Annotated in this window: 32 protein-coding genes and 1 tRNA gene; 13 read left to right on the top strand and 20 right to left on the bottom strand. The window is 40.4% G+C overall.

All coding sequences use genetic code 11. The features are described from left to right. The 3 genes from AACZ87_RS22460 to AACZ87_RS22450 all read left to right on the top strand — a co-directional run. Nucleotides 1–6,434: isopeptide-forming domain-containing fimbrial protein (locus tag AACZ87_RS22460; RefSeq protein WP_339870323.1), on the top strand; the 6,434-nt coding region annotated here is incomplete at its 5' end. A 5-nt stretch (nucleotides 6,435–6,439) separates the two neighbouring features. Further along, on the top strand, nucleotides 6,440–7,411 hold the full coding sequence (locus tag AACZ87_RS22455; protein WP_339870322.1) for a type IX secretion system membrane protein PorP/SprF: 972 nt from the start codon (nucleotides 6,440–6,442) through the stop codon (nucleotides 7,409–7,411). Nucleotides 7,412–7,425: 14 nt separating this feature from the next. Continuing rightward, nucleotides 7,426–9,381 (top strand): OmpA family protein, encoded by a 1,956-nt coding sequence (locus AACZ87_RS22450; RefSeq protein WP_339870321.1) that lies wholly within the window; start codon nucleotides 7,426–7,428, stop codon nucleotides 9,379–9,381. 164 nt (nucleotides 9,382–9,545) lie between these two features. Here the strand turns inward: AACZ87_RS22450 and AACZ87_RS22445 are convergent, their stop codons facing one another. From AACZ87_RS22445 to AACZ87_RS22425, 5 genes are all read right to left on the bottom strand, one after another. After that, the gene (locus tag AACZ87_RS22445; RefSeq protein ID WP_339870320.1) at nucleotides 9,546–10,016 is read right to left on the bottom strand and encodes a hypothetical protein; all 471 of its coding nucleotides are present in this window, start codon (nucleotides 10,014–10,016) and stop codon (nucleotides 9,546–9,548) included. An 876-nt stretch (nucleotides 10,017–10,892) separates the two neighbouring features. Continuing rightward, on the bottom strand, nucleotides 10,893–12,416 hold the full coding sequence (locus tag AACZ87_RS22440; protein WP_339870319.1) for a RagB/SusD family nutrient uptake outer membrane protein: 1,524 nt from the start codon (nucleotides 12,414–12,416) through the stop codon (nucleotides 10,893–10,895). Between the two features lie 18 nt (nucleotides 12,417–12,434). After that, complete coding sequence (locus tag AACZ87_RS22435; protein ID WP_339870318.1) at nucleotides 12,435–15,548, bottom strand: TonB-dependent receptor; 3,114 nt, start codon at nucleotides 15,546–15,548, stop codon at nucleotides 12,435–12,437. 265 nt (nucleotides 15,549–15,813) lie between these two features. Further along, nucleotides 15,814–18,687, bottom strand: coding sequence for a triple tyrosine motif-containing protein (locus AACZ87_RS22430; RefSeq protein ID WP_339870317.1), 2,874 nt, complete (start codon nucleotides 18,685–18,687; stop codon nucleotides 15,814–15,816). 457 nt (nucleotides 18,688–19,144) lie between these two features. Continuing rightward, nucleotides 19,145–19,218: transfer RNA gene (locus AACZ87_RS22425), tRNA-Ile, on the bottom strand. Between the two features lie 103 nt (nucleotides 19,219–19,321). On the opposite strand from AACZ87_RS22425, the gene AACZ87_RS22420 reads away from it, so the two are divergent. Then, complete coding sequence (locus AACZ87_RS22420; protein ID WP_339870316.1) at nucleotides 19,322–19,951, top strand: HAD family phosphatase; 630 nt, start codon at nucleotides 19,322–19,324, stop codon at nucleotides 19,949–19,951. Then, nucleotides 19,944–21,053, top strand: coding sequence for a site-2 protease family protein (locus AACZ87_RS22415; RefSeq protein ID WP_339870315.1), 1,110 nt, complete (start codon nucleotides 19,944–19,946; stop codon nucleotides 21,051–21,053). Before AACZ87_RS22420 ends, AACZ87_RS22415 begins: the two co-directional genes overlap by 8 nt. 36 nt (nucleotides 21,054–21,089) lie before the next feature. Here AACZ87_RS22415 and AACZ87_RS22410 read toward each other — a convergent pair whose 3' ends face one another. The 6 genes from AACZ87_RS22410 to AACZ87_RS22385 all read right to left on the bottom strand — a co-directional run bounded on the left by AACZ87_RS22410 (nucleotide 21,090) and on the right by AACZ87_RS22385 (nucleotide 28,554). After that, nucleotides 21,090–21,386, bottom strand: a complete 297-nt coding sequence (locus AACZ87_RS22410) for a rhodanese-like domain-containing protein (RefSeq protein ID WP_339870314.1) — start codon at nucleotides 21,384–21,386, stop codon at nucleotides 21,090–21,092. A 4-nt stretch (nucleotides 21,387–21,390) separates the two neighbouring features. Continuing rightward, nucleotides 21,391–23,226, bottom strand: coding sequence for a T9SS type A sorting domain-containing protein (locus tag AACZ87_RS22405; RefSeq protein WP_339870313.1), 1,836 nt, complete (start codon nucleotides 23,224–23,226; stop codon nucleotides 21,391–21,393). Nucleotides 23,227–23,231: 5 nt separating this feature from the next. After that, a complete protein-coding gene (locus AACZ87_RS22400) occupies nucleotides 23,232–23,888 on the bottom strand; it encodes a PASTA domain-containing protein (RefSeq protein ID WP_339870311.1) in 657 nt (218 codons plus the stop codon). Nucleotides 23,889–24,117: 229 nt separating this feature from the next. Further along, nucleotides 24,118–27,195, bottom strand: a complete 3,078-nt coding sequence (locus tag AACZ87_RS22395; RefSeq protein WP_339870310.1) for a M43 family zinc metalloprotease — start codon at nucleotides 27,193–27,195, stop codon at nucleotides 24,118–24,120. An 11-nt stretch (nucleotides 27,196–27,206) separates the two neighbouring features. Continuing rightward, complete coding sequence (locus tag AACZ87_RS22390) at nucleotides 27,207–27,455, bottom strand: NifU family protein (protein WP_339870309.1); 249 nt, start codon at nucleotides 27,453–27,455, stop codon at nucleotides 27,207–27,209. A 4-nt stretch (nucleotides 27,456–27,459) separates the two neighbouring features. After that, complete coding sequence (locus AACZ87_RS22385) at nucleotides 27,460–28,554, bottom strand: Mrp/NBP35 family ATP-binding protein (protein WP_339870308.1); 1,095 nt, start codon at nucleotides 28,552–28,554, stop codon at nucleotides 27,460–27,462. 153 nt (nucleotides 28,555–28,707) lie between these two features. Here AACZ87_RS22385 and dnaG point away from each other — a divergent pair, with 153 nt between their 5' ends. The 5 genes from dnaG (at nucleotide 28,708) to AACZ87_RS22360 (ending at nucleotide 35,497) form a co-directional block, all read left to right on the top strand. Continuing rightward, a complete protein-coding gene (gene dnaG / locus AACZ87_RS22380; protein ID WP_339870307.1) occupies nucleotides 28,708–30,645 on the top strand; it encodes a DNA primase in 1,938 nt (645 codons plus the stop codon). An 86-nt stretch (nucleotides 30,646–30,731) separates the two neighbouring features. After that, the gene (locus tag AACZ87_RS22375; RefSeq protein WP_339870306.1) at nucleotides 30,732–31,943 is read left to right on the top strand and encodes a bifunctional 3,4-dihydroxy-2-butanone-4-phosphate synthase/GTP cyclohydrolase II; all 1,212 of its coding nucleotides are present in this window, start codon (nucleotides 30,732–30,734) and stop codon (nucleotides 31,941–31,943) included. A 92-nt stretch (nucleotides 31,944–32,035) separates the two neighbouring features. Further along, a complete protein-coding gene (locus tag AACZ87_RS22370) occupies nucleotides 32,036–32,677 on the top strand; it encodes a hypothetical protein (RefSeq protein WP_339870305.1) in 642 nt (213 codons plus the stop codon). A gap of 7 nt (nucleotides 32,678–32,684) precedes the next feature. Continuing rightward, nucleotides 32,685–33,470 carry a 5'/3'-nucleotidase SurE gene (surE, locus tag AACZ87_RS22365; protein ID WP_339870304.1) on the top strand — a complete coding sequence of 262 codons (786 nt, stop codon included), beginning with the start codon at nucleotides 32,685–32,687 and terminating at the stop codon, nucleotides 33,468–33,470. A 77-nt stretch (nucleotides 33,471–33,547) separates the two neighbouring features. Continuing rightward, entirely contained in the window at nucleotides 33,548–35,497 is a 1,950-nt protein-coding gene (locus tag AACZ87_RS22360) for a tetratricopeptide repeat-containing sensor histidine kinase (RefSeq protein ID WP_339870303.1), read from the top strand. On the opposite strand, the gene AACZ87_RS22355 is transcribed toward AACZ87_RS22360, so the two are convergent. The 4 genes from AACZ87_RS22355 to AACZ87_RS22340 form a co-directional block, all read right to left on the bottom strand. After that, nucleotides 35,483–36,355: an ABC transporter substrate-binding protein gene (locus tag AACZ87_RS22355; protein ID WP_339870302.1), complete on the bottom strand. Its 873-nt coding sequence runs from the start codon at nucleotides 36,353–36,355 to the stop codon at nucleotides 35,483–35,485. The two genes, AACZ87_RS22360 and AACZ87_RS22355, sit on opposite strands and share 15 nt — an antisense overlap. A 78-nt stretch (nucleotides 36,356–36,433) precedes the next feature. Then, nucleotides 36,434–37,759, bottom strand: a complete 1,326-nt coding sequence (locus tag AACZ87_RS22350) for an MFS transporter (protein ID WP_339870301.1) — start codon at nucleotides 37,757–37,759, stop codon at nucleotides 36,434–36,436. Nucleotides 37,760–37,793: 34 nt separating this feature from the next. Continuing rightward, on the bottom strand, nucleotides 37,794–40,232 hold the full coding sequence (locus AACZ87_RS22345) for a glycoside hydrolase family 31 protein (protein WP_339870300.1): 2,439 nt from the start codon (nucleotides 40,230–40,232) through the stop codon (nucleotides 37,794–37,796). Between the two features lie 183 nt (nucleotides 40,233–40,415). Continuing rightward, nucleotides 40,416–41,447, bottom strand: coding sequence for a LacI family DNA-binding transcriptional regulator (locus AACZ87_RS22340; RefSeq protein WP_339870299.1), 1,032 nt, complete (start codon nucleotides 41,445–41,447; stop codon nucleotides 40,416–40,418). A gap of 289 nt (nucleotides 41,448–41,736) precedes the next feature. Here AACZ87_RS22340 and AACZ87_RS22335 point away from each other — a divergent pair, with 289 nt between their 5' ends. Then, nucleotides 41,737–41,895 carry a hypothetical protein gene (locus AACZ87_RS22335; RefSeq protein WP_339870298.1) on the top strand — a complete coding sequence of 53 codons (159 nt, stop codon included), beginning with the start codon at nucleotides 41,737–41,739 and terminating at the stop codon, nucleotides 41,893–41,895. Nucleotides 41,896–41,929: 34 nt separating this feature from the next. After that, the gene (gene fbaA, locus AACZ87_RS22330) at nucleotides 41,930–42,991 is read left to right on the top strand and encodes a class II fructose-bisphosphate aldolase (protein ID WP_339870296.1); all 1,062 of its coding nucleotides are present in this window, start codon (nucleotides 41,930–41,932) and stop codon (nucleotides 42,989–42,991) included. Between the two features lie 68 nt (nucleotides 42,992–43,059). Here the strand turns inward: fbaA and AACZ87_RS22325 are convergent, their stop codons facing one another. The 5 genes from AACZ87_RS22325 to AACZ87_RS22305 all read right to left on the bottom strand — a co-directional run bounded on the left by AACZ87_RS22325 (nucleotide 43,060) and on the right by AACZ87_RS22305 (nucleotide 47,557). After that, nucleotides 43,060–43,410, bottom strand: a complete 351-nt coding sequence (locus AACZ87_RS22325; RefSeq protein ID WP_339870295.1) for a hypothetical protein — start codon at nucleotides 43,408–43,410, stop codon at nucleotides 43,060–43,062. 279 nt (nucleotides 43,411–43,689) lie between these two features. Next, nucleotides 43,690–43,959: a hypothetical protein gene (locus tag AACZ87_RS22320; RefSeq protein ID WP_339870294.1), complete on the bottom strand. Its 270-nt coding sequence runs from the start codon at nucleotides 43,957–43,959 to the stop codon at nucleotides 43,690–43,692. A 100-nt stretch (nucleotides 43,960–44,059) separates the two neighbouring features. After that, on the bottom strand, nucleotides 44,060–45,046 hold the full coding sequence (pfkA, locus tag AACZ87_RS22315) for a 6-phosphofructokinase (protein ID WP_339870293.1): 987 nt from the start codon (nucleotides 45,044–45,046) through the stop codon (nucleotides 44,060–44,062). A gap of 3 nt (nucleotides 45,047–45,049) precedes the next feature. Then, nucleotides 45,050–45,421 (bottom strand): methylglyoxal synthase, encoded by a 372-nt coding sequence (locus tag AACZ87_RS22310; RefSeq protein ID WP_339870292.1) that lies wholly within the window; start codon nucleotides 45,419–45,421, stop codon nucleotides 45,050–45,052. Between the two features lie 93 nt (nucleotides 45,422–45,514). Continuing rightward, nucleotides 45,515–47,557 (bottom strand): S9 family peptidase, encoded by a 2,043-nt coding sequence (locus AACZ87_RS22305; RefSeq protein WP_339870291.1) that lies wholly within the window; start codon nucleotides 47,555–47,557, stop codon nucleotides 45,515–45,517. Nucleotides 47,558–47,744: 187 nt separating this feature from the next. Here AACZ87_RS22305 and mscL point away from each other — a divergent pair, with 187 nt between their 5' ends. Beyond that, nucleotides 47,745–48,164, top strand: coding sequence for a large-conductance mechanosensitive channel protein MscL (mscL, locus tag AACZ87_RS22300; RefSeq protein ID WP_339870290.1), 420 nt, complete (start codon nucleotides 47,745–47,747; stop codon nucleotides 48,162–48,164). The last annotated feature ends 94 nt before the right edge of the window (nucleotides 48,165–48,258 follow it).

Here is a 48,258-nt window from a genome sequence, read left to right as displayed (position 1 = left end):
TATTCAGATTCTACACCAGTCAGGATCTGACCACTGAGATCACGGATCTGACTGTCAGCCCTGCGACAACAACGACCTATTATGTAACCGTTTCAGGTGATGGAGTCTGTGAAAACGCTCCAGGTGATGCAGCGGAAGTTACGGTGACTGTCAATCCAAGTGCAACAGCCACGGATATTCAGGCAATGGGCGACACGATCTGTGAGGGCGATAGCTTCACGCTATCTGCTACCAGCAGCACGGTGACCAATCCAATATTCAGATTCTACACCAGTCAGGATCTGACCACTGAGATCACGGATCTGACTGTCAGCCCTGCGACAACAACGACTTATTATGTAACCGTTTTAGGTGATGGCGTTTGCGAGAATGCTCCAGGTGATGCAGCGGAAGTTACGGTGACTGTGAATATCACAGAGGCACCTATTACCAACAATCCAAATCAAAGCTTCTGTACTACTGATAATGCTACATTGAGCTCGATTGAAATTGAAGGTGAAGGAATACTATGGTACGCCACGGAAAACAGTATTTCTCCATTGGATCCAACCATTCCTTTGGCAGATGGGGCAACTTATTTTGCTTCGCAAACTGATCCAACTACCAATTGTGAAAGTGTATTGAGAACACCTGTAATGGTCTTCTTAACAGATTGTAATACTGGTGATGGATTAACTATACAGAAATTTGCAGAGAATGAGATAGTTTATGCAGGAGATACATTCACCTACACTATCTCAATTACTAACACTAATAATACAGAAATAACTGATGTAACTATAACAGATGAATTGGATGCGAGATTAATGTATGTTGCTTCCAGTAATTCTGGTCAATTTGAAGCAGGGGTAGTTACTTGGACCATTCCTACGATTGCTGCAAATTCGATAGTTGATATTACTTTGTGGGTATCCACTGCATCAAATCTTGCTTCCGGAACGCAAATTTCCAACGTGGCAATAGTTTCAAGTCCAGACGATCCTGATTCTCCAAAAGAATCTGATCCTGAAGTGGTAACAGTGGCAAAAGATGTGGACTTGGCTATCACCAAAACTGCAAGTGCTTCAACCGTTCTCGCTGGAGGAGAATTCAGCTACACAATTTCAGTGGCAAATACCGGTCAAAGTGATGCTACTGATCTGACAATCACCGATGCATTGCCTGTTGGTCTGAGCTTTATCTCTGCGGACAACGGCGGAGTAAATAACGCTGGCACTATCAGCTGGACAATTCCAACTTTGGCAGCTGGAGCGAGCATCGATCTGATGCTAACTGTAATGGTAAATGCAGATGTGGCCGCTGGAACTCAAATCTCCAACGTAGCGATAGTATCGAGCCCTGATGATCCGGATTCTCCAAAAGAATCTGATCCTGAAGTGGTGACAGTAGAGAAAGATGTTGATCTGGAAATCACCAAAACTGCAAGCGCTTCCACAGTTCTTGCGGGAGGTGAATTCAGCTACACGATTTCTGTAATGAATGCCGGTCAAAGTGATGCGACTGATCTGACAATCACCGATGCATTGCCTGTTGGTCTGAGCTTTATCTCAGCTGACAATGGCGGAGTAAATAACGCTGGCACTATCAGCTGGACTGTTCCAACCTTGGCTGCAGGAGCGAGCATCGATCTGACCCTTACTGTAATGGTAGATGCAGATGTGGCTACCGGAACCCAAATCTCCAACGTGGCAATTGTCTCAAGTCCTGATGATCCTGATTCTCCAAAAGAATCTGATCCTGAAGTGGTGATAGTAGAGAAAGATGTAGACTTGGAAATCACCAAAACTGCAAGCGCTTCCACAGTTCTTGCTGGAGGTGAATTCAGCTACACTATTTCTGTGACAAATACCGGCCTAAGTGATGCGACTGATCTGACAATCACTGATGCATTACCTGCAGGTTTGAGCTTTATCTCTGCGGATAATGGCGGAGTAAATAACGCTGGCACTATAAGCTGGACAATTCCAACCTTGGCTGCTGGAGCGAGCATCGATCTGATGCTAACTGTAATGGTAAATGCAGATGTGGCCGCTGGAACTCAAATCTCCAACGTGGCGATAGTATCGAGCCCTGATGATCCGGATTCTCCCAAAGAATCTGATCCTGAAGTGGTGACTATAGAGAAAGATGTAGATCTGGAAATCACCAAAACTGCAAGTGCTTCGACTGTTCTTGCTGGAGGTGAATTCAGTTACACAATATCAGTGACAAATACCGGTCAAAGTGATGCGACTGATCTGACGATCACAGATGCATTGCCTGTTGGTCTGAGCTTTATCTCAGCTGACAATGGCGGAGTTAATAATGCAGGAACGATCAGCTGGACAATTCCAACCTTGGCTGCAGGAGCGAGCATAGATCTGACCATTACTGTAATGGTAAATGCAGATGTTGCCGCTGGAACCCAAATCTCCAACGTGGCAATTGTTTCCAGTCCTGATGATCCTGATTCTCCGAAAGAATCTGATCCTGAAGTGGTGACAGTAGAGAATAATGGAAGTTTAGTGATTATTAAAAATGCTGACGTCGAATCAGTTCTTCCAGGTGGAAATATAGTTTATACAATCACCTTATCTAATACTGGAGATACCCAAGTAAGCTCTTCGGTGGTGACAGATGCATTACCTGTTGGTCTGAGCTTTATCTCTGCGGATAATGGTGGAGTTAATAATGCAGGAACAATCAGCTGGACTGTTCCAACCTTGGCTGCTGGAGCAAGCATCGACCTGACTCTGACTGTAATGGTAAATGCAGATGTGGCTACTGGAACCCAAATTTCCAACGTGGCAATTGTCTCCAGCCCTGGTGATCCTGATTCTCCTAAAGAATCTGATCCTGAAGTGGTGACTGTAGAGAAAGATGTTGATCTGGAAATCACCAAAACTGCAAGTGCTTCAACCGTTCTCGCTGGAGGTGAATTCAGCTACACAATTTCAGTGGCAAATACCGGTCAAAGTGATGCGACTGATCTGACGATCACAGATGCATTGCCTGCAGGTCTGAGCTTTATCTCTGCGGACAATGGCGGAGTAAATAACGCTGGAACGATTAGCTGGACTGTTCCAACCTTAGCAGCTGGAGCAAGCATCGACCTGAACCTTACTGTAATGGTAAATGCTGATGTGGCCGCCGGAACCCAAATCTCCAACGTGGCAATTGTCTCCAGCCCAGACGATCCTGATTCTCCGAAAGAATCTGATCCTGAAGTGGTGACTGTAGAGAAAGATGTAGACTTGGAAATCACCAAAACTGCCAGTGCTTCCACAGTTCTTGCTGGAGGTGAATTCAGCTACACGATCTCTGTAACGAATACTGGCCAAAGTGATGCGACTGATCTGACAATCACTGATGCATTACCTGCAGGTTTGAGCTTTATCTCAGCTGACAATGGCGGAGTAAACAATGCAGGAACGATCAGCTGGACTGTTCCAACTTTAACAGCTGGAGCGAGCATCGATCTGATGCTTACTGTAATGGTAAATGCAGATGTGGCTTCTGGAACCCAAATTTCCAACGTGGCAATTGTTTCAAGTCCTGATGATCCTGATTCTCCTAAAGAATCTGATCCTGAAGTGGTGACGGTAGAGAAAGATGTCGATCTGGAAATCACCAAAACTGCAAGTACGTCGACTGTTCTTGCTGGAGGTGAATTCAGCTATACTATTTCTATAATGAATTCCGGTCAAAGTGATGCGGCTGATCTGACAATCACAGATGCATTGCCTTCTGGTCTGAGCTTTATCTCAGCTGACAACAGCGGAGTGAATAACGCTGGCACTATAAGCTGGACTGTTCCAACCTTGGCTGCAGGAGCAAGCATCGATCTGATGGTTACTGTAATGGTAAATGCAGATGTGGCTACCGGTACCCAAATCTCCAACGTGGCAATTGTTTCAAGTCCTGATGATCCTGATTCTCCTAAAGAATCTGATCCTGAAGTGGTGACAGTAGAGAATAATGGAAGTTTAGTGATTATTAAAAATGCTGACGTCGAATCAGTTCTTCCAGGAGAAGAAATAGTATATACAATTGCAGTCTCCAATACTGGTGATAGTCAAGTAAGTGAAGTAGAGGTGAAAGATACTTTAGCTGATGGCCTAATCTTTATTTCTGCATCTAACAGTGGAATAAATGAGAATGGAGTAATCACTTGGAACATACCGACTCTTGATAAAGGGGAAACTGTTGAATTAGAATTAGTAGTAAGTGTTGACGCAAATGTGAATGCCGAAACATTGATATCTAATGTTGCTGTAGTTAGTAGCCCAGATGTTCCTGAATCTCCGATTGAATCAGATCCTGAAGTAGTTAGAGTAAGAAGTAATTTCAATTTAGTAATAGAAAAAGTGGCAAATCAGAATACAGCGCTAGCGGGAACTGATATCACTTATACTATCACTATCACGAATACTGGAGAAAGTATTTCGCCTATGTACATGGTTACAGACATGTTGCATGAAGGACTTAATTTCAATAGTGCTAGTAATGATGGCTATGTTGAAAATGGTGAGGTGATGTGGATGATGCCACCTTTGGCCGCTGGCGCAATGATGGAGCTAACCCTCAATGTGGAAATCGATGAGAGTCTGCCTGCTGGTACTGAAATCGAAAATGTAGCAATATTCTGGCTTAGAAATTTGAGAGAAAGTCCACAGCCTTCTCAGCCAGCAGTAGTGCGAGTAATTAGAGATGAAAATGTATCTATCTCGAAAGTAGCTTCCAAGGACAAAGTAGTTCCTGGTGAGGAGTTTACTTACACGATCACAGTTTCGAATTCAGGTCAAAACAGCCTTTCTGATTTGGTTATCAGGGATACTTTGGACAATGTTCTAAGTTTTGTTAGTGCAACTCAAGGTGGTACTGCAAATGGGCAGATTGTGACATGGGCCATCCCTGAATTGGCTGGAGGAGCATCGATTTCTTTGGAACTCAATGTCGCACTCAGTGCAGACGCTACGATTGATAGCGAAGTAGCAAATACAGCTTATGCCGTTCCAGAAGATGATCCTGATAATCCAATCCCTTCTGATCCTGAAGTTATAGAAGTAAGCGATCCACAAACCTTTACCATTGTGAAAACTCCAAATGTGTTTGAGGCTTATGTCGGTGATGAGGTAATCTATACTATAACAGTAACCAATACCTCAGATATTTCTCAAGAGCAGCTTACTGTAGTTGATGATTTACCACAAGGATTGACTTTCAATAGTGCGAACATGGAAGGTGAATTAATAGATGACACCGTAACATGGATGATTCCATCCTTGGGTTCTGGAGAAAGTCTAGAACTGCTACTAACTACCACAGTAAATGACGAAGCAATCACGAACGAGGTAATATATAACATCGCTGTGGTAGATTCTGAAACTTCCTTGGAAGATCCTGTTGAATCTGATCTAGGTGACGGTGTCTTAGTTATTGAGGAAGAAGATGAAGAACCTGAGGAAGAAGAGACATCGATATCAGTCATAAAGTGGACTGACGTGAAAACTGTTATAGTGGGGCAAATGATCGATTATACGATTCTAATTGAGAATACTGGAGATGTAATGGCTTATGATCTATTGGTTGTGGATTCTCTACCAGCAGGTACCATGGCAATGGAGGTTAGTCCAGCAGGTGAGATTTCTGATAATGCTGTGGTTTGGATGATGGATTCACTTGATGCTGGAGCTTCAATTGAAGTCAAAATAAAGTTGATGACGATGGAAGATAAAGGGCCAATTAGTAATTGGGTGTTTATATCAGGCAGAAACTTCCCTGATGTATCATTTGGAACTGAAGCTTTGGAACTTACTAACCAGGTAGATCTGGTTCTGGACAAAGAGGTTTCAGGAAGTCTGATCCAGCTCAACTCAATATTTGAATACAAGATCACGCTGACTAATAACTCTGCCAATATAGGGAAGGAGGTAGTTGTAACTGACGTATTATCACCTTCTGTAGAATACATAGGAGCTGATGTTTCATCTGGTACAGTTTCCTTCAACCTGGAAAATAGAACACTGACATGGAGTATGTTATCCATCAATCCTCAGGCGGTGGAAACAATTACAATCCGTGTAAAAGCGATTGCTGAAGGAACGGTTTCAAATACAGCAACAGCTGTTTCTGCAGATGAAGAATTGGAGCCAACAGATAACACAGATACTGTATCCCATGAGCAGATAGAATTTGAGATTCCAAATGTCTTTACGCCTAACGGTGATGGAATCAATGACGCTTGGGTGATCAAAGGTCTGCAGGAGTTCTTCCAGCAAAATGAACTTCTGATAGTCAACCGTTGGGGTGTAGAAGTTTACAGAATGGACAACTATCAAAATGATTGGGACGGAGATAACCTGAATGGTGGTACCTACTTCTACCAATTCCAATTAACAGATAGTCAGGGTGTAAGTCATACAATGACAGGTTACGTAACTATAATTAAGTAAGCAAGATGAAACTATTTAAGATAATTACTCTGATCGCTGGATGCATTCTTCTGTCCCTTAGCCATAGCTTTGGGCAGCAGGTGCCTCAGTACAGCCAATACATTTTTAATCCTGTTTTTATTAATCCTGCTTATGCAGGTTACAAACAGCAATTGTATCTGCAATCTTATTATAGAAAGCAATGGACAGGTGTCACGGGAAGTCCGGAAACCTTTGCCGTCGCTGGGGATACTTACCTCGCAGAATCTCAATTAGGAGTTGGCGGGCAATTCCTCACTGATAAGTTGGGCGCTCAAAGGACAGTATCAGCATATGGTAATTTGGCTTACCATCTGAGGCTGAGTGATACTAAGTTTCTGAGTTTTGGAGTAGGAGCTGGTGTAGTCAATTCCCAGCTAGATGGATCTATGTTGAATCCTGATATGGATAATGATCCTTCCATTCCATTGAGCAAGGATAGAATTACGTATCCAGACTTAAAACTTGGCTTATTCCTCTATGACGAGTCATATTATATTGGGGTTGCTGCCGACCAGATGCTTTCTTCAGTTGTGGATTTTGACAAAGGTGATGTGATGGTTGAGCCAAAGCCACACCTTTACCTGACTGGAGGTTATCATTTTGATATAAATTACAACTTATCATTAGTGCCTTCCATCATGTATATGGATGATTTTAAGGCACCTGCTCGGCTAGATGCCAATGCTGCGTTGATTATAAATGATACGGTATGGCTGGGTGCTGGCTATAGGTTCGGGATTGATATGCCCGGCAGGGAAATTCAGGATGGATTGCAAAAGTCCACTGCAGTGATAGGCATGGTGCAAGTGCAAATCAGAGAAAGCCTAAGATTAGGATATGCATATGACCATACGATTACTGGATTTTCGGTAGGTAGCTTTTCTACTCATGACATCTCTATAGCCTTCTTATTTCCTCCAAAGCGCGTTCGCTTGGTTTCTCCAAGATTCTTTTAACTAACCTTATTCCGATGAGCAAAGTCATTTACATATTCGGTTTCCTGATTTTATGTTTTGTGAGTTGTAAACCAGCTGCCTATAAAAGTTACCTGGAGGGTAAAAAGCAGGCAGAAAATCTAAACTATTCCGTGGGGATTGATAAATATTTGGAAAGTTGGAATAGATCACCCTTGCCTGAGACAGCCCGGGGGTTGGCTCAGGCTTATTTTAAAACTAGAGATTTCGAACAAGCTGAAGAGTGGTACACTAGACTTGATAGGGATGATGAACTTGAAACAGAGGATTTAAAGCCTTATGCAGAGTCATTAATTGCAAATTCCAAGTATACTGAAGCTGCAGATGTACTGGCGAAACTTGACCCATCTAAAAGTAGGTCAGACTTGGAGTTGATTTGGAAAACTGCAGAAGGAGGAAAATCCTTCCTGAATAGGTCCTCAGAGGCTGCAATTGTGCCAATTTCTAATGCCAATTCACCCTTTTCAGAGTTTGGCCCTATGATTACTGAAAACTCAGTACTTCATTTTACTTCTGATAGATTAATTTCAAAGAAAACCAGAGTTGATCCAAATAATGCGTTGAAAAGCGATGTGTATGGTTGGACTGGAAATGGCTTTTTGAAAATGTATGAATTGGACTGGGATGATGAGGAAAATTCAGCTCTAGGAGATCCAAAGCAGACCGAGAACCTTGAAAGTGATTTGCATGTGGGGCCTATGTATGAGGTAGGAGAAAATTTATTTCTGACCTTAACCCAAGCACAAAAATTCAAAAAATCTGATTCTGGAACTGCTAGGAACTACACCTTATTTCCTGAGTTATATTTCGCCCTGGATACGGGAGATGTGACTTTGGATTCCTTTACTCCGTTTTCATTTAATGATCCTTTCTCGTATTCTGTCTCTGATCCTTTTTATGATCCGTCTCAGTCCAGATTGTATTTTTCCTCTGATATGCCTGGAGGCAGAGGAAAAGCTGATTTGTATTACACTGAGTGGGATAATGGAGTATGGCTCAGGCCAGTGAACCTTGGTTCTGTAATCAATACCAATGGAGATGAGAGAACCCCTTTTGTTGATCAGAATGGAGTGTTATACTTTTCTAGCTCTGGACATGCAGGCCTCGGTGGATTAGATGTTTTTAAAGCTTCCTTTGTAAATGGTGATTACGCTGAGCCCGAGAATCTAGGAAGTCCGATCAATTCAAACCGGGATGATTTTGGATTATCGCTGGTGCTAGGGAATGATAATAAGGCTGTTTTTTCATCGGATAGGTCAGGAGGAAGAGGCTTGGATGATCTTTATTTCGCTGATTTGATTGTGAAAAAGGATTTAGTAATCAAAGGGCATGTGATAGATAAAGAAAGCGGGATGAATCTCCCCGATGCTGTGGTCTCACTTTATAATGAGCAAGATCATCTAGAGAATACTTATGTGTCTGAAGAAGATGGATCCTTTAGGTTTAAAGTCAAGTTCGATCAGACAGTTCATTTGGAAGGGAAAAAGACAGGCTATCTTAGTGGAAGCACAGGAGATGTGATGATTCCGGAGGCTGCTGAAATCCAAGATTCCGCCCTCGTAAGAAATATCTATCTAGAGCAAATTCAAGTTGGGAAGACATATACACTTGAAAATATTTATTACGATTTTGACAAATGGGATATCCGTGAGGATGCGAAGCCAGAGCTGAACAAGCTGATAAAAATTCTAAAAGACAACCCAACGATAAAGATTGAATTGTATTCGCACACAGATTCTCGAGGAACAAACGCTTATAATCTTAAGCTATCAGACAATAGAGCTAAGGCTGCTATAGCTTACTTGATAGAATCAGGAATTGATTCGAGCAGGCTTACAGCTATTGGATTTGGCGAGGAAAAACTCCTTAATTCTTGTAGTGACAATGTAACATGTACAGATGAGCAGCATCAAGAAAACAGAAGGACTGAGTTTAAAATAATTGAATATTGATAAGGAAGATTTATAGGCTGGTTAAGTAAAAGAACTTATTGGGTAGTTGTAAATAAAAGTGTTTTAATACCAAAAAGTTCAGCTAGTATTAGCAGACCTTTTTTTGTTTTCGAAAATGCTAAGAATCAATTCGTTGGAAAAGCATTCAAATAAGAACTTGAGTCCTAGTTTAAAAGATTCTTTATAGAACCATTTTCAATCAATCCACCTTTTTGAATTTTAAGTGATACAATTTTAATGCTTTCATTGTCCATAAGTGGTTCTATACAAATGGCATAATGAAATTTAGTGATTGTATCAACGAGATTAGATTCATCATTTCCATTGTCACCAAAGAATTGGTTCTCTACTAGATAGGAGATGAATGAGGTGTCACAATCTTTCCTAAAAACTACGAAAACCGTACCTCGTTTACTCTTGAATTGTGAGATTGTTTCCGAAATGAATTTTTTTAAAATTTTCAGAACATTGTTCAAATCTCCTTCAATCAAAGGCAATGAATTGTCCAGCGAAAATTCTAATTCGAACTTTTCTAAATCAGATAAAATGGAAATCAATTGTTCGTAACTGTCAATAGAGTCCACTCCAGCGCCCAATTTGGGATAGGATAGTTGAAAATCTTGAGGGTATTTCATTTTTTAAAATTTGCGAGCAATTGCAAAATTGGGTGATTAAGCTTTTACTCTTCATAATGGAATATTGAAAAAATCAACATCCTTTTTTACGTTAGATTTGAATAGGGTTTGCTAAATAATTTATTTTAAAGGTTTTTGATTTTTTAAAATATTAATAATTCTGTGAGCTAAAGACTTATTTTTTAGATCTGCAACGAGTTAGTATTCAAACTTTAGGCCTGCTTTTTATTCTAATTAAATTTAAGTTAAGTGATTGTAAATCAGTACTTAATTTATTTGAGCGGGTTGAATAATTGCTATTTGGCTATACAGGAAGTCTCAATTCGGGGAATTTATTTACGGTTTGTCCAAAGGCTTCCTAGGTTACAATCTCTTAAGGATTAAATAATTTTTTTTGAGTGACACAACTACATACGATTTGAAACAGGTATTCAGATTATTGGCATAGAATAATTATTTGAAAAACGGATATCAAAAGACCGTGCTTGTAGGTTAATGATCACTCGCTGATTAAAATATAATCTCTTGGTTAACCTTCAGGAAATTCAGTGCTGATTGAGAATTTATGAGTTAGGTAGCTTAATTACCTTATCCTGTATCATTTGGGTTCTTAGATAACTACAGCAATCTCATTGATGGTCTATTACTTTTTGCATTAACCTAGGGATTGAAAAAAGTATTACTGATCTATTGTTACCTGATCAGTAATACGCCACCAAAGATTCTGTGCTGAGAGACAACTAATTCATTTTTAATAAGAAATTGAAGATGTGTTGTGAGGATTATTCTCTTAAAAGTGCCGGTATATTAAGTTGGTCAGAAAAAAACCTATTCTCCTCACGAGAATAGGTTTTTTAAGGTATGAATGTTGGCTACTTACTTAGTGCCGCCGTATTCCTGGTTTTGCTCCATTAGTGTATTGTCCAATTCCAAAAGTGGTATAGGCAATATCTCATTTTTGCCAGCTACGAAACCTTTGCTAGCCAAAGCTTCAGCAGCTCTTCCATTTCTGATCAAGTCAAACCATCGATGACCTTCACCTGCCAATTCCAATCTTCTTTCTTCCAAGATAGAATCGATAGAAACAGGGATAGATGCCAAGCCAACACGTGCTCTTACAGCGTCCAATAGGGCTTGAGCACGGCTGGTATTCCCACCACCTCTTACCAATGCTTCAGCTTCCAGGAGATAGGAGTCAGCGAGTCTTAATTCATAGACATTCTGACGGAAGTTAAGTTCCATCACACCGCCTCCGGTCGATCTGTCTTTCTGGCGACCGGCAAATTTCTCCAAGAAATATCCAGTGTTATTGTATCCTTTTTCGTAAGTCACAGCACCTGCTTTTTCCAAGCTATCCAAATTTGCAATAGTAGAAGATTTACGTGGGTCATTTTCCATAGCATTATATAGATCGTTTGTCACCGTCAAAAAACTCCAGCCAGAAACATAATCGGGAGCATTTTCAGCAATAGGATTGTATCCACGAGGACCCACCATGATATTGAGAAGATTACCTTCAGTGCAACCTACGCAACCCCAGTCACCATTGGAGGTGTTGGTAAATGCTACCTCAAATATGGATTCTGAATTGAATTTGTTATCCACTACAAATAGATCTGCATAGTTATCCAACAGCTTGTAACCATATTGGCTTGTTCCACCTGGAGTTCCGTTTACCATTTCAAATTGCTCTGCAGCCAATGCGAATTTTTCCTGTTGCAAATACACTTTGCCTAAGATCGCTCTAGCAGCACCTTCAGTGATTCTGCCTGCTTCTGTTTCCAGATTCAATGAAGCTGGAAGATTCGGAAGTGCTTCCAGGATATCTGCTTCGATTTGAGCATATACGTCTGCAGGGTCTGCCTGGAGTACGTTGTACATCTCAGAAGTAGCAACTGGCTCAGTGAAAAGCGGTACATTTTCAAACAAACGAACTAAATCAAAATAGAAATAGGCCCTGAGAAAAGTAGCTTCAGCTGCGTAGCGTGCTTTTAGCGTCTCATCCATAGGTACTTCAGGGAGTTTTTGCAAAAGGACATTTGCGCGGAAAACTCCCGAGAAACCTTTGCTCCAAAGGTCACCCTGTGGGCCAGTGGCAGGATCCAAGGTGTAATTTGACCATACCTGGATGGAAGTCACGTCATTTGGTCCACCACCACCTGCGAAGTGGTCATCCGAAGCAGAATTCAGGGCTGTCAATTTGGTGACATAACCGCCGCTTTGCATTCCCACCACATCATAGATGGCAACCAGTCCGTTAAATGCCTCTTCTTGATTTTGATAATAATTAGCTTCCAGATCTGTACCTCTTGGTTTGATTTCCAAAAAGTCATCGGAGCAGGAGCTCAAAGTAAGTGTTGCCAAAGCGATGGCAGCAAGATATTTTTTATGATTTAACATGATTCGATTCATTATTGATTAGAAACCTACGTTTACACCGACCATAAATGAGCGAGCCTGAGGATAGATTCCCCGGTCAATACTCATTACTCCACCACCGATTTCAGGATCGTAACCTGTGTATTTGGTGAACGTCAGCAAGTTTTCGCTCATCACGTAAACTCGTGCTTTTTTCATTCCTACTTTGCTTGCGATAGCATTAGGAAGTGTGTAGCCAAACTGAAGGGTTTTGATACGAAAGTAAGAACCATCTTCTAAGTAAAAATCAGAAGGGTTACTGAAGTTTTTGTTTGGATCTCCATCCACTAGTCTAGGGTATGAATTGTTGTCACCAGCTTCGGTCCATCTGCCCAAGGCTTCGGTTTGCCAGTTGGCAGTTCCAATATCCAATCTTCTCAGGCCTTGAAATACTTCATTTCCTGCCACACCTTGGCCAAACAATACCATGTCAAATGCCTTGTAAGCTAGATTCAGGGTAAATCCGTAAGACCAAGTAGGAGTAGGGTTTCCGATAAAAGTTCTGTCATTTTCAGTGATCTGTCCATCTTCATCCAGATCCGCCCAGATGAAATCACCTGGCTTGGCATTTGGCAATATCTGATTTCCGTTTGCATCCACGTAGTTTGCAACTTCTTCAGTAGTTTGGAATATGCCCAACTGTTGGAAGCCGAAGAATGAATTTGCAGCTTGACCTATGCCTGTTCTGGTGATAGGGTAGGTGCTTGCCTGGAAACTCTGTCCTCCTGAGATATAATCAATGTTTTTCCCAAGATCTGTTACTTCATTGTGTAGGTAAGAAACGTTTCCGCTTACACCCAGATTAAGGTTTCCTAGTTGCTTTCTGTAACCCAGTTCCAATTCAACACCCTTGTTCATCAAGTCAGCAACGTTCGCTGCAGGGTTTGAAATCGCTCCCACATAAGAAGGAATTCGCGGGTTTTGAAGGATGCCAGTCGTAACTTTTTTGTACATGTCAAAAGTCACGTTAAAATCCTGAAACAAGGTAGCTTCGAAACCAAGGTTAGCCTGGCTTGTCTGTTCCCATTTTAGATCGGGGTTTGAAGGAGCATTCGGGCTATAACCGATCAGGTAGCTTCCGCTGGTTCCGATCGCATAGTTTCTGCCTCCACCGATCGTAGACAAGAATGCAAAATCACCGATGTTATCATTACCCACTACACCGTATCCACCGCGGACTTTCAAGAAATCTATCACGTTATTACTTGGCCAGAAATCCTCTTGAGATACTACCCAACCTGCTGAAAATGATGGGAAAACACCATATCTATTGTTTTCTCCAAATCTGGAAGAACCATCACGTCGAACTAATGCTTCGAAAAGGTACTTTTCGTTATAGTTGTAATTTACCCTTGCAAACAAAGATGTGACAGAGTGTCCAGAACCTTCAGATCCTGATGCAACACGCTGGTCGCTAGGTACATTGTAGTTTAGTGAAGCGTCATCGAAGTTATCTGCTGGAACGTTGAAATAGGTGACGCCAAGTGATCTGCTATTGTTGTCAAGATATGCACCTTGGCCTAATAGTACAGTGAACGTGTGCGCATCAATGCTCTTGGTGTATGAAACCGTATTCTCCAAGTTCCAGTCAAATCCTCTACTTTGATTTCTGGAGAAAGAAGTCTGGTTGGAAACATTTGAACCGTTTAGATAAAATAGTGGAGTGAAGGATTCGCTACCCCAGTAGGATAATTTCGCTCCCAAAGTAGAACGGAACTTAAGTCCTTCAATTGGTTCTGCTATTGCATACACATTACCTACAATATTGTCTGACCAACCGTAATTACCCAATCTAGTTTGCGTATAAGCTAACGGATTGACCATTTCCTGTCCTACAATTGTAGAGATACCATACGGGTTTCCATTAGGATCTCTTACGATATTAGAAGAGGTATAGGGAGGCTGAGACGCTAATACTGGATCAGTAATAACGGCTTGTGTGATTGGATCTAAGTTGATTGCGGAGCTCAATGGTCCTCCAAATTCTGAGTTGGTATTTCCTAATCCTGTAGACTTATCATGAGCATATCCCAGATTCTGTCCGATGGTTAACCACTTAGCCAGCTTATGCTCGGAGTTTAGGCGGATGTTGGTACGCTTGTAGTTGGAGATATCTGTAGCCACGATTCCGTCTTGCTGCAAGTAGCCAAATGAAGCATAGAAAGTGGAAACTTCATTTCCTCCGCTTACGCTAACTTCATGATTTTGACGTCGGGCGTCATTATTGAAAATTAAGTCCTGCCAGTCAGTTCCTTCTCCATAACTTGATGGATCGGAAAATACCGGGCTGTTTCCAGCATTTACGGCAGACTCATTTCTTAAAGTAGCATACTGAGTAGCATTGAGAAGATCCAGTTTCTTGGCAGGAGCAGAAGTACCATAATAACCGTGGTAATTCACGCGCATTTCACCGGCTTTACCTTTTTTGGTAGTAACCAAGATCACACCTGCTGCAGCTCTTGCTCCATAGATAGCCTGGGATGACGCATCTTTCAACACTTCGATGGACTCGATATCAGATTGATTCAGATATCCAATACCGCCATTGTCTACAACTACGCCATCTACTACCCATAGTGGATTATTATTTCCCAGTGTGGTGAGTCCTCTAATCCGGATAGTAGATGCAGATCCTGGTTGGCCAGAACTAGCAGCTACGGTTAATCCTGAGGTTCTACCCTGTAAAGCTTGCTCTACACGGTTGATAGGCATGTTTTCTAGGTCCGCGGCTTTTACACTGGAAATAGCTCCAGTGACTACGCTTTTCTTTTGAATACCGTAACCTACTACGACTACTTCTTCAAGATCACTGCTGGATTCTGCCAGCGAAACGTTTATTTCGGATTGGTTTCCCACAAGAATTTCTTGTGAATCAAATCCAAGAAAGCTGAATACTAATGTGCTTCCAACGGGAGTGTTGATACTGTAGTCGCCATTGATATCGGTGACAGCTCCATTAGTAGTTCCTTTCTCGATTACTGTGACTCCAGGAAGCATTTCGCCGTCTGACTGAAGTGTTACTTTTCCTGTTATTGTTACCCTCTGAGCATGGACAGCGCCTGCCAAAAGAAACAAACAGGAAAAGAAGAAAAGTGTAAAGATTCTTCTTTCCATTTTGAATGGGTTTAAGGTAATTGATTAACTAGAAATGCTGTGATCATAAATAGTTTGAGATTCACAGGCATCAAAACTGATAATCTAAAGGCAAATTTGTACTACAAAACGGTACTACATTACCCCTACAAATGATGAAAAAATGGACTTTCTGGCTCCTAATGGCTACTACTTGAACACTACAACTAAATTTGGATTTGATGGGTGGATCAATGAAGTTATCAGTGGGGAATTGACTTTGTACTTACTCTCAAAAGTGGAACTTTTAGGAATCAGTAATTCGGATTAAAAAATCATGAAGGTTTACTTCTGTATTTATTTGCAGTTTTTTTCGAAGCCTATATCTTCCCACTTCCACTGCTTTCAGTGATATACTCATCAGATCAGCAATCTCTTTGGAAGAGAGATTCATTTTTACAAAAGCACAAAGTTTGAGCTCGTTGGAGGTGAGCGTGGGGAATTGTTCCTTTAGAACCGTCAAAAAATTAGAATGTACATGATCAAAATGGATCGCGAATCGGTCCCAATCCTCGTCTTTCCGTTCTACCTCAGTGATGAGCCGGATTACTTTCTTGGCATCAAGTGTTGCTTGACCATCTGCCATTAGTTCCTCTTTTATTTTTGAAAGTACTTTGCCTCGCTGAAGCAAGTGCATGGTAGTAGATCCAAGTTCTTGATTTTTATAGTTGATCTCAGCTTGGAGTTTATCATTTTTTAGCTGCACGATTTCCTTTTCTGTGCGCTCCAAAGCAAGATTATGCTTATTGCTGAGATGTTTTTTGTCCATAGCGTGCTTTCTTTTCTGTCTGATGAAAAACCAGAAAAGTATCGCTGCCATAACTATTAAATAGAATAAATATGCCCAAATCGTCTCGTACCAGGCAGGGAGGATCTTGAATGAGTAGCTGGCAATTTCTGATTCGTTGCCTAAGTTGTTTCTTGATTTTACTTCGAAGGTGTAGATACCGGCGCCGAGGTTTGTATAGTCCTTTTCGCTTTTATCCGTCCATTCACTCCAGTTCTGATCAAAATTCTGCAGGCGATAGCTATATTCCAAATTGTCTAGTTGGCGGAAAGTAGTAGAAGTATATTCCAGATGAATGGAATTCATATTGTGAAGAAATTCTGGGAGATTAGCCTTTTCTTCTACTTTCTCCATGTTCATGCTATAAATTACAGTGTCCTGCTGTCCGAATAAACTTGCCTTGCCTATCCAGCTATTTGGGCGACTTATACGTTTTTTGTATTGCTCGTAATTGATATGGAAAAACCCCTTGTTGGATCCAACCAGAATGTTTTCAGAATCAATCGGATAAATAAATTCATGTCCACCTATGATATTGCCGGAAAGTTCGGGTAGGTAAATGATAGTGAAAGGTAGTTCTTCACTTGGCGTGCTGTAGTCTATGACTCCGATTCTTTTGTTGGAGACAAACCAAACATTGCCTTCCTGATCTTCCTTCAGATATTGAACGCTTTTTCCACGCAATACCCCTTTGAAAATATCGGATTGATGAAATTTATTTTCATTCGGATCAAATTCATAAATCCCAGATTCAGTTGCTATAAGGATTCTATTTTTTACCTGAAAAGCATAGTTGTATAGATCTGAAGGCAAGCCGTCTTTGGCAGTATAAGTGGTTGTTTTCCTCACTTGCGAAAAATCGTCGGAGAGTTGCTGGCGATAGATGCCTCGATACGGATGTGAACCCCATAGCTCGTTAGAGTTGAATTGCATTTTCAAAAATCTTAGCGATTCTGTGAGTTCGCCCATCGAGCCTCGATCACTGAGGGCTGCTCCTTTTTCTTCGAGCACTTTCATGCCTGTATAGGTTCCTACGAAGATTTTTGGACTTGGAAAAATTGCCGTAGCAGGTTGAAATATCCATGCGCCGGTGTTTTTGAAAATTGGTTTAGTGTGATTTTGAGAAATTTCATAGGCCCCATTTTCATGCCCCATAAGTAAGCGATTATTAATCTCCTGCACTTTCCAAACTTGCCCTTCAGACCCTTCTATAAGAGAAAAATTACCTTTAGATAGGCTCATGTCGGAGTGATGGGCAGTGATTGTGAATTTGTAGAGTCCATCGGAAGTGCCTAGGTAAAGTTGGTCATTAAAAGTCAAAGCAGTATATCCAGACACTCGCTTTCCGGCGTCAGGTTGTATTTCTTTGATCGGATTTTGGAAATCTACGTAGTCTATTCCATCATCTAATCCAATCCATAAACCAAAGTCTTTGTCTACAAAAACACTCCTAACATTATTCGTCTGTAACCCTTGGGCATACGTGAATTGCTGAATCAGTTTGCCTTGGGAATTGATGATCAAAACTCCAGAAGATTTGGTGCCTATGGCATAAGTATTTTTGTCAATTTGACTCACTGCATTTACCCAGCTGCTTTTCAGTATGCTATCAACAGACGTGGAGAAGGATCGCCATTTAAAATCTTCCAGCAAATACATGCCACCAGAGATAGTACTGATAAGCAACTTATTGTTTTCAAAAGGAAGTATGCTGACTATATGTGGAAGCTGAGGAGTTCCTGATTCAAAAACAGTTTTCCAAATGCCATTGGAAAATTCCATCAGACCAGAATCTTTGTCCTGTGCGAAAACTCGGTCATTTACTACTCCGAGGTAGAGCCATTCGGACTTTGAAGTGAATACCTGCATCACCTCATTTTTGAAATGATAAATCCTGTTGTGCTCCAGAAAAAAGAATTCGTCGTCACGATTTTCCACCTTCCAGATGTCAGCGAAGGTTCTGTCACTTTCGGGAATGAGAGGTTTGAGGGAATGGAATTTCAACTGACCATTTACTGCTGCCTGAAAATATCCAATTTCATCTTGGCCGCCCACGAAGAGGCGGTTTTTGGAATCGAATTTTACAGATCGGATGATAGTCTGATTGGGAAGTTGATAACGTTCCCAGAAGTTGCCATTAAAAGTGAGCAAGCCTTCGTTATTTCCAAAGTAGATAATTCCTTTTTCGTCTTGGATAGCTCCCCAATTTTGAAGTCCTCCTTGATAGATTTTATTTGTGAAATTCCTGATTTTGGGAGAGGCAAGCTCCGTCTGTGATATCGCCGGCTGAAGCAATGCAAAAAGCAATAGAAATGTCAGAAGGACATTTTTCATTCAGTTTCGAGAAATAGTTGGTTTTATATTTCTAATTCCATCCCTGGAAATAGTATAGAATCCACAAAACTATAAGAATGGTGAAAAGATTCAGTTCTCTCTTTTTTTAATGGTAATTACTGTGTTTGAGTAATTGGCTTAGAGAATTGAAAAGCTTAATCAAGCGAAAGTCTTAGATGAGGTTTCGAAAGTGATTTTTTTCCTAAAGCTATCCAGCAGCTATAGTGATTCTAAGAGTTACTAAGCAATTACTTAGTGTCCCCTTGATTTTATTTTAATAAAGAATAGTTGTTGAGAAAAATAGACTCTAGCGTCAGTGTCTAAGGTGCTTGACAATCCGTGATTCAAAAATATATTGATTGGTCTACGCCTAAAATTGGAAAATGAAGGCCTGAAAGTATATAGCTACTATCATAAAGGATTAAAAAAAAAGCCATCCGAATCAACGAATGGCTTGTGGGCCCACTTGGAATCGAACCAAGCACCTACTGATTATGAGTCAGTTGCTCTAACCGAATGAGCTATAGGCCCGAGACTAAGAAAACTTCAGGTTTTGGCTTGTATTAGCCGTAAACCTTGGTTTTCGGAGTGCAATGTTACATATTTGAATGCAAATACACAACCTATATTTCGAATGAAAAATGCACCCGATGCAGACTTTTTGATTTTTGATTTAGGCAATGTCATTATTGATATTGATTATCAGAAGTCGATGCAGCTTATCAAACAGGAAATTTCTAATGAGTTTCACGAGAAAGTGGATGGCTTTTATCTAACTGATTTCCATAAGGATTATGAGGTGGGTAGAATCAATTCAGATGCGTTTCGGCAAGAGGTTAATAGCTACTTTGGACAAGGCTGGACAGATGAAAAAGTAGATGAATTGTGGAACAGTTTGCTTCTCAAAATTCCCGCAGAAAGACTCGAATTAATTTTAAAATTGAGAGAAAATTTTCAGGTTGGCGTATTAAGCAATACAAATTTGATCCACATTAATGCTGTAAATAAAATTTTAAGGGAAGATCATAGCTTAGAAAATTTCGATCCCATTTTTGATTGGGTTTTTCTAAGTCATGAAATGGGACTGGCTAAACCATCGGCTGAGATCTATGAGAAAATGCTAATGGAACTCGGGACATCTGGAGATCGAGTGGTGTTTTTTGATGATCTAATCGCCAATGTGGAAGGTGCCAAAGCAGTCGGTATTCAGGCAGTGCATGTGACAGGACCTGAAGTTATTTTCGATTATTTTAAGAATGTATAGCAAAAAAGAATACCTCCGTCACGGAATTTTATTTCTAGCAACACTAATTACTACCACTTTAGCGGGCTCTGAGTGGGTCTATCTGAAATCCGTATTTGGTGAAGGGGAGTCTCTCCTTACGTGGGAATTCTTCTGGAAGTCCATGGCATTTTCAATTCCATTTATAGGAATTCTCCTGATACATGAATTAGGTCATTTTTTTACAGCAATTTATCATAAGGTAAAATGTACTCTCCCTTTTTTTATTCCAGGTTGGTTGGGATTTATTGGAGCTCCAAGTATAGGTACTTTCGGGGCAGTGATTCAAATGAAGGGTTTTCTTAACAGTCGTAAAAAATTCTTCGATATAGGTGTGGCAGGACCATTAGCAGGTTTCGTCATGGCTTTGGGAGTGCTCGTGTATGGTTTTTCCACACTCCCAGAGGCTGATTACATCTATTCTATTCATCCTGAATACGCTGATCCTACTTATCAAGGTTTGGAAGAAGGAGCACTTGATTTTGAATTGGGAAATAATATACTCTTCTGGGGTTTGGGTGAAATATTTGGCGACCCAGACCGAATGCCTGGTATGTCAGAAGTAATTCACTATCCCTATTTATTTGCAGGATTTTTGGCTTTGTTTTTCACAGCCTTGAATTTACTTCCAATAGGTCAGCTGGATGGTGGACATGTCGTCTTTGGGCTATTTCCGAAGCGTCACAAGGAGATCTCTCTGGTGGCTTACATTCTATTTATATTTTATGCCGGATTGGGGATGATCAGCCCTTATTCACCGATAGAAGATCTGATGCTGTGGATTCCATTGTATATAGGCTTTTTGTTTATATGCTTCACTAAGTCGGGGCTTAGTTTGAAGAATAGGGTTACCCTTGCGCTGGCGATAGCTGCATTACAATATGCATTGGCATTCGTAAAACCAGACCTACAAGGCTACCAAGGTTGGCTGTTTTACAGCTTTTTGCTGGGAAGAATAATGGGGATTAATCATCCGGAAGTATCAGGATTAAAGGAAATGGATAGGAAAAGAAAAATCCTGGGATGGTTGGCTATTGTGATCTTCATCCTATGTTTTTCACCTAGACCATTCATTTTTACCTAACCAATGCCCATAAAAAAACTCCCCGAAGGGAGTCTGTTATAAATTTCTGTAGGCTAAAATCCCACCTGTTGTATTTCGGACCTTTGAAAACCCTTTTGATTCAAGGAATTTCTTAGCATTCATACTTCTAGCGCCAGAACGACAGTGAACGACTATTTCGGTGTCTTTGTAGCTTTCCAACTCCTCGAGGCGAGTTGGTAGATCCGCCAATGGGATATTTTTCGCTCCTAAATTATCATCATCATATTCCCATTCTTCACGAACGTCAAGAAATACGAATTTCTCATTATTATCCAATCTGGATTTCAGGTCTTCTACAGTTATGTCTTCCATATTATTATTTAACTAAAATTCTATACGATTGCAGACCAGCTTCCGTGGTAAGATTAAGCACATACACACCGGGACGCTGTCCGTTAAAATTAACAATTTCTCCTTTTGATGAAAGTTGCCTCTCCAGAAAAATTTCTCTTCCGAAGGAATCAAAAACCCTAACTTCATCAAATGTACCCTCTAAGTTGAGCAGCGTCTCTACTGGATTAGGGTAGATACGTATGCTTTGTTCAGCTGCAGCAGGAGTTTCGAATGGAGGATCAAGGCTAATGTGAGGTCTTATCATCAATGAACCTCGAATCTCATCGTTTTGTGCCCAAGCTCCAACAACGTTGTAGAATAGCTTGTCTCCTTGGTCATTTACCTTATCTAGCCCAACATGAATAAAGTCATTTGTGAACTGAGTAAATCCAATATAAAAATCCCCATCTACCTTGATATTAGTATCTAAGGAGTAATAAAGAAATTCCTGTCCAGCTTCTTTTACAGCAATTAGATCTTCTCTTGTGAAAATAGGATTCTCGTCCAGATCTTTCCATACATTGATGTCTACAGCTTGGTTTGCTTGATTGGGATTGGTGAAATTGATCGAGATCCCCTTAAGGTAAACTTCTTGTGGAGTATTGTAAAGCACTGCTAACTGACCAGATCGCTGGTTGATCCCAGCAGCATAATCAGCAGATCCATTGTCGTAGGCAAAGTAATCTAATAGCGGAAAAGAAGTTCTAACTGTATCATTCAACTCATAATTCACAGTTTGGAAGAAGGTGGTATCACCTCCGTTTACTTCGAAAAGCAAGTTATCTCCTGAAGTTAGTGAAGTGATAATTTCCAAAACTGTCTCATTGGAAGGAATGGGTAAGTTTTCAAATTGCCGACTTTCAAATTCTCTTCTTTCCAAAGCATTAGGAACCGGATTAAAAGGTGTATTGAGATTGATGGGGGTAGTAGACATCGTGGAAGAATCACTGATCACCATAGCATATTCCATCGCTCTAAAGCGATTTTCCAGGTTATAGAATTCATTTTGAATGGTGCTCCAATTACCATCTTGATTCGCCTCCAATAAGGTATATGGGTAGGCTCCATAATGACCGATCCGAAGTTCGTTTTTCCTAGTGAGGCTTCTGTCCTTATAAGCTAGGTCCGTGGCAGAACGTCCATCGTTTAGATAAATGTAGTCGATTAGCCAGCTGTCAAAGGGTCCTGATTGCCTTCCTTCGGAAAAGAATCTGAATTGGAAAGAATCATGTTGCCAAATAGGAAGGATCTTTATGTTTTCTTGGTTAAAAATCTCTGTATCAATTCCCACTCCTCCTAATTGCCTCCAGATGGTAACCCAATTTCCTTCAGCATTCAGAATCTGTAAGGTAAATTGGTCGGCTTCATCGGGAAGTTCAGCTCTTCCTGCGGCTTGCCAAAAGAAGCTTAGGTATAGGCTCTCACTGTCTGATGTACCTAGAGAACTTAGGTCGAATGGCTTCGAAGTTAGGTAGTCTGTTTCTCCCTGATCCTGCTGTGAAAGTGAATAGGGATTGCCATTGCTATCTACTCCATCAAAAAGGATCATTCCAATCGATGGGGCATTCAGGCCAATGGTTTCTGTGTAAGACGCGCCAGAAACTGTCCACTTTAGCGTGTCTATACCTTGGGAAAAGTCATCCCAAAAAGGGAGCACATTACGTTGGGAAATTCTAGAATTTATTTCGAAAAAGGAGTGACTCTTGATTTTTTGATGGGGGATAGGGGCAAACTCCACCAATTGGCCATAAGCCAAAGTCGAAATGAAAAGGGCTATGACTAGCCCTATCATTCGGAATATGTGAAGTGTTTTGAGCATTTAGCTTAAAAATTACCCTTAGCAATCCAGAGATCGATTAATTCACCGGTTTTCACTTGCTGAGATGCCGGTGGACTTTGCCTTAAGACTTTTCCTGCACCTACAGAATCTGTATCAATATAGAATTTTTCGCCCACTCTAAGACTAGAACCCAAAATCAAAAACTCCGCTTCCACTTCATCCATACCGCTAAGATTAGGAACTGCCAAAATTTGATTGCCCATTCCATCACCTACTACTAAATCAATTCTTGCTCCTTTAGGAATTTCGAAACCTTCGCGCACATTTACTCCTCTATATTTTTGCTCTAGTACTACATTGGTAGCAATATCCGGCACGTAGACGATGTCGCCTCTTTCTAGTCCCATGTTAGCCAAAATGTCCTGCACGTTTTTCAAATGCGTATTAACCAAATTTGGCATTTTTAACATCGGTGGATTTTTAGCATTCAGGGTGATGTAGACAGTTTTACCAGTTTTTACCTGAGCATTTGCTTCCGGAATTTGCTTTAGAATGGCAAAAGTCTTGAGATCGGTGTTAAAGCCTGAGTCAAGAGAAACTTCGTATTGAAGACCGGTGCGATCCAAAATATCGACACCTTCATCAAACGTGTAGCCAGATAAATCCGGTACTGAGACGGATTCACCATGATTGGTATACATGGGAAGGTAGATTTTCAAAAAAAGGAATCCCAGTAAAACGGATATTCCAATAATCACGACAAGGTTAATTAATATCTTTTTCAAAAGAGTTGCTGAATGAAATACTTGAGAAATTTTAATAGTTAAAGATAAGCGGGAAATTCAATCCTTACAACGAAGAATTCCTCTTATACAAGTGAATTCCTAGGCAAAAAATAAGCCGAAGAGGTTTTCTTCGGCTTATTTTTGATTAATTAATAATTAACCTCCTCGTTTCCCGGATTGTATTGCTGGAGATTTTCACGATAAATACTCCCTTGGAAAACAATTGCGTACTAAAAGAATATGTCTGGTTTAAGGTTCCCGGATATTCAATTTCTTGCACCACTGCTCCAGTGCTAGAGATCACTAGTATAGTCACATCCTCAAAATCAGGCAAATTGAATGCTAAATTAAATACTTCGCGGGCAGGATTAGGATAAAGCACTGACATGCCTACTGCTGGAATTACTGGCTCTGGATTGGCATTCAAGAAAAGCTCAATATTATCAAGATAAATAGGAGAGTCGGACGTAGTTCCATTTTCTACCACAAAGGCAAGCCGAACTGAAGTTTTATCTGAACCAGCAAACTCTGTCAGATTTATGAATTTTCTAACGTAGTCGCCTGGGGAATTTGGATTTGCTTCACCTACAGAAACTGTAGATAATTCTGCTCCACTAGCTGTCCATACTTCTGCATAATCGTTTCCTCCATTTGCGCTTGCGAGCACTTTCAAGGTAGTGGAAGCATTCACTTGACCTGCTGCCAAATCAAAGAAAATACTCGCTTGTCGGCTTACGGACAAATCGAAGATCGGGGTGCCTAACCAGTAGGACTGACCAGAATTACTCGTAGTAAGTTTGGCTACTCTATTAGGTCCCTCGCCAGAAGTAATAGAAGTAAGGACCCAAGGCAGGGCATCTTTTTCAGGGTTGATAGTTTGCCACGGAGTGAATGAGCCGGAGTTATTGAAGTTTTGTCTCCAGGGAACCGTAATAGTGGTCGAATCTACTAGTACGTATTTAGAGAGACTGTCAGAATTGTTTCCATTCTGGTCAAAATTCGGAGCAGAAGTAATGAACTTAATTACATTTTTACCGGATGAAGTAGAGATTGGAGTGCTCACGTTAAAAGTCTCCCCAGGTGCTACAGATGCTCCATTTGCCACGAAGGTCTGAGATCCGGAATTATTGGTTGACCTCGTGAAGAGGAAACTTGAAATAGGAAGGTTCCCAGTATTTGTCAATGTAATTACCTCCTCTTCGGCAGTACCGTCAGAGATTGGCGTAGGAACCAGAATCTCATCCACTCTCATGTCATATTTAAATTCTTCGTTTGGAAGAATTCTAATGTTCTTGATATAAATGTTGTTCCCATAGCTATTCTCAGTTATGAAGGCTAAACGTACTGATCCTAAATCGGAAAATTCAGAAAGGTTGACCAGTTCGGTTCTGAACTGATTATTATTTGTTGGGATAAATTCGTCCAACGTAGCAGCTGAAGTCTCCAAAGATTGGCCTGACTTATTATACGAGGCGTTTGCGATATCAAATATGTTTCCGCAATCCTGCGAAACCGCTACGATTAATTTATCTGAATATCCAGCTTGATCGTACTGTGCATAAGCCATTTCAAATACAAGTTGTGCATTTGGATATTTCGTAAGATCAATAATTGGAGAAGTGTAATAATCCAATTGGCCCGGGGCTTCATAATCAAAGTGCCTAACATACACCACATCCTGTGCTGTGCCAGAAATTGTAAGTGTTTTCTTCTCCCAGGTAAGCAAATCATCAGGATTGGTGACAGTCCACGGGGTAGGGAAGGTAGAGAGGTTGGTCGTATAAGGTAACTCAATCGCCTCTTCCTGAATAGGATTGACAACTCTGCTATTATTCGTGGTGATTACATCAGCCACATCGTTCGTCTGCGTAATCTTGAATTCTACTCTGTTGCTAGTTGGTAAAAGTGTGAATTCATTGAAGTTAACCACAATACTTTCACCTGTTTTTAGGTTAAAAGTAAATCGCTTGGATTCTAGTAATGTACCATTTCTTCGAAGTTCAACCCTACCTGAAGTCAACGTGTTTTTGCCTGCATTCAATAGCTCAATGGTTGGATTGATCGTTGGGTCACAAACAAAGTCACCAGGCTCGATCACACGTGAGATAGCCAAATCGTTTTCTGCAAGTTCAGGTTCCTGAGTAGCTCTGTTGTTGATTAGTGTAACTCTTCTAGGGCTATTGGCTAGCACTACTTCAAATCGCTCCACCTGGCCTTTGGTAAAAATATTCATACACGCATCAGGAGTATAATCCATGAAATTCTGGATCATATCATTTGAGTCACAGCTGAAACGAGTTGCGTTTGCGCTACAATTTGAATTTGAATTATCCTGTAAAGGTGTATCCGCTACAAAATCGTCTACTCCGCATCCTCCATCTCCCCAAATATGACGTAGGCCAAAGAAATGCCCTACTTCATGCGTAGCAGTTCTGCCTTTCGAAGCTGAAACAGCATTTCCACCTATGCCAAAATACCGATAGTCAATTACTACTCCATCTGTAATAGAGGATGATGGAGCTCCAGAAAGCCCAGGTAAATCAGATATAGGGAAGGATGAATAACCTATGTAGGGACTGATTAATGGAGTCACATAAAGATTCATGTAGATATTTGGATCCCATTGTATTACTTGACCTATGGTGGTTGCATCTACATTAGGGTCATAGGAAGATTTTGGACCTACTGTCCGGGTAATACCATCAGTAGGAAGACCCATCGGATTTTGCTTAGCAAGTACAAATTCAATATTTATCGATCCGGCAACTGGCAGGAATTCTGCAGGAGTGTTTGAAGCATCAGCATTAAGTCGCTGGAAATCTTCATTTAAGATTCTGATCTGCTCCTGTATCTGAGAAAGCGGAACATTTGCTCCTTGACCTTCAGGAGTTCCATTATGAATAATGTGAACCACAACTGGTATCAGAATAGGATCGACGTTTGTCCTAGAAAATATTTGTGGTTGGTAAGTTTTGTCTTGAATCTTATCATCGATCCATTTTTCAAAAAATGGTTTTGAGCCAAAATAACCCATTTCCTTCTCCATTTTTTGTTCCAAAATCACATGACCACATTTCTCGCGGTGTGTATGAGTAGAATTCTGAATGAGTTGATCTGTGATATCAAAAGTTTGGAATTGCTGCGCAAAGCCTGATGAAAACACAAAAAACGCTCCGAGTAGGAGCATAGTGGCTTTGTCAATAACCCGTAAACCTATTTTCATTCAAATGATAATTAAGCAACGGTTAGGTTAACAGCTTCAACTCGTGTGATTTCAGGAATTGCACGCTTGATAGCTTCTTCTACACCTGCTTTCAAAGTCATAGTTGACATTGGGCAAGAGCCACATGAGCCAAGTAATTCTAGCTTTAGAACCATGTCGTCGGTAAGTTCTACTATCCTCACATTTCCTCCATCTGCTTCCAGATATGGGCGAATTGTATCAAGTGCAAATTCTATTTGTTCTCTAAGTTCTGGTTGCATATTCTTAAGCTTTTATTTCTACTACCTCAGTTTTATTTTGAGAAGCATTTCTAATGGCAATTTGTCTGGCTATTTCCTCTGCCAGGTTCATATATGATTGTTGGGTGATTCCATTCTTTAGCACTGCTGGATAGCCTGAGTCCCCACTTTCTCTGATACTCTGCACGATTGGAATTTCTCCCAAAAATGGCACATCATATTTCTCAGCCAGCTTTTTTCCACCTTCCTTACCAAATAGGTAATACTTATTATCCGGTAACTCTTCGGGTGTAAAATAAGCCATATTTTCAATAACACCTAAGATGGGTACGTTAATTTGTGGCTGTCTGAACATCGATAATCCCTTATTAGCATCTGCCAAAGCGACTTTCTGAGGAGTTGTCACGATCACCGCGCCAGTCACTGGGACAGTTTGTACCATAGTCAGGTGTATGTCGGAGGTTCCTGGAGGTAAATCAATCAACAGGTAATCCAGCTCACCCCATTCTACATCAGAGATAAACTGCTTCAAAGCAGAACTAGCCATCGGACCTCTCCAGACTACTGCACTATCTACAGGAGTCAGAAAACCTATAGACATCAGTTTCACTCCGTATTGCTCGATAGGAACGATAATATTCTTATCACCTACTTTTTTTACTGCAGGTTGCTCTGCTTCCACATTGAACATAGTAGGGATCGAAGGACCTGATATATCCGCATCGATCAATCCAACTTTTGCTCCTGATTTTGCCAAGGAAACTGCAAGATTAACAGCGGTGGTAGATTTACCCACTCCGCCTTTTCCTGAAGCTATTGCGATTATATTTTTGACTTGAGGTAGAACGGGGGCAGCATCTCTGATGGTAGTCACCTGAGAAGTCATGAATAAATCCCACTTAGGTTCTTTACCAAAATCCTCTTCCAAAGCCTCCAAGCAGTTATTCTTGATGACTTCTTTGAGAGGGCAGGCAGGTGTAGTTAAGACTACATTGAAGCTGACATCAGTACCATTGATTTCTATTTTCTGGATCATTCCCAAAGTCACCAAATCTTTTTTTAGATCTGGATCTTGAACTCGGGAGAGTGTTTTCAGGATATTATCCTTAGTTAACTGCATGAGGTAATCGTTGTTGTAATTTTGCGCAATTTAGAGCTTAAAGACTTCTAAATAAAGAATCGGGTAAATGTATTGTACTAGTGAACTCGATGAGACTGCAGAAAGTTCTAATTTTTTAGATTGAGCGATTAACTTTGCTTCATACATTTTCTTATGGGTATTAGTAAACTTACTACGGACAAGGTCAAAGAACGCATGGACATCGAAGAGGTGATCGGCGACTATTTGCCTATGAAAAAGAAAGGTCAGAATCTCTGGGCCAACTGTCCGTTCCATGGAGAAAAGACTCCTTCATTTTCAATTTCACCAGCCAAACAAATCTATAAATGCTTTGGCTGTGGTAAAGCTGGGGATCCAATCCAGTTCATAATGGATATTGAAGGCATTGGTTTTCAAGAGGCAATTAAACACATAGCCGGGCGGTATGGAATTGAGGTAGAGGAAGATGAAACCCGTACTCCTGAGCAGAATGAAGCTCAAAATGAGCGGGAAAGCTTACTGATCGCCTTGGGATTTACTAGGGACTTTTTTGTCAAAAATCTTCAAACTCAAGAAGGTAAGTCAATTGGGCTGAGCTATTTCAAAGAGCGCGGATTTACTCCTTCCATTATTGAGAAATTCGATTTGGGATATGCTTTGGATGGCTGGGATAACCTCCTCAGTGCTGCTAAATCGGCTGGTTTTAAGGAAGAGATTTTGTTGAAAGCGGGATTGATTCTACAAAAGGAAGGAGATGCATCCCGGGTTTACGATCGCTTTAGGAATCGCGTCATTTTCGCTATTCACAACATTAGCGGGAAGCCGCTGGGTTTCGGAGCTCGGATTCTCACTAAGGATAAAAATCAACCTAAATACATCAATTCCCCTGAGACACCAGTTTATCACAAGAGTGATGTCCTCTACGGGATGTTTCAGGCGAAGAAAGCAATTCGGGAGAAAGACAATTGCTACCTCGTAGAAGGCTATACGGATGTGGTGAGCTTGCATCTTTCGGGAATAGAGAATGTGGTCGCTTCGTCTGGCACTTCATTGACCGAAGGCCAAATCAAACTGATCAAGCGTTTTACAGATCAGGTGACGGTTCTTTATGATGGAGATGCTGCGGGTATCAAAGCTTCTCTTCGTGGGATTGATCTTTTGCTGGAAGGTGGTCTGAATGTCAAAGCGGTCGTTTTTCCAGATGGGGAAGATCCGGATAGCTATTCCCGCAAAGTTGGTTCACAGGCATTTCAAGATTACTTAGAAACTAACAGCCGTGATTTTATTGGCTTTAAAATCGGTCTATATAAAGAGGAGTTTACTAAAAACCCGATCAGAAAAGCGGAAGTAATTCGCGAAGTAGTTCAAAGTATTAGTAAAATTCCTGATCCTATTATTAGATCTGTCTATGCGAAAGAGGCTTCAGGCCTATTAGGTATCGAGGAAGATATCATCCATGCAGAGCTGAACAAAATCCTACTAAAAGGTCAGAAGGAAAACTTCAATAAGCAGAAAGATGACCTTTTTGCAGAGCAGGCAATGGAAGAACTCATTCCGGAGGAGACTGCAACTTCATTTTCTGAAATCCTCAGAATTCAAGAACGCGAGATGGTTCGGATTTTGGTGAATTATGGTTGGCAGAAACTTGGTGATGAGGAAATGCATTTGTGCCAGTATTTACTTTCTGAAACTGAAGATCTGGAGTTTACTACGCCTATCTACAACAGGATTTTGGATTTGTATCGAAATAGCCTTGCTCAAGGAGAAATACCTACTTCCGAGTATTTTATTGGGCTAGGAGATCAGGAAGTTCAAAAAGAAGTGATAGACTTAGTCACTGTTAGACATGAAGTATCGCATCACTGGGCTGATACCCATCAAATTATTATCAATACAGAATCGGACGATCTCACTTTAACGGGCTTTAAATCAATTTTGAGGCTTAAAAGAAAGATGGTTCAAAAGCTGATGGAAGAAGCAAAAGTGAAAATAAAGAATGCTGAATCTGAACATCTGAATGATGAGCAAGTTCATGAGTTTCAGGTGATCTACTTTGAACTCAAAAAAGTGCAACTTGAAATAGACAAAGAGCTAGGGATTGTCATTGGCTAAATCCAAACTTTATTTGGTTACCTTCTGTTTAAGATTCGAAAGCGTGTAAATTTGCCTTTCTAAGTACTAATCCAAACACAAATTTCGTGGAAAAATATATTCTTGATCCAATTGAAGATGCTATTGTAGCCATCAAAAATGGAGAGGTGATCATCGTAGTGGACGATGAGGATAGAGAAAATGAAGGTGATTTCGTATGTGCCGCGGAGACGGTGACTCCAGAAATCATCAATTTTATGGCGACTCACGGTCGTGGACTGATATGTGCGCCTTTGGTCGAAGATCGTTGCGAAAAACTGGGGTTGGAAATGATGGTGGGCAATAATACAGCCGCCTATGAGACTCCCTTTACAGTTTCGGTTGATTTGATAGGACATGGCTGTACCACCGGGATTTCTACTTCTGATAGAGCAAAAACGATCAAAGCACTTGTAGATGATTCTATCGATCCGAGTGAACTTGGCAAGCCCGGGCATATTTTTCCATTGAAAGCTAAAAGAGGCGGAGTGCTAAGAAGAGCTGGGCATACTGAAGCTGCTATTGATTTGGCTCGCTTGGCTGGATTTTCGCCTGCTGGAGTTTTGGTAGAGATAATGAATGAAGATGGAACGATGGCGCGACTTCCAGATTTGGTTGATGTTGCTAAGAAGTTTAATCTGAAATTGATTTCAATCAAGGATTTGATCGCTTATCGTCTCAAGCACGAGTCTCTGATCCAACGTGAAATTGGTGTGGATTTGCCCACTGATTTTGGTGATTTTGAATTGATTGCTTTTAGACAGACTAATACTCAGGAGCTTCACTTGGCGCTAATCAAGGGCAAATGGGAAAGGGATGAGCCGGTTTTAGTTAGGGTGCACTCTTCCTGTATGACTGGGGACATTTTCGGATCATGCAGGTGTGATTGCGGCCCACAGCTTCATGGAGCCATGCAAATGGTTCAGAAGGAAGGCAAAGGAGTAATCTTGTACATGAATCAGGAAGGCAGAGGAATTGGCTTGATCAATAAACTGAAAGCATACAAGCTTCAGGAAGAAGGGATGGATACTGTACAGGCAAATCTTGCGCTAGGTCTTCCTTCTGATAGTAGAGATTATGGGGTCGGAGCTCAAATTTTAAGAGATTTGGATGTAAGGAAATTACGATTGATTTCAAATAATCCCCAGAAGCGAGTAGGCTTGCTCGGCTATGGATTAGAGATCGTGGAGCAAGTTCCTATTGAAATACCTGCGAACGTACACAACGAGAAATATCTTAAGACCAAAAGGGACAAAATGGGGCACAATATTATGAAGTGATCTAATGTTCTTATCTTGATATTTGTCAATAAGTATTATCACTATTCAACCTGATTCAAAATTATTGCGTTAATAAAACCATGATGAAAATTATGAAAAAGGCGATATTTTTACTTAGCTTCTTATTTCTGAGCATTGCTGCTTCATTTGCACAGAACCAATTTCCTTCTCAGATGTGGCATAAGGGTAATATTCATACCACAGACGGTCAAGTTTATGGAGGTGAGATCAAATACGATCTAGATAACAACGTAGTTCAACTCCAAAATCAAACGGTTGAAACGTTCTCTGCTACAAATGTGACTTTTTTTGAATTGTTTGATGAAGTATATGGAGGTGTACGGAAGTTTTACAGTTTACCATATGCATTAGGGTCTGATTATGCGACACCCATCTTTTTTGAAGTGCTGACTGAAGGAGATGATGTAGCATTGCTATGTAGAGAATACGTGGCCACCGACTCCCGAGGAATGGGAGGCTATGGAATGATGGGTGGGTATGGCATGAATCCATTTTATGGGCCACAATCAATGATGGGATACAAACTGGCGTTCAAATATTATTTCCTGAAGAATGGGAAGATTGAACAATACAGCCAAAAGAAAAAAGATCTTTTTGAAATGCTTCCTGGGCACGATGATGAGATATTACTTTTTATGAGAAAAAATCGCCTGGATTATGACAAGAGAGGCGACTTACTTCGAATTACCGCTTATTACAACGATCTGAATTAAATCTAACATGTCCAAGCCATTAATACTCGTCTCTAATGACGATGGGATCACATCCAAAGGGATACGTGTACTCGTATCTGTCATGAAAAAACTTGGAGATGTGGTCGTGGTAGCTCCTGATAGTCCGCAGTCGGGCATGGGACATGCCATTACTATTGGAGAAACACTTCGCCTGGAAGAGGAGGAGATATTTGACGACGTCAAAGCTTATAAATCAAGTGGTACTCCTGCTGATTGTGTAAAGTTAGCTAAGCACTACGTAATGAAGGACAGGAGTCCAGATTTGATTGTTAGTGGGATTAACCATGGCTCGAATACATCTATTTCAGTATTGTACTCAGGTACCATGTCTGCTGCGATTGAAGGGGCGATGGAAGGATATCCTTCTATAGGTTTTAGTTTATGTGATTTTTCTTCCAAAGCTGATTTTTCTCATGTAGAAGAATGGGTTGAGAAAATAGCAAGGCAAGTCCTTGAAAATGGAATGCCAAAAGGAGTTGCATTGAATGTAAATTTTCCTCCGAAACAGAACGAGGAAATCAAGGGAATAAAGGTGTGCCGCCAAGCTGAAGCTAAATGGCAAGAAGAGTTTGATGAGCGTTTTGACCCCAATGGGCGAAAGTATTTATGGTTGGCAGGAAACTTTGTGAATTTTGACAAAGGAGAAGATAACGATGAATGGGCCATTGCGAACAATTATGTATCCATCGTTCCATGCCAATATGATTTGACTGCTCACCATGCAATCACTCAGATAAACAAAGAATGGGACTGGGAAAAGCTTAAGAAATAACGAGTTATAATCGATTGTTTTTTAGGTGATATAGTGCTTTTAGTTATTTTTACCACTTATTAAAGTATCGATACCGTTTGAAGCTGAAATTTTATTTTTCTTTTCTACTATTCCTGGCTGCTTCTCTTAGGCTGTTTGCTCAAATACCTAACATTGATAGCCTCAAAAATATCCTGCCTACTACCAAGGGAGAAGAAAGGCTAGTTGTACTCAATGAGCTGTCAACTTATCTTCGGGAAATTGAGCAGAATACTGCTTTTGAATTAGCTCAAGAAGCTGAACAGTTGGCTCAATCTCTCAAAAATAAATCTGGTGAAGCCATAGCTAAGGAAAATATTGGCTGGATTTATTATCGTCGGGGACAGTGGCAGAAAACTTTTGATTACTCCAAAGAAGCCTACAATCTCTCAATTGAATCGAACAATCTGAAGGAAGCCGCTCGAGTATTGAATAGTATGGGGGCTTTGTACTATGAGCAGCAAAATTTTATTCTAGCGATAGACCAATTCAAGAAAGCATTTGAGATCAGTAGTAGAGCAGGTGATGTGTATACCATGATCAGAAGTCTTAATAATATTGCCTTTAATTATGTGAATCTCAATGAGCTGGATTCAGCGATTTATTATTCATACAAAGCGATTAACACCAATAAAGATGCAGGATCACCCTACTTGCTTTCCTTTTCAAATCGAATCATTGGTGACGTTTATTTTAAAAGAGATCAATTTGATTCAGCAGAGCTAATTTTTGAACAAGCATTAGTAAATGCAGATCAACAAGGGCTCAATTCGTTAATAGCGAGTATTTTACATCGATTGGGGCATACGTACCTTTTAAATGGAAAACTTGAAAAAGCTAAGCAAATTTTGCTTCAAGGAGTTGAAGTATCTACAGAAAATGGTTTTGTGGATGAATTATCCAAAAATCATAAATACCTCGCTGAATATTATAGACAGGTGGGGGATTACAAAGAAGCTTACGAACAACAATCCAAGTTTGTCATTTTGAATGATTCTTTGGTCAACACATCCAGTAGGGATAGAATTGCATTGATGCAAGGAATGTTTCAGGATGATTTGAACCAATCGGAACTTGAGTTATTGATGGCGCAAAATGAGCATCAGGCAACTAGACTGGAATTGAATAGAAGATTAATCATCTTAGTAGGATTAGGATCAGTTCTTATATTGGGCTTGCTGATTTGGTTGTTCCTTCTCAATCGGAATATCAAAAAATATAATGCTGATTTGATTCTTCAGAAGCAGCAAATACATAAGCAAAATGAAGATTTAGAAGCCAAATCATTGCAGTTGCAGGAAATAAATCAAACCAAAAATAAACTGTTTTCTATCATTGGGCATGACCTAAGAGGTCCAGTAGGGCAAGTCAAATCAATTGTTGATTTGCTGATAGCGGGTCATCTTGATCATGAAGAATTTGATGAGCTGATCAATAATCTAAAAAAAGATGTGGACTCAGTTCACTTCACCTTAAACAACACATTGAAATGGTCATTGGCCCAGATGGAGGGTTTCAAGCTGAATAAAGTGGTTTTTAATCTTTATCAGCTGATACGTGCTAATATTATGCTGATCATGCCACAGCTGAGAGAGAAATCTCTCGAAATAGATGAATCATCCCTGTATGAAGATTTGCAAATCTATGCAGATCGAGATTTGATGGAAGTAGTAATCCGTAACATCCTGAATAATGCGGTCAAGTTCTCTAAAACTGGCGATGTGATAAAACTTTCTGTGAGAACTGAAGATGATATGATCGTCCTATGTATTAAGGATCATGGAATAGGCATGAATGAAGACCAAATCACTGACCTGCTTTCAGAAGAATATGTGATTTCTGACTCGAAGCTAGGAACAAAAATGGAAAAAGGATCTGGGCTGGGACTTCAGATTTCAAAAGAATTTACCAGAATGAATGGAGGTGATATTCAAATCATCAGTAAGGTAGGTGAGGGAACCAAAGTATGTGTAACTATTCCATTGGGAGTAGTATTAGTCGATAATTAAAAGTTTTTCCAGTAGCAAGAAATCTTCCAGCGGTACTATATCAGAAATTATTCCTAGCTCTTTCATAGTCGTCATAGATTTGTCTAACTGTGACTTCGAAATCTCAGAGTTTAACGCCCAGCTTGTTTGAGCGAACCATGCTTTTACATCGGCAGCATTCAGCTCATATTTTTCTGAAATAGCTTCAATCGCTGTTGCACTAGTTTGCAGGCTTAGGGATTCTTGATACACCATATCCCTCAATCTGATAATCAGGTCTCCGAATTCAGCTAAGGCTTTATTCGTAGCAATAATCGCAAAGCAAGGCCAAGGACTAGGAACCTCACCAATTCGTTTCATTTCGTTGGAATCCACCCAGGGTTTAGTCGTGTATTTTTCCCATAGAAACATCTCAGGCTTCTCCGCTTGCATCACCTCTAAGGCTCCAGGAAGGTTATTCACTATTTTGAAGTCTAGGTTTTCAGTATTCCACCCTTCTCTTTTTGCCAAAACATAGCTCATCAACTGAGAGCCAGACCCTACTCTGCTGATAAGAAAAGTAGGGTCTATTATTTCGCCCAAGGAATTTACAGGTGATTTTCCAGAAATATGAATTCCCCAAATCAGTGGAGAAATGATATGAAAACCTATCATTTTGGAAGGATTTCCATCTTCGAAATCTTTCAAAAAACTCTCCGTCAACACAATTGCAAGTTCAGTCTTATCTTCTCGAAGGTCACTATTCATTTGCCCAGAACCTCGTGACTCATCCATCCATTGTAGTGTAATCCCTTCTTTCTCAAAGGGCTGTGCTGCTACTACTTTTTTCCAAGGGAAATTAAAATGCTCAGGAACTCCGGTGATTCTTAGGGTTTTCATAGGTGCGATTTTGACTTGGACAAAAATAAGAAAGCCAGTTTCAAATGAAACTGGCTTGCCTAATTATATCTCTATAAATTAATCATGTGTCACTTTTCTGTCGGTGATCATGAGATTGCAAAATCCTGCCAAGATCAGCATGGTGCCAGCAAGAAACATAGTATTGATCACGGCTTCGCCAAAAAGCAACTTATACAGAAAATTGATACCTCCCAAAGCTGCAATGATTTGTGGGATTACGATGAACATGTTGAAAATCCCCATGTATAAGCCCATTTTTTTTGGTTCCACAGAACTTGAAAGCATGGCATAAGGCATGGATAAGATGCTAGCCCAAGCGATTCCCACCAAGGCAAAGCAGATATGCAGCATCCAAAGTTCAGTGATAAAATAGATCAGGATAAAGCCAAATCCTCCTAATATCAAACTTCCCATGTGTACAAATCTTCTATTGATTTTAATCCTGCTAGAAACAAAGGTAAGAACCAGGGCATACACCATGGAGATCAATCCATACGTACCTAGGTAATTCCCTACACTATCAGCAGCATCATTATAAGCAGCCGAGCTCGTATCTGTAGCTCCATAGATATGCTCTGTGATAGCTGGAGTGGCAAAACTCCACATTGTAAAAAAAGCAAACCAGGAGAAAAATTGAACCAATCCGAGCTTCTTCATCACAGTGGGCATGGTCGAGATGTTATGAAATACCTCGACCATGCCTGAGAAAAATCCTTTGTTCGCCGCTTTTTCCCTTTCAAATTCGTCCATGTCCTCAGGAGGATATTCTTCTGTTTTTAGAATAGTAAACAGGATAGAACTGAAAAGTACAAAGGCCCCAATTGCAAAGGCATATTTCACCGAATCTGGCACTACTCCTTCAGGAGCTGTATTGGGTACTCCAAGTTTGGTCATCAGCCAGGGTAGGTTTGATGCCACCCAAGTTCCTATTCCTATGATTAAAGTCTGAACTACAAAGCCATATGATCGCTGAGAATCCGGAAGTTTATCTGCGACTAATGCACGAAATGGCTCCATGCTGATATTGATAGAAGCATCCAGAATCCAAAGTGCTCCAGCTGCCATCCAAAGGGTAGAAGAGTAGGGTGCAAAGAACAGTGCTATAGTGCTGAAAACTGCCCCTATGAAGAAAAAGGGCTTCCTCCTTCCGAATTTTGGATGCCATGTACGATCACTTAAGTAACCGATTATGGGCTGAACGAGCAAACCTGTAAGAGGTGCTGCTATCCATAGGAAAGGAATTGCATCTTTGTCCGCGCCCAACGTTTGGAAGATTCTGGACATGAAACCACCTTGTAAGGCAAAACCGAATTGTATCCCCAAAAAACCGAAACTCATGTTCCAGATTTGCCAGAAATCTAACTTCTTTTTGCGATTCGTCATTTTGGGCTGGAAATAAAAGTAGGTTTTGGTATGATTAAATTAGGCCGCTGATCTCCATGTCGTTAGGATGCATTGGGATCTCAACGTATTTCAAATCTGGTATGGAATAGTGTGGATAGCTGGCATCTGGCAATGGGTCAAACTCGCTTAATTTTTCAAGAAACGCATAGTTTGTTCTGCTTAAGCTAATAGTTTTTCCTCCGTAAATGATCGTATCTGTATTGAAACCGTGGAAATAAATTCTGAATGTTCCAAACTGAGAAGGGTAATTACCTGTAGCTTCCTTGATAAGTAAGGTTTTGTTATCGGGAAAATAACGGAGAACGCGCTCATGATACTCGCCTGATTCGAAATCAAAGCTGACTCCATCATCCTCATAATGAGTGTATTTGCTTCCTTCAGCTCCTGCGTAAAGATGAATTCTTAGAATTCCATCATTTTGAGCTGAAGTATGTGCTACAGCATTTTGTAAACAGAGAATACTTCCACCCTTTACAAAAACAGGAAGATTATTTAAAGGACAATCCTGGTAAATAACATGGTTGCCTTTGTGTAATTGGTCTGTTAAAAAATAGTACCAATCGCCTTTGGGTAAATAGACTTTAGTGATCTCTTTTTCGCTTTCTACGGGTGCAATTAGTAAAGAATCGCAGAATAGATATTGATTTTGAAAGGCTGGGAGATATACATACGGGTCATAGGAGTATGCTATCGCCAAACTTGCCGCAATTGGCAGGCCTGTTTGACTGCTATGTCGAAATTTGCTATAAATAGTAGGAAGCAATTTGTAGCGTAACTTCATGTAAGTTCTGGAGATTTCTTCTACTTCTTCTCCAAAGGCCCACGGCTCAGCATCCATAGAATTGATCATGGTATGCGCTCGAAATAACGGTGAAAAAGTAGCAATACTGATCCATCTTGCATAGAGAGATTTGCTGGCTTCTCCTGCAAAACCACCCAAATCATATCCTGAAAAAGGAATTCCGCTAAGTCCAAGACTATTCACCAATCTGACTCCTGCTAGCATATGCTGTTCCGTAGAGACATTGTCTCCCGTCCAAACGGCTGCGTAACGCTGTACACCAGCAAAACCAGATCTTGTGAGGACAAATGGGCGCTGCTTTGGTAAGTTCGCAGCGGAGCCTTCTTGTGTGCTTTTGGCCATTTGCATGCCGTAAATATTTCTTGCTTTGCGATGGGATGCAGTATTCCCGTCATAATCAAATTCGATCAAATTCGGTGTAAACTGACCCCAGGAAGCAGGTTCGTTCATATCTGTCCAGAAGCCATCTACTCCGGCCTCAGTATAGAAGGCCATTTTTTCCATCCACCATGTGCGGGTTTTAGAATTTGTGAAATCCGGAAATGCACACCAGCCAGGCCAAACCTGAGCTACGTATTCTTTTCCGTCAGGGTAATTTACATAGAGTCCCAGTGACTTTCCTTCATCATAAGGCTGGTAGCCAGGTTCTGTTTTTATCCCTGGATCCAAAATCACAATTACGCGAAATCCTTTCTCCTTAAGTTTTGTGATTAAGCCTTTTGGGTCAGGGAATTTTTCTCCATCAAATGTAAAAACCTTGTATTTTTCCATATGATGAATGTCTAGATAGATTACATCTGCGGGCATTTTTTTGTCGCGGAATGTACTTGCCAAAGTCAATACTTCCTTGTCAGGATAATAGGAATAGCGGCACTGCTGATAACCGAGAGCCCATTTGGGTGGCATTTTCATTTTCCCTGTGAGCTCAGAATAACTCTTGATGATCTCTGCTACACTTGGCTCGTGGATGAAATAATAGTCCATATCACCATCTTCAGCATTGAAATAGGTAAATCTCTCAGTAGATGCGCCAAAATTGAAGACACTTTTGTGCGTGTTGTCCAAGTAGATGCCGTAGGCATTTGCACTTAATAAACCGATGTAAAAAGGGATACTCGCATAAAGTGGATCATCAAAGATTCCATAGCCGAAGTAATCAGTGTTCCAGTTGGTGTACGCTCTTCCTGCTCTATTTAAATCACCTGTTTTTTCACCAAGCCCAATAAACTTTTCGTGTGGTTGAGATTCTTTGTAGCAGGTGACTTCTGAGCCTATCCATGAAATCCCAAGCGAGTCATCCTTGTTCAGGAGCGTTCCACTGATGTCGAAAAACGAACAAATTCCGTTGAGGAAATCAAACTGAAAATGAATCTGTGAAGTCTTGATTAGGATTTCGTTTGACTTTTCTTCTAAAGAAAATTCAACACTTTTTGTATCAGCTACAACAGAATAAGGATTAGGATCAAAGGAAGGGTTTCTCGAAGCTTGAATCCGGATTATACCAGCTCGAACTACGCTAATCTTAACCTGAGCAACGGCACTTTCAGCAACAAATCCATCGAAGGTTTTTGTCCACTTGTCTATTTTTCCGATCGGAAGATAGCGTGATGAAGATTGATTTTGAGCTGTGGTTGTTAAATTCTGAGTCATGGATTTGTCTCGCTTAAATGGTGAGAACCACGACTAATTTAGAACCAAAACTGTATCATAAAAACCCTGAAATAAGCTGATTACCCTGAATTCATCTTTCGAGACAAATGCGATGTGCCTTGAATCTAAAATTTGCCCTATTCAAACGTTTGCAGTTTATTAAGTAAAAAATTTAATTATTTCTTAAAATCTTTTCGATGAAGCCCTTTCAATAAGGTTTGTTTCGAGAACTAAGGAATGTTCCATTGTTTTAGGATCAAGTTTTTTCTCAATAATATCAATCAAAATTTCAGTTGCTTTGGCACCCATCAAAAAGCCAGGCTGATAAACTGACGAAAGCTGAGGCTCCAGCATGGTGCAAAACTGCCAATCACTGAAGCCGACAATACCAACTTCCAATGGAATCTTCAACTTGGCATCTCTGCAGGCCATCATTGCTCCAACTGCGCTGGAATCATTGCAGCAAAAAAATGCATCAGGTCGTTCTGGAAGTGAGGTGAGAATTTCTGACACAATTTTTCTGCTTTCTTCCACCGAACCAAAAGGGCAAGAAATTATATGGGAAGGATTAACTTTCATCCCATTTTTTTTCAATGCATCTCGGTAACCATTTTCTCTGTCCTTACTGAGTTTTAGATTTTCAGGGCCAGAGAGATGAACTATGTGTTGAAAGCCTTGTCCAATGAGGTGAGTAGTTGCATCAAACGCTCCTTGATAATCATCTACCAGTACACTGATAGCATTCGGGATAGTAGGAACTCGGTCAAAAAATACGAGCGGAAAGCCTTCTTCCAATACGTTTGTAAAGTGATCAAAAGTCGTTGTGTCCTTAGAATAACTGACTAAAACGCCATCAATTTGATTGGAAAGCATGGTTTCAATGCTTGAGACTTCCCGCTCCATCTTTTCGTTTGACTGAGTGAGAATGACATTATAGCCTCTCGAATGCGCTATTTCTTCTATTCCGCTCACTACTGTGGAAAAGAAAAAGTGAACCACTTCTGGTATAATTACCCCTATAGTGTAGGATCTACTATTGCGAAGGGATAAAGCAATGGCATTCGGTCTATAATTCAATTTTTCTGCCACTTCCTTTACTTTTCGCTTGGTCTCACTGCTGATTCCTGGATAATCTTTCAATGCGCGTGAGATGGTAGAAGCTGATAGATTTAGCTCTCTTGCAATATCTTTTATAGTAGCTTGTCCTGTTTTCATATAATTATACTATTCCTAGAATTAATTGTCCCTATACTCCTGAGGGATATCCATAAAGCAATCTATTCAATTTTGAGTTGAAATTTCTTAAATAGCTATTTTGGCATTTGAGTATTCAAGAATATGTTTGTGTAAGGATGTAACCATAACCTCATTGGATTAGGCACTTTTTCACTTACTGATCATTTTATATTAATAAAGGGAATTCCGAGCGAATTTTTCTCCATGTACGCTTACAAATCTATCCAATAACGAATAAGGGCCAGTTGACTGATAATTGCTATATGAAATGAGTGGATCAAATTACCGTATTATAGATAGGACTGGCAGGATTTTGAAGGATGGAGTTTCATCCCAAGGAAGTGAAATTTTAGAATTGGATGTAAGGAATATTCAGGCAGGGATTTATATCTTTGAAGCTTACGATACGAAAAGAGTGCTGTTTTAGCGCTTCATTAAGAATTAATCAAATCTATTTACCTATGAAATTTAAGCCTGGAGTAAAATACGGTGAGGAACTTAGAGATCTTTATGCTTACGCTAAAGAGAGTGAGTTTGCTATGCCAGCAGTGAATGTGATCAACACAAACTCTGTGAATGCAGTTTTGGAAACCGCTAAGAAGTTGAATTCACCTGTGATCATTCAATTCTCTAATGGTGGAGCACAATTTTTTGCTGGGAAATCCCTTGCAAATGACAAGCAGCAGGCGAGCATCGCTGGCGGAATCTCTGGCGCTCATCATGTGCATTTGATGGCCGAAGCCTACGGTGTTCCGGTTATTTTGCATACAGATCACGCTGCTAAGAAATTATTGCCTTGGATCGATGGACTTTTGGATGCTGGAAAAGCATACTATGCTACGCATAAAAGACCATTGTATAGCTCTCACATGTTGGATCTTTCTGAAGAGCCTTTGGAAGAAAACGTAGAGATCTCCTGTAACTATTTCAAGGAATTTGAAAAAATTGAAATGGCAATCGAAATCGAACTTGGGGTAACTGGTGGAGAAGAAGATGGCGTCGATAACACAGATATTGATTCTTCAAAGCTTTACACTCAGCCTGAGGAAGTAGCGTATGCTTATGAGCATTTGAAAGAAATCGGTGATCTATTTACAATTGCTGCGGCATTCGGAAACGTGCATGGTGTGTATAAGCCGGGTAATGTGAGCTTGAAGCCAATTATCTTGAAGAACTCACAGGATTTCATCAAAGAAAAACATGGATTGACTGGTAAGCCATTGAACTTTGTGTTCCATGGTGGATCTGGATCAACTGTAGAAGAGATCAGAGAAGCGAATAGCTACGGTTCGATCAAAATGAATATTGATACAGATATGCAATGGGCATTCTGGGAAGGAATTCTTAAGAACTATAAAAACAACGAAGCATATCTACAGACTCAATTGGGTAATCCTGATGGAGCAGATAGCCCAAATAAGAAATATTACGATCCAAGAAACTGGTTGCGTAAAGGCGAAGAGAATTTCGTGAAGCGTCTTGAGATGGCTTTCGAAATGCTAAACGCAGTGAATAGAAATTAATTTCTGTTTTGCCTAACCTAGAAAAAGTCACCTGAGAAGGTGACTTTTTCTTTTTAATTCTTGAAATCTTATAATTCTTCTTCAGACCCACTATCAAGAATTTTTAACTTTTCAATAGCGTTTTCATAAGTAGGTTCTAATTCAACTATTCGTTTGAAAACCTCAATAGCACGAGTTTTTTGCTCATTTTCTAACAGTGCTTCTGCATAGCTATTGAGTACACCAGGAGAATAGGGATAGATTACACTGTTGATCTCAAAGGTGAGTAATGCCTCAGGAAGTCTGTTTGAGTATTTAAATACATTTCCGAGTGTGTTTAATTCACGTTCTTTTCCTAACATTCTATAGACGTTATTGAAATGCGTGTGGACATTTTGGTAGATAGAGTCTAGTGGCTCAGTATCAAAAAGCTCTAGCAAGTAGGTTGCGGCGCGGTAATTTGGCTCAGAAGAATAGCCAAGTGCAATTTGGGCTAAATCGGTTTCTAGGTCATTTACAGGGGATTCTACAATTCTAGCAAATTCTTCTCCTTCATTGTTGAAAATGAAGGTAGGTACCCGATGGATTAATTTTCTTTTTTCTTCACCATTTGGGCCTTGCTTATATAGCTCCTTGCCATCATGTAGTGCTGTGAATTTTAGTTGCTCTTCATCAAGTCCCAGCTCATTCCAGAGTTTTACAAACTGAGGAACCCAGCGTTAGCTATCTCCACACCAAGTGCCTAAAAAGATCTCAACTTCAGAATTTTCAAAAGCCTTTTTCCAATCGGTGTTTTTTCCTGATAGCTCAAATACTGCGGCATTCTCCTCAAACCAAGTTTGATAAGTAGTATCTGTTCTCAAAATATCGAGCTGAAACTTGCCCGCTAGGTGGGTTTCACCTGCTTCATTTAAATAAGTTTGGGTTGTTTGAGCGAGTAGGTGACCGGCGAACAAAGAAAAAATAAGGAATAGGAAATAATGTTTCATAGCATGAAGTTGAATTAAAGAATATAAGCTTAGGTCGAATTAAACGAAAAAGTCCAAGCTTTTGGGCTTGGACTTTGAATTAAGATGTCTTTAAGAATTTTTAAGTAGATAAAATCTTTGCTACTCTGAAATCATCCTCGTCTACAGACTTGTCATCAACTATTGCTTTTTTGATCGGGGTATAAACCACTTTGTTATTGATCAAACCTGCCATTACATCGTATTTGCCCTGAAGTAATCCTTCAACGGCTGCCACTCCAAGTTTGGAAGCAATGAGTCGATCGAAAGAACTAGGAGAGCCTCCGCGCTGTAGGTGGCCAAGAATGGTCACTTTGATATCATAATAGGGCAGATGCTTTGAAACTAAGGAAGCTATTTCAGTAGCTCCACCACTTTTCCCACCTTCAGCTACAATCACAATATTGGATGCTTTTTTTGCTTTGGTTCTGATTCTTAATTTATCTACCAGATGCTCAATCGGCATCTTTTTCTCAGGAATCAAAATGGCTGCTGCAGCACTCCCTATCCCTGCATTGATTGCGATAAATCCGGCATCTCTACCCATTACTTCTACAAAGAAAAGTCTATCGTGAGAGGTAGCAGTGTCCCGAATCTTATCAATTGCTTCTATAGCAGTGTTACATGCTGTGTCAAATCCGATAGTAGAATCTGTACCAGAAAGATCATTGTCAATGGTGCCAGGAAGTCCAATTGCCGGCACACCGAATTCTTTGTAGAATAAGTGAGCTCCTGTCAACGAACCATCCCCTCCGATCACTACTAATGCATCTATTCCGTGGGATTTGAGGTTGTTATAGGCGGTTTGTCTACCTTCTGGCGTGCGGAATTCTGCACTTCTCGCAGACTTCAGGAATGTTCCGCCTCGCTCAAGCACATGAGTGATGTGCTTGGATTCTAGTTTTTTGATGTCGTTTTGGATCATACCCTCGTAGCCACGGTAGATTCCATACATTTCTATTTCGTAGTATAATCCTGCACGGACTACGGCACGGATTGCTGCATTCATTCCTGGAGAATCTCCTCCAGATGTTAAAACGCCAATTTTTTTTATGGTTTTAGGTTCCATTTTCTAGGTTTGGGTGAAGGCTTTAAACATAAGTTCGGCCGAAGCCGGATTAGTAGCCAATGGGATATTGTGCACATCACATATTCTCATCAACATTTGCACATCCGGTTCATGCGGATGTTTATCTAGTGGGTCTCTGAAGAAAACAACCATAGCCAACTCTTTCTGAGCAGCCATTGCAGCGATTTGAGCGTCTCCCCCAATTGGTCCTGAGAGCAGTTTTTCAACTTTAAATCCGGCTTTTTCTATGTGAGAACCTGTGGTGCCTGTTGCAACCAAAGCCACATCTGCTTGCTGCAATCTTTCGCGGAATCCACTTAAAAAATGAACCATGTCGGCTTTTTTGCCATCATGTGCTATCAGAGCTATTTTCATTAGGTATCTGTAATAGGTTTGCTCCAAAGTTAGGGAAAAAGTCTTTCCCTGAAACCTTGGTTTGGGTTATTTAAAGGCTTCTTAATACTGTGTTCAAATCAATTTTTCCAAATAAAATAGGAATGTGTATTCCAAAGCCATCTCTTTGAGAGAATTGAATCTTCCTGAAGCACCTCCATGGCCTGCATCCATATTAGTGTGGAGGAAAAGCAGATTTGAATCAGTTTTCAGTTCTCTGAGTTTTGCGACCCACTTGGTAGGCTCCCAATATTGCACTTGGCTGTCATGAAGTCCAGAGGTGATGAGAAGATTCGGATATTCCTTGGCTTCTACGTTGTCATAAGGAGAGTAGGAGAGCATGTAATCGTAATATTCTTTGTTTTTAGGATTGCCCCATTCCTGAAACTCGCCCGTAGTAAGGGGAATACTCTCATCAAGCATAGTCGTCACGACATCCACAAATGGCACAGCTGCAATAAGTCCATTGAATAAATCCGGGCGTAAATTCATCACTGCACCCATTAATAATCCACCTGCGCTTCCGCCCATTGCATACAAATGCTGAGGAGATGTGTACTTTTCCGAGATCAGATGCTCTGCACAGGCAATGTAATCGGTGAATGTATTTCGCTTTTTAAGCATTTTTCCGTCTTCGTACCAGATTCTTCCCAAATCCTCACCACCGCGAATATGTGCTATAGCAAAGACAAATCCTCTATCCAATAAACTCAAACGGCTACTGGAGAAATAAGCATCCATACTGTAACCGTAGGAGCCATAGGAATATAGGAGAAGCGGATTTGAACCGTCTGGTGAAAATTTATCGATTTTGTAAACCAATGAAATTGGTATCATGATGCCATCAGGAGCTTGAGCCCAGATTCTAGCAGAGGTATATTCTGAAGCATCATAGCCACCTACGATTTCCTGCTGTTTCAGCAAGGTTTTCTCTTTGGTGACCATGTGGTAATCAAAGGTACTTGGAGGAGTGACTAGTGAGTTGTATCCAAAACGCAGGATGGAAGTGTCAAATTCGGGATTGGTGCTGATCCAAGCAGTGTAGGTCTCATCGTCAAATTCAAGAGAGTGGGAGATCGTCCCATCCCAAGGATTAATGTTGATTTTGCAAAGCCCGTTTGACCTTTCTTGGACTACAAGAAAGTCTGCGAAAATGTCAAAATCTTCCAAAAGAACAGTTTCTCGGTGAGGAATTACAGTTTCCCAGTTTTCCAGTTGCGGTGCAGATATTGGTGCCTTTACTAATTTGAAATTCTGAGCATTATGATTTGTTCTGATCCAGAAATGATCCTGATAATGATCTGTAGCATATTCTAAGTGCGGAATTCTAGCTTGAAGTAAGGTGAATTCTCCAGTTGGATTGGCAGCGTCCAAAAACCTCATTTCCGATGAAATAGTGCTTTCAGAATGAATCAGAATAAATTTTTCAGATTTTGTTTTGTGAACCACACAGGAGAATTCTTCATCTTTTTCTTCATAAATCAAGATGTCATCAGAAGTTGATGTTCCTAACTTATGAGAAAAGATTTGAAAGGATCGCAGTGTGTCAGGATCTTGCTTAGAATAAAATAACGTTTGATTATCAGTGGACCAAGCAAAATTGCCGGTGATCGAAGGAATGTGATCCGGAAGGATTTCGCCAGTTTCGAGATTTTTGAAATGAATTTCATAAATCCTTCTGCCCACTTCATCTGCTGCAAAGGCGAGTGTTTTTAAGTCAGGAGTAGCGGCTGTACCGCCTACTTGATAGTAGGATTTTCCTTCAGCTAATACATTTACATCTAGGAATATCTCTTCGGGAGCTTCTAAACTGCCTTTTTTGCGGCAGTATAAAGGGTACTCTCCACCAGTTTCGTATTTCACATACCAGAAATAACCAGATTTGAGGTAAGGGACACTTTCATCATCCTCCTTGATTCTGCCCTTCATTTCCTGAAATAATTTCTCCTGAAATTCTTCAGTAGACTTAAGGCTGGATTTTAGGTATTCGTTCTCTGCATTTAAGTATTCTATAACTTCAGGATTTTCTCTATCGCGCATCCAATAATAATTGTCTGTACGCTGATGACCATGGATTTCTAAGAGCTGAGCTATCTTTTTGGCTTTGGGTGCCTGCATTTTCTAATCGATTTAAGGGTGCAATGTTAAGGAAAAAATTGGCCTTAAAGTTCTTCTCATGGATAGAAAATAGGAGGTAAACTGCAGTTTTGTCTAATTAAAATCTATTTGAATTAGACGTAGCTCTTGGATTGGAGATTAATTTTTGAAATATTCAACAAATAATTCAACCATTAACCAAATACCTATGGGATTTCTGAAAGAGTTTAAAGAGTTTGCTATTAAAGGCAACGTAGTTGATCTGGCCGTTGCTGTGATTATTGGTGGAGCTTTCGGTAAGATAGTAGCCTCCTTTGTAAAAGATATTGTGATGCCTCCGATTGGAGTGTTGCTAGGAGGAGTTGAGTTTACAGATCTTGCCATTGTACTGAAAGAAAGTAGTGTAGGTCCAGCTGGGGAAGAATTGGGGCCGGTTTTACTTACCTATGGTATTTTCATTCAAAATGTGGTTGATTTTGTGATCATCGCATTTGTGATCTTCATGGCAGTGAAGGCAATTAACAAAATGAAGAAGAAGGAAGAAGCTGCTCCAGCACCTGCTCCTCCAGCACCGCCTAAGTCTGAGGTTTTACTGGAAGAAATCAGAGATCTCCTCAAAAAAGGATAACAAATAAAAAAGCGGCTTAAGCCGCTTTTTTATTTGTTATCCTCCTCTCTTCGTTTTTGCCAAATATGTCTGGCAAATTCTCTATTGAGACCAT

This window comes from uncultured Algoriphagus sp. (assembly GCF_963974365.1).
Taxonomy (GTDB): domain Bacteria; phylum Bacteroidota; class Bacteroidia; order Cytophagales; family Cyclobacteriaceae; genus Algoriphagus.
The sequence above is the reverse complement of the archived record's forward strand: the minus strand, read 5'-3'. Positions and strand labels throughout refer to the sequence as shown.

Bases quoted from the DNA above. Each gene is read 5' to 3' on its own strand.
- AACZ87_RS22405 (WP_339870313.1), bottom strand. From the start codon at position 23,226: ATGCTCAAAACACTTCACATATTCCGAATGATAGGGCTAGTCATAGCC.
- surE (WP_339870304.1), top strand. From the start codon at position 32,685: ATGTCCAAGCCATTAATACTCGTCTCTAATGACGATGGGATCACATCC.
- AACZ87_RS22305 (WP_339870291.1), bottom strand. From the start codon at position 47,557: ATGCAGGCACCCAAAGCCAAAAAGATAGCTCAGCTCTTAGAAATCCAT.
- AACZ87_RS22400 (WP_339870311.1), bottom strand. From the start codon at position 23,888: ATGTATACCAATCATGGTGAATCCGTCTCAGTACCGGATTTATCTGGC.
- AACZ87_RS22350 (WP_339870301.1), bottom strand. From the start codon at position 37,759: ATGACGAATCGCAAAAAGAAGTTAGATTTCTGGCAAATCTGGAACATG.
- dnaG (WP_339870307.1), top strand. From the start codon at position 28,708: ATGGGTATTAGTAAACTTACTACGGACAAGGTCAAAGAACGCATGGAC.
- AACZ87_RS22390 (WP_339870309.1), bottom strand. From the start codon at position 27,455: ATGCAACCAGAACTTAGAGAACAAATAGAATTTGCACTTGATACAATT.
- AACZ87_RS22430 (WP_339870317.1), bottom strand. From the start codon at position 18,687: ATGAAAAATGTCCTTCTGACATTTCTATTGCTTTTTGCATTGCTTCAG.
- AACZ87_RS22340 (WP_339870299.1), bottom strand. From the start codon at position 41,447: ATGAAAACAGGACAAGCTACTATAAAAGATATTGCAAGAGAGCTAAAT.
- AACZ87_RS22385 (WP_339870308.1), bottom strand. From the start codon at position 28,554: ATGCAGTTAACTAAGGATAATATCCTGAAAACACTCTCCCGAGTTCAA.
- AACZ87_RS22450 (WP_339870321.1), top strand. From the start codon at position 7,426: ATGAGCAAAGTCATTTACATATTCGGTTTCCTGATTTTATGTTTTGTG.
- AACZ87_RS22320 (WP_339870294.1), bottom strand. From the start codon at position 43,959: ATGAAACATTATTTCCTATTCCTTATTTTTTCTTTGTTCGCCGGTCAC.
- AACZ87_RS22440 (WP_339870319.1), bottom strand. From the start codon at position 12,416: ATGTTAAATCATAAAAAATATCTTGCTGCCATCGCTTTGGCAACACTT.
- AACZ87_RS22370 (WP_339870305.1), top strand. From the start codon at position 32,036: ATGAAAAAGGCGATATTTTTACTTAGCTTCTTATTTCTGAGCATTGCT.
- AACZ87_RS22435 (WP_339870318.1), bottom strand. From the start codon at position 15,548: ATGGAAAGAAGAATCTTTACACTTTTCTTCTTTTCCTGTTTGTTTCTT.
- AACZ87_RS22410 (WP_339870314.1), bottom strand. From the start codon at position 21,386: ATGGAAGACATAACTGTAGAAGACCTGAAATCCAGATTGGATAATAAT.
- AACZ87_RS22335 (WP_339870298.1), top strand. From the start codon at position 41,737: ATGAGTGGATCAAATTACCGTATTATAGATAGGACTGGCAGGATTTTG.
- fbaA (WP_339870296.1), top strand. From the start codon at position 41,930: ATGAAATTTAAGCCTGGAGTAAAATACGGTGAGGAACTTAGAGATCTT.
- AACZ87_RS22420 (WP_339870316.1), top strand. From the start codon at position 19,322: ATGAAAAATGCACCCGATGCAGACTTTTTGATTTTTGATTTAGGCAAT.
- AACZ87_RS22455 (WP_339870322.1), top strand. From the start codon at position 6,440: ATGAAACTATTTAAGATAATTACTCTGATCGCTGGATGCATTCTTCTG.
- AACZ87_RS22355 (WP_339870302.1), bottom strand. From the start codon at position 36,355: ATGAAAACCCTAAGAATCACCGGAGTTCCTGAGCATTTTAATTTCCCT.
- AACZ87_RS22445 (WP_339870320.1), bottom strand. From the start codon at position 10,016: ATGAAATACCCTCAAGATTTTCAACTATCCTATCCCAAATTGGGCGCT.
- pfkA (WP_339870293.1), bottom strand. From the start codon at position 45,046: ATGGAACCTAAAACCATAAAAAAAATTGGCGTTTTAACATCTGGAGGA.
- AACZ87_RS22345 (WP_339870300.1), bottom strand. From the start codon at position 40,232: ATGACTCAGAATTTAACAACCACAGCTCAAAATCAATCTTCATCACGC.
- mscL (WP_339870290.1), top strand. From the start codon at position 47,745: ATGGGATTTCTGAAAGAGTTTAAAGAGTTTGCTATTAAAGGCAACGTA.
- AACZ87_RS22395 (WP_339870310.1), bottom strand. From the start codon at position 27,195: ATGAAAATAGGTTTACGGGTTATTGACAAAGCCACTATGCTCCTACTC.
- AACZ87_RS22310 (WP_339870292.1), bottom strand. From the start codon at position 45,421: ATGAAAATAGCTCTGATAGCACATGATGGCAAAAAAGCCGACATGGTT.
- AACZ87_RS22415 (WP_339870315.1), top strand. From the start codon at position 19,944: ATGTATAGCAAAAAAGAATACCTCCGTCACGGAATTTTATTTCTAGCA.